Consider the following 57671-nt stretch of genomic DNA (forward strand, 5'->3'; position numbering starts at 1 on the left):
AATTGAGGTGGCTTTTTGTTATTATTGATTTTATAATTTAATAACCACAATCTATTACCTTTATAGAAAATTTTAAAAGATGGAATATTTTCAATTCGATTTCAGTCAAATTCTCTCAACTACAATGGTATTATTTGCCATTATTGATATATTAGGTTCTATTCCTATTATAATCGAATTGAGAAAGAAGGCGGGTCATATTCAATCCGAAAAAGCTGCGATTGTTGCCACTATATTAATGATTGTTTTTTTATTCGCTGGTAAAGGCTTATTAAATGTGATTGGCATTGATGTTCAATCTTTTGCTATTGCAGGCTCTATTGTTATTTTTGCCTTAGCAATGGAAATGGTTCTTGGATTAACTATTTTTAAAGAAGAAGCACCTGAGAGTGTATCTATTGTACCCTTGGCCTTTCCCCTAATAGCGGGTGCTGGTACAATGACAACCTTGTTATCCTTAAAAACGGAGTACGCAACCCAAAATATTATCGTAGGGATAATTTTAAATATGCTTTTTGTTTATTTTGTGTTGAAAAACACAAATAGGCTAGAAAAATTGTTTGGTAAAACTGGGTTAAACATTTTACGTAAAGCGTTTGGTATTATCCTATTGGCAATTGCGATTAAATTATTTAGAACCAACACTGGGTTGTAACAAATTATCGTTAACTTAGTCTATTCAATAACCAAAGCCTACAAAATGAACAGTTTTGAGCAATTCACGTTAATCATCGGCCTACTTGCCATTCTTTTCGAGGCTTTCAAGCATCTAAAGGATAAGATTAAGCATTGGTTTAGTCACAGCCATTAGGCCATGTTCTTAATAAATCTCGCAACGAACATACTGTCAGCTTTATCGTTATAACCCTTTATTGATTCCATTTTTTCTAGTTTTACAGGGCAATTTTCTTCGATATATGCTACAACAGATTCATTTTCGGCTTTAAAGACCGAGCAGGTCATGTAAATTAATGGTTTTCCAGGTTTTAGGTATTTAATTACATTTTCGGCAAATGCTTTTTGCAGTTTAACATAGTTTTCAATCTTATATGCATCGAAATAATATAGCATTTCGGGTGTTCTGCCCCAAGTACCCGAACCCGAGCAAGGTGCATCGAGCAATATCCCATCAAATTCGTAATGATGTAACATTTGATCGTTATTCTGTAGAAGATCGACTACTTTTTTGTGGTATTTCTTTATTCCGGCTAATTGAAAACGCTCGTCGAGGTTAATAAGGCTGTTTTCTCTTACGTCGCTTACCAACAATTGGATAGTTGGTTCCAAATCATGTAGCAAAAGTGATTTTCCGCCAGATGCGGCACAGCAGTCCCACCAATAGTCGTATTTCTTAGGTTCAAAATAAGCGCCTGTTTTTTGGGACGATAAATCCTGAACTTGATATAACCTAGCATCATTAATTACCTCTTCCAATTTAGTGCCATTAGGAAGCATTAGCGCATTTTCTATTACCTCCTCAACTGGTATGCCTTTGCTAACCAACTGATCTGTTACGGCCTTAATATGTGTTCCTTTAACTCGAATAAAAAGATGGGGTTGTAAAAAAAAAGACCTTAAAAATTTATCCTTTTCGATAGCAGGCGACAACTGATCATGAAGTACAAAAACATCTTCCAATTTAAATTTGGCATATTTTTTTTGTATCAATTTAATTTTTTCACTTAAAAGATCTGCTACATGAGGAGCTAGTTCCTTTAAGTAGGTTTCTACAATTAAACTTGAAGTTGTGTGGCAAAGAAAATCACCAATGGCTAACCGCTCGATGGGTTCCAATTTTGGAAGTGCCTTACCTAAACGAAAAAAACTATAACTATAGCGTGTAGCCCATCTCCTATCCGATGAGCCCATCTGCTTGTTTTGTTTGAAATAGGTGAACAAGAATCGGTGCAAAGGCATAACACCATCATAATTTTTTAAGATTTGTTCAAAAGCCCTAACGTGATGCTCTACTCTCATACTTAAGCCAAAAAGTTAATTAATTACGCTTAATGTAAGATTTTTATACTGCAAAAGCATCAAATCTTTATTATAATACCCATAAAGAGGATCATAAACAAAGTTAAAAGTGTTGTGAATGCCCCTATATTTTTCTTTGGTAATAAAGTCGAGGTAATTTTTGCCATGTTTGGCAATTAACCTCCCAAAATAAAAACCAATATCGAAACCTTTGATAGCATATTCACTTGGCTCGAAATTAAAGTTGTAACGGTATTTTTTAATAAAATTAATCACATTCGCATCTCTATAATTAACCAGATAAGAAGTGCTAATAATTGTTTTTAATGCTTGCAATTGGTCGGTATTGTAATTTTGTTTTATCCAGTTAGGGTGACCGAATACATTAAATTCATAATCACCAGCCCTTAACTTTGCTATTTTAGCAATCTTATCGATCGTTGGCGCAACAAAGCCCACATCAGATGAACATATGACAACTGCATATTTCTTACCTTTAACCATTCGGGTTTCGAAAACGGCCGACGAAGAAAATTCTTGAACAAGAAGCGATGGGTATTTTAGCTTTAAAAAATTTCTAATCGGTGCAGCAAACTCCTCATCATCAGTTTTTTTTGGATTAATGAGCACCACAATGCTTGTACTTGCTTGAAATTTTGAACCAATATATGCTGCAATTTTTTCGCTATGCTGATCGATGTGATTTACAATGGATATTAACTTCGGGTTTTTAAATTCACTTGGTTTTGATGCTGCTAAAGGTGAAACAATTGGCAAATCATTACTAATGGCAAAATCGGTGAGGTATTTTATCCCTTCAGGAAAAACTGGACCAATAATAAGGTTACTATTCTTAAGCACATCATTTTTTGTTAAGGCCAAGAGTTGAGCATTCTCATCTCGGGTATCATAAACGTTTACTTTAAAATTCAAACCAAAGCTAGCCGCTGAGTCGATACCCATTTTAATGCCTTGATAAAAATCGATAGCCATGTCTGCACGCTCCAATTGAACCTTTGAGGCCGTTTCTAAATTGAGATGATCGAGTTTAAAGGGAATTAACAAAGCAATGTTCGCTTCTGTAAACTTAGGAACAGGTTTAACTGGAACCTGCTTAACTTCTGTTTTTGGTACCGTTTTAACAAGCGGAACTGGTGTCTTTATCACTTTTGGTGAACAAGCCACAAAAACGGAGCATAGTAGGAAGATAAAGAAAATTTTAAGATTAGTCATAGGTTCCTTTAATTCATTCTCAACCGATAACTGGTTAATTATTTAACTGTTTTATTGCTCAATTGTTTTACTGTTCTCAAATTGAAAACTGTCAAATTGAAAACTGTCAACTGAAAACTGTTAACTGAAAACTGTTAACTGAAAACTATTCCCACTCAATAGTTGCAGGGGGTTTCGAGCTAATATCGTATACTACGCGATTAATTCCCTTTACTTTATTGATAATTTCATTTGAAATTTTCGCAAGAACAGGATAAGGTAAGTGACACCAATCTGCCGTCATACCATCTACCGATTCAACTGCACGCAAGCAAATTACATGCTCATACGTTCGCTCATCACCCATTACCCCTACCGATTGAACAGGTAAGAAAATAGCACCAGCCTGCCAAACCTGATCGTATAAGCCAGATTCTTTTAAGTTATTAATATATATGGCATCGGCTTCTTGCAAAATGGCTACTTTCTCAGGTGTAACCTCGCCGAGTATGCGAATAGCTAAACCTGGGCCTGGAAAAGGATGACGACCTAAAATAAACCCTTCTATTCCTAATGATTTCCCCACTCTTCTTACTTCATCCTTAAATAAAGTATTTAAAGGTTCAACGATCTTCAGTTTCATAAAATCTGGCAAACCGCCAACATTATGGTGTGATTTAATGGTTGCAGAAGGCCCTTTTATGGATACCGATTCGATAATATCTGGATAAATTGTGCCTTGCGCTAGCCAAACTACATCTTTTACCTCATGTGCTGCATCATCAAAAACTTCGATAAAAACCCTTCCTATTGCCTTGCGCTTTAGCTCGGGGTCTTTAACACCTGCGAGTGCACTTAAAAATCTATCTTTAGCATCAATACCACGAATGTTTAAACCCATGTCTTTGTATTGTTCCAATACACTTTCGAACTCATCCTTTCTCAGTAAGCCATTATCAACAAAAATACAATGTAAATTTTTACCAATTGCTTTATGAAGCAAAACGGCAGCAACGCTCGAATCTACTCCTCCCGAAAGGCCCAAAACCACCTTATCGTTACCTAATTTCTCCTTTAAGGCACCAATAGTGGTTTCTACAAATGCTTCAGCGGTCCAATTTTGTGAACAATTACAAATGCCAACTAAAAAATTTTGCAATAATGTTTTTCCATCGGTACTATGTGTAACCTCTGGATGAAATTGAATAGCATAGGTATGGGTATCCTTAATTTGATAACCTGCCACGTTAACTTGCGAGGTACTGGCAATAATTTCGAAATTAGCTGGGATGCTTTTAATTGTATCACCGTGGCTCATCCACACTTGTGAATTAAGCTCTATGCCTTTAAATAACTTATTTTCATTATTTACATAATCGAGATTTGCTCTTCCGTATTCTCTCGATGAGGAGGCCTGAACATCACCGCCATTCTGTTGGGCAATAAATTGAGCTCCGTAGCAAACTGCTAGTAAGGGATAGGCCGAAAATAGGGTTAAATCTACATAGGGAGCATCGTCTTGACGAACGGAATATGGGCTTCCAGATAAAATAATCCCTTTTACGGTTGAATCTAATTCTGGAATATGATTAAATGGATGGATTTCGCAATAAACATTTAATTCGCGAACGCGACGGGCAATAAGCTGTGTGAACTGCGAACCAAAATCGAGGATGATGATTTTTTCTAGCATTCGCAAAGGTAGCAATTAGATATGAGATGTGAGATATGAGAGGTGAGATATTTAAGTCTGGAGTGCAAAGTCCTCAGTCTAGAGTCTATCTTATGAAGAAAATAGACTCTAGACTATGGACTCAAGACTAAAGACTATCTCATACGTGCTGAACCACTTCCACTCCAAACCTTACCAAAAAATCCACTCCTTCATCACTCGCTAAGCCTTTGTAGGCCGCATACGAATCTTTAAAATAAACCTTTTTTATACCAGATGATAAAATTAATCTGGCACAGGCAATACAGGGAGAAAGCGTAGTATATAGTGTTGATCCTTCGATTTTGGAGCCATTTTTAACTGCATAAAGAATTGCATTTTCTTCGGCATGCAAAGCTAAAGAGCAACTTCCTTTGCTATCTCGTGCACAACCATTTTCAGGCCATTCTTCATCGCAGTTATGCGTGCCAGCAGGTGGACCATTGTAACCAATAGAAATGATACGCGTATCTTTCGTTAAGACAGCGCCTACATGCGCTCTTACACAGTGTGAACGATTGGCTAAGTCGCTAGCCAAATTCATATAGATATTAGCAAATGAGGGTTTAGCCATTTTTTGTACCTGCCTTATGTCCTTTTATTGCAAAATAGATAATATATAGATAAGCTGGCAACATCGTTATCATAAATGAATGCTGAAAATCAATTTGCAACTTATCTTTTAAAAACCCATAAATTGGCAAAACTAAAGCCCCTCCAGCGATTCCCATAATCATAATTGCCGAGCCGGTTTTTGTAAATTTCCCTAGTCCTTTTATACCCAAAGGAAAAATTGCCGGCCACATTAATGAATTGGCTAAGCCTAGTAGGGCAACTGAATAATAAGACACATATCCTTCACTAAATGAAGATACGATTGTTAGTAAAACTCCAAAGATAGCACATGCGCGTAAGGCCAGTTGCTGTGAAATAAGACGGGGAATAGCGAACACACCAAACACATAACCTACCAACATACAGAACAAGGTAAACGTGGTAGAAAATCGCAAAATATCGGCATTAATATGTAATTCCCTTCCATAAGTGGTAATACCATCTCCAGCCATAACTTCGACCGCTACACAACAAAAAATGGCAAAAGCCCCTAAAAATAAATGCGGAAATTGAAAAATGTTAGTTTTAGCAGATTTTAGATTTGCCGAAGCACTTGTGGATTCTACACTTTCGTCGCCATCTTCATTTACATCTGGTAAGTGCACAAATTTTATAAGAATGGCGAATAAGACAAAAATCACTGCCAAAGCTATGTAAGGGGTATGAACGCGCTGTAACAACTCATCCAGAATCGCATTTTTTTGCGCTAAATCTGTGGTTGCATTTAATTTTGCGGTTACTTCTTGAGAATTTTTTAAGAAAAGCACTCCAAAAATGATAGGCACTAAAACTCCAGCACCCTTATTACACAATCCTGCAATGGAGATTCGAGATGCAGCACTATCAATTGGACCAATGATACTAAGATATGGATTTACTGCAGTTTGTAATAAGGCCATAGCTGAGCCTTGTATAAAAATACCAGTCAAAAATAAGCCGTAACTTCTGTTATCCGCAGCTGGTATAAAAATTAGAGAGCCTACACCCAAAATTACCATCCCGATGACCAACCCATTTTTAAAACCTACTTTTTGCAAAATCCATGAACTGGGTAGCGCTAAGAAAAAGTAGGCGATATATGAGGCAAACGTTACAAAGAAAGCCTGTAGATCGGTTTCTAAATTTAATGCCAGTTTTAAGAATGGAATTAATGTTCCGTTGGCCCAGGTTACGAAACCGAAAATAAAAAACAAAGCGCAGCAAATTACCATCGGCAATAGGGCAGTTTTGTTTTGGGTTGGAATAGATGTCATTAGTTAGTTTGGGGTTAAATTTTAGCTAACATAAGCAAAAATAAAAGGCATTTAAAAATTTATAACTGCGCAAACGTTTGATCAGGGGCAAAAAAAGAGCCCCGATATAAATCGGAACTCTAAATAAAATCCATTTCACAAAGTATATCTCGGTTTAATGACCTCCTGAGACTTTTTCATCGAAGCTAATGCCTTGTGCTTTCAAAATACCGCTCACTTTCCATGCATAATAAGCTAAGTAAGCAAAACAAAGGACGCCTACTATATAACTAAATTGAATTCCTGTAAATTCTGAAACATAGCCTTGCAACCAGCTTACGAGACCGCCACCCATAATCATCATAATTAACCAGCTACTTCCTTGGCTCGTGTGCTTACCTAAACCAGCTACAGCTAAAGTGAATATGCAAGGCCATAACGTACTACAAAATAAACCAACACTGGTAAACGCATAAACACTTACCATACCTGTGGTAAACATTCCGATAACTAGTGCCAAAATACCTATTCCCGAAAATATTAACAGCATCCTTGCTGGATTACCTTTACTCATCATATCAGCAATAATTAGTATCAAAATAATTAATGCATACACATAAAAAGGCGCCAAATCATGACCAAATGCAGCATTTACACCTAAGAATATTGCAAATGCTAGATAAGGGGCAACAAATCGTAATATTTTTTGTGTACTTACATTATCGGTAAAGGCTTCAACGGCGCCCGTCCATCTACCAATCATCATGCTTGCCCAATACAATGAAATATAAGGCGCAATATCTTTAATCGCAAATCCCAAATCTTTTTCCATGTAAGCGGGTAAATTACTGGCAGTAGATACCTCAACACCAACGTATACAAAAATACCAATCATCCCTAAAACCAATTGTGGATACTTTAAAGCTGAACCTTTTACACTTGCATCATCTACCTTAGCTTCCACCAATGGCGGTTTATCGGGAATTGGGGATAATTTTAAAAAAAGCGCTACAATTAAGAATGCTGCGCCTAAAATGAGATAAGGTGTTTTTACACTCTCGATGCTTACATCGCCAGTAGAGCTCGAAATAGAACCAAAAATGGCAAAACTTACAATAAGTGGCCCAATGGTAGTGCCAAAATTATTAATACCTCCTGCTAGCGTTAAACGCTGTGATCCTGTTTTAATTGGCCCTAAAGCAATAGCCAGAGGATTAGCAACCGTTTGTTGGAGTGAGAAACCTAGTGCAACAATAAACAAACCCGAAAGCATTAAAGGGAACGATTGCAAATTTGCAGCAGGGTAAAACAATAAGGTTCCAAGAGCCGAGATCGTTAAACCAAGCGCTAAACTATTTTTATAACCTATGGTATTGATCAAATCCTTTTTCATCAATGCCGAAATACCAACGTAGATTGCCGAGCCAACAGTGTAAGCTACATAAAAGGCTATCGACACCAATTGGCTTTCACTTTGCGATAAATCAAATGCATGTTTAAATACAGGGATTAAAATATCGTTACTAGCGGCTACGAATCCCCAAAAGAAGAAGACCGTAACCAAGGGAAGAAATTGGCCCCATTTGGTTTGTGAATTTTGTTCCATTTAAAATTTAAGGTTTAAGATTTCTATTTAAGTTTAGTTCGATAAACTTAAATAAAATATTGCTTAGTAAAGTGTAATTTTTACACAAATACCAATTAAATAAACGTTATTACGACGTATATAAACAGAAATTAAGGTAAAAAACTTCCTACAACTAATAAGAAAATGACAGATTTTTAGGTTTAAAAATCGCATATTAGCATAAAAATTATCAGAGGCAAATGTTCGAAGCGATATTATTGGGTATGGGTGCTGGGTTAATTTCCTCATTCTTAACTGGTCCGGTTTTTTTTTCGATGATAAAGACCAGTATAGAGAAGGGTTTTAAGGCAGGCTTCTCGTTAGCTATTGGTGTTATTATAAGCGATGTTATTTTAATTGGAATTGTACTTTTTGGAAGCCAATTTTTCGAATATAAAGAAAGCTTCGATAAATATGTTGGCTTTATTGGAGGAGCATTTCTCTTCGCCGTGGGACTATATTATCTATTTGCAACCGTAGCTATTAACTACGAGAGCCAAGCCCTCCAAAAGGTAAGCAAACGGGGTTACCTCATTAAAGGTTTCCTTATGTGTATTTTAACACCATCAACCTTAATGTTTTGGATTATTGTAAGCAGTATTATTTCGGTAAAGCTAAACAACAAGCTTGATGAGAAACTTCTTTGCTTCTTTATAGCTATGGCTACCCAACTTACTATAGATGGCCTTAAAAGCTATTATTCGAGCAAATTGAGGTATAGGATTAAGGAGGACTCCTTGAAAAAGTTAAACAAGGTTGCCGGGGTTATTATTATCTTATTTGCAATTTGGATGGTTGTGAAGACGTATTTGAAGTTTTATGCCTAGTGCATTAAAATAACTACCGAGTACACTGAGTTTTACACATAGAACGCCGGGGTTTTAACCGCAAAGGCACGAATAACGCAAAGTTAATTGCTTATTTATTTTAATAAAAATTTAACTGAAAAAATTGAATAAGCTCCCTTTCCCTTACTCTGTGCGAACTCCCATACGCTGTGGTTAAAACACCCAGAGCCACAACCCGAAACTCACAACCCGCAACCCTCTTAGTAAGCTCGCTGATTATTCCCTTCTTTCCAATTTACAAAGGCCTTATTTACTACTTTATTTCCTCCTGGCGTAGGATAATTTCCAGAAAAATACCAATCACCCGTATGGTTGGGGCAAGCGATATGCAAATTATCTAGGGTTTGATAAATCACCTCCACTTCTGCCACTGTGCCAGTTGGAGTTATTATTTTAGCAATCTGATCTGAAATTTCTTGCTGTTTAAAGGGGCGATAAATCTCTTTAACAAAGTTGATAATCTCTTCTTTTGGCAATAACAAAGAGGCTTTACATTTCTGATAAACTTCTTCTATAATATGCTCCATGCCACGCTCCTTAAGCAACTGAATAGCTGCATCGAATGCAACGAACTGTCCCATTTTAGACATATCGATACCATAGCAATCTGGATATCGAATTTGAGGGGCCGACGAAACAATAATTATTTTTTTAGGGTGTAGCCTGTCGATAATCTTAATGATACTTTGTTTTAAGGTTGTTCCCCTGACAATCGAATCATCAACTGCGATTAACGTATCGGTATGATTTTTTATCACACCATAGGTAGTATCATAAACATGGGCTACCATTTCGCCACGATCTGCATCCTGGGTGATGAACGTTCTCAGCTTTACATCCTTTATGGCTAGCTTTTCTACCCTTGGCGACATAGACAGCAATTCATCGAGTTCGGTATCGTTTAATTGCTCTTTACGATTTAATAAAGCATCTTTTTGAACAGACCTCACATGTTCGTGAAGGCCCTCTACCATTCCGTAAAAAGAAACTTCGGCTGTATTCGGAATAAACGAAAACACAGTGTTTTTTAAATCACTCTTTACCGATGATAACACTTGAGGAATGAGTAAGTGACCCAATTTTTTACGCTCCTTATAAATATCGGCATCACTTCCTCTCGAAAAATAAATTCGCTCAAATGAACACGCCCGTTTCTCTTCAGGTTCTCGGTACATTTCGTGAGTTACGGTACCATCTTTTTTTACAATTAACGCATATCCAGGATTAATCTCTTTCACATGCTTAATTTGAACATTAAATGCAGTTTGAATGGCCGGGCGTTCTGAAGCAGCAACCACAATTTCATCATCCGCATAATAATACGCAGGACGTATGCCAGAAGGATCGCGCAATACAAAGGCATCGCCATTACCCACAATACCGGAAATGGTATATCCACCGTCCCAATTTTTTGCCGAGCGACGAAGGATATTGGCAATATTTAAGTTGTCCGAAATTTTATGCGTGATGTCTACATTATTTAATCCATCCTTTTTATAGGTATCAAATAACTCTTGATTTTCATCATCTAAGAAGTGACCAATTTTCTCAAGTACGGTAACCGTATCTGCTTTTTCTTTTGGGTGCTGACCAAGTTCATAAAGTTGTTCAAGCAATTCATCCACATTGGTCATGTTAAAGTTACCAGCAATCACCAAATTTCTAGTCATCCAGTTATTCTGACGCAAAAAAGGATGGCAATTCTCAATACTGTTCTTGCCATGGGTACCATAACGCAAATGGCCTAGCAAAACCTCGCCGATGAAGCTTACATTTTGTTTTAACCATTCGGTATCTTTCATCAACTCTGGAGTTTCGTTTTGGATGTCGACAAACTTATTCTGTACGTATCCAAAAATATCAGCCACTGCATTTTGAGCCATTGATCGGTGCCTGCTAATGTACCTAGAACCCGGCTTCATATCGAGTTTAATGGTCGCAATACCCGCACCATCTTGACCTCGATTGTGCTGCTTTTCCATCAACAAATACAATTTGTTTAGTCCGTAAAGTGCAGTACCGTATTTTTCCTGGTAGTATGAGAGCGGTTTTAACAGGCGGATAAAGGCTATTCCGCATTCGTGCTTGATCTGATCACTCATGTTTGATGATTGAGCCGCAAATTTACCCTTTTAAAAATTTAAAACCTAAAAAGAAATGAAAGATAATCTCATTAAAATGTTATTTTTAGCATTGGTGGTAGCTAAAACGCAACCAATGGCGCCTTGATTGATAAAACCTTAAGCTTTCATTATCTCGGCCGAAATTTCTTCTCCTAAAAAAACAGTCGCATGTCTATCAAAGGTAGCTACATCACCAGATGTGTAAAACTGTCTTTGCTTATTTTTACCAAGCTTATTTTCAATCTCCGGATGTCTTTTCAAATAATGGACCAAGCTGTTGGCTACAATTTCTCCCTGTGCTAAAAGTTTGATGTCTTTAGAAAGATATTCCTCAATTTTTGGAATAAGCAATGGATAATGTGTGCATGCGAGCAAAATACAATCAATTTGAATCGATTTTTGAAGTAGCGCTGTAATATATTTCTTTACAAAATAATCGGCACCATTATCCAAATGTTCTCCATTTTCGATTAAGGGTACCCACATCGGGCAGCTTTGTTGATGTACCTTAACTTCTGGAAAGAAATGATTAATTTCTATGGGATACGAATTAGAATTAATGGTTCCCCGTGTTCCCATTATGCCAATATTTTTATTCGTAGTGTAATTGCCAATCACTTCGGCAGTGGGCCGAATTACGCCAAGCACGCGATGATTCGGATATTTTTTTGGCAAATCTAATTGTTGGATACTACGAAGTGCTTTTGCCGAAGCGGTATTGCAGGCTAAGATAACCAATGGACAACCTTGCTTAAAAAGCCATTCTACACATTCGAGTGTATATTGATAAACGGTTTCGAATGAATGATCACCATAGGGCGACCGCGCATTATCACCCAAATAAATATAATCGTAAGCAGGCAACCTATCTGCTATCGATTTAAAAACAGTTAAGCCCCCAAAACCCGAGTCGAAAATTCCTATCGGTGTGTTATTCAATTTAATTGTGTGTTAACGAATGACAAATGAACAAATGAACCAATATACAAAAAAGCGTCCCGATAGTAAATCAGAACGCTTTATACCTATTTTATTTACTAATTTTTCTTAGTAGAGGTTGTAGCAGGCGTTTTAACTGCCGCTGCAGGAGTAGCAGTTAAGCTAATGCCCAATTTTGTTTTCACAGCATCTGTTACATTTTCTCCACCGTCAAAATAAACTACATTATTAAACCCTGATTGAGCTGAAATATCGAAAACATAGGCAAGCCCCTTTTCCTTTGCAACAGCTGCTATAGCAGTTGACACTTTTCTACTAACTTGAGGAAATAATTCTTGTTGTTTAGCTGTAAGATCATTTGTTGCTTTTGTTTTTGCATCATCAATTCTTTTTTGAAAATCTTGAAGATCGATACTTGCCTGTTGCAATTCTTTCGAAATCACGTCTAATTCTTTCATTGTAGCCACTTTATTAGCTTCACTCATTTCTGTTTGCAATTTTTGCCCCTTTGCCTCTTTATCTTGTGCTGCTTTAAGTTTTACCTGATATTCTTTAATCATGTTTTCAATTTCAGTTTGTTTAACTTTGTTTAAAGCTTCAAGAGTAGACTGAGCGGCTTTAGCTTCTGGCATTACATCATAAATTTCATCGGTATTCAGGTGACCAAACTTTTGTTGTGCATTTGCGATATTAGCAGTTAGCATCAAACCAGCTGCAACAAAAAATACGTTAATTAACTTTCTCATCTTTTTATTTTACTTAATAATTATTTTATAATTGATTTGTGTGTTCTGTTCTTTATTTCACTATTGTGCCTGGTTTATAACCTAAGCGCGTAATTACATCATTGCTGATGTCGTAAGTACTACTCGCATAAATCATCATCGTTGATTCACTGCTTTTGTCAAATACAAAATCTATAAACTTTGATTTTGCAGTTTCGCCAATTACCTTAGCAATTTTATCTTGTATTGGCTTTAATAATTTAATACGTAATTGGAAAAGCTCTCCTTCTGGCCCGAATTTTATACGCTGTAATTCTTTCGCCTTTTTTTCCTTTTCGATAATGTCGTTCTCCCTTCGTTTACGCATCTCATCGGTTAATAAAACCTGGTCAGCTTGATAGGACTTGTACATTTTATCGATTTCAATAAAACTTTCCTCTACTTGTTTTTGAAACTGCTCAGACATTCCGTCTACTTGGCTCAACGAAGATTTATACTCGGGCATATGCTTCAAAATGTATTCTGTATCTACATAAGCAAACTTTTGTGCTGATGCCCCTAATCCCATTATGAGCAAAAAGCTAAAAAATATATATTTCTTCATAGTGAAAAATTTATCTCCTTAATTAAAACCCCCAATTTGCTGAGCAATGCTAAAGTGGAATTGACCTTTATTGGCATCAGGAATACCTGGGATTTTATCAAATCCATAACCATAATCTATGCCAAGTAATCCAAATATCGGTAAAAATATTTTTGCACCAACACCAACAGACCTTCTTATGTTAAACGGATTAAAATCGCTAAACTTATTCCACGTGTTACCACCTTCAGCAAACATGGTTAAAAAAGCAGTGGCTTGTTGACTGGTAATTACCGGATATCTCAGTTCGGCAACATATTTTGTGAAAATCGGGCTACCAGAGCTTTGTGCGATAGTTGTATTAGAACCCAATGGAACAACAGAGTTGTTTGAGTAACCACGCATTGCGATTAACTCAGATCCCTGTAAAAAGTCGAACCCTTGCATACCATCACCTCCTAATTTAAAACGCTCAAATGCCGACTGACCAACGGCAGAGTTATAACTGCCCAAGAAGCCGAATTGCGCTTGGATTTTTACAACTAAACTTCTACTACCAAGCTGTGCAACCGTTAAAAACGACTGCGTTTCGAACTTCCATTTATGATATTCAGTAAATTTATAACGTTGTTTATCGGAAGCTATTGCATAGTTTACATTGTTTAGCAATGAATAAGGAGGCGTAGCCTGAACCGTAAACTTAACATAAGACCCCCCCGTTGGGAAAATACGGTCGTTTCTCGAATCCCTAGATAACTCTTGTGTGATGTTTAAATTATACGATGTACCTGTACTAAATAAATATCCAGGATAGTTATTTAAAATATATTGGTTTAAGTTAAGTGAATGTGATAAGGAGAACCAGTTATCTGGCCATTTCAATTTTTTACCTAAACTAACAGAGACCCCATTCAAACGGATCTTTTGAAAACCTGTTTCCGTTTCTGCATAACCATTCGATTGTAAAGATGTAAATGCGCTTACACCAAAACTAACCGGCTTTTTACCTCCGAACCAAGGCTCAGAGAATGAGAAACTATACGATTGGTAGAATTTACCATTTGTTTGTCCACGTAAACTTAATTTTTGACCATCGCCTTTAGGCAGCGGCTTATAAGCTTCTCCGTTAAACAGGTTTCTTAACGAGAAGTTGTTAAAGGTTAACCCTAACGTACCAATTACTCTACCTCCTCCAAAACCTCCAGAAAGCTCTACCTGATCGGAAGGTTTTTCTTCAACATGATATTCGATATCAACCGTACCATCACCTGGATTAGGTTTTGGAATGGGGTTGGTTTTAGTTTCATCGAAATTTCCAAGCTGACCAATTTCACGAACACTACGCACCAATAAGTCTTTCGAGAATTTCTCGCCTGGTTTTGTATAGAGAATGCGTTGAACTACCCTGTCGTTCGTAATGGTATTCCCAACTACAGTGATTTTGTTATTCGTATATTGAGGACCTTCATAGATGCGCATTTCGATATCAACAGTATCGTTATAGATTTTAGTTTGAACCGGATCTATATTAAAGGTTAGATAACCATCATTTAAGTAAATTGTAGATACATCATCGCCGTTGGCACTACCGCGCAACTTAGCTTCTAATTTTTCCTCACTAAATAACTGCCCCTTCTCAATGGTGAACACTTTTTGCAGATATTCGGTAGTATATTTTGCGTTACCAACCCAGGTAATGTTTCCAAAATAATATTTAGGACCTTCGTGCACATCGATTTTAATACCAATTGATTTATCATTGTATTTATAAATGCTGTCTTTTAAAATGGCGGCATCACGATAGCCACTTTCCTGCATTTTAGCAATTAATTTTATTTTATCCTCTTCGTACTTCTCTTTATTGAACTTACCGCTACCAAATACCTTATAAAAGGCTTGTTGTTTTGTTTTCTTAAGATATTTTCTAAGTTTGGCCGATTTAAATTCTTTATTCCCGGTAAAATTAATCTCATGCACCTTTACGCGTTTCCCTTTATCTATTAATACTTGTAAGATTACGCTATTATCTTGGTTTGGATCAGGTATCGATTTAAAATCAATCTTTGTAAAGAAATAACCTTTATCTAATAGGTATTTATTGATGATTGTTTTGGTTGTATTGTATAAATTATCGTTTATAATCGTTTTTCCTGCTTTATCTGCCAATTTTTCAGAAATATCAGTCTTTTGCGATTTCGTAATTCCTAAAAATTCGAATGAACTTAAACGAGGGCGCTCTACTACATTAATATCAAAATAAACTGTATCGCCAACAATCCTATCGATATTCAATTGCACATCATCAAACAAACCTTGAAGCCATAAATTTTTGATGGCATTTCCTGTTGCTTCACTTGGGAGGGTAATTACTTCACCCTTTGTTAATTTCGAAAGAATGATAATTACTTCTTTATCTACATATTTGGCTCCGCTTAAGGTGGTTCCGCCAATTATATATTCTTTAGGATTAAAATAATCTAATCCACTAACGCTTAAGTTAGGCTTTGGAGGGGCAGCTTGAGGACGGATTTGTGCTACACTTGGTAAGCCAATACATAGCAAAAATAGGAGTTGGTATATTCTTTTCATTTGTTAATTAAAAACGATGCTAAGTTAATTTAAACACCTGTTAAAAAGTGTTAAAAGTAAAATTAGTTCAATTGTTCACTAATTTTCCCAAAGCGACGTTCGCGTTTTTGGTAATCTACAATGGCTTCAAAAAGGTCTTCTCTTCTAAAGTCGGGCCATAGTGTTTCGGTAAAATATAGTTCGGTATATGCAATTTGCCATAAGAGAAAATTACTTACCCGATGTTCTCCGCTTGTGCGAATCATTAATTCAGGATCAGGTATTGTATGCGTTGTTAACTGCGCAGCAAAAATTTGTTCATTAATATCGGCTAAGGTAAGTTGCTCGGATTGAATTTGTTCAATTAATTTTTTAGCCGCTTCAATAATCTCCCATTTTGCGCTATAACTAAGTGCCAAGGTAAGGGTACATTTAGTATTATTGGACGTAATTTCCATTACATTTGCCAAATCGTCGATACATTTTTGGGGTAAAGATTTTAGGTCTCCGATTGCATTTAATCGAACATTATTTTTATTTAACGTTTCGGCTTCGTTATTAATGGTAGAAATGAGTAACTCCATTAATGCATTTACCTCATCAATTGGCCTGTTCCAATTCTCGGCAGAAAACGCATAAACCGTTAGGTATTTAATACCGATATCTACACAACCTTCCACAATATCCTTCACAGAAAGTACACCGCTCTCGTGACCAAAAACTCTGAACTTGCCCTGATTTTTTGCCCAACGACCATTACCATCCATTATAATTGCAATGTGTTCTGGCAAACGATTGATGTCTATTTGTTCTTTAAATCCCATTAAATGATAATCCTTGCCCTAAAAAGTGAAGCATTTTTGGCTCACAAAGGTATAAGATATCCCAATATTTACAAATAGATACGTATCTCTTTTTCTAAAATCACCTCTTTGGTCGCCAGGCCCGTATAATTTAGGGCCAAATTCTACAGAGCGATCACTTACGTTTACTCCACCCCAAAATTTATCCACTACAGGATACACACCACTTACATCATCTAAATAATCAGTAAATGTGGTCCTATAACCTAATTGTCCAAAAATTGTCCAGTTTTCACTCTTTTTATACTTTACTCCTGCACCATAAGGAATTACAATTGAATAATTCTTATATAATGATGGTAAATCTTCTGTGTTTAACTTTCGTAATTCGAATATATTTTCGACATTATTAATCGGATCTATATAAGTGCCTTTTGAATTAAAAATCACGCCGCCAACTCCTGTAAATAAGTAGGGTGTTACTCTTCTTCTACTTCCTGGCGAATACATATCAAGAAAATTAAAACTTCCTATAAACGCAATTTCTGTGAGTGTAGTCTGAAAATTCAAGTTTCGCTGCACCAGTTCTTCATTTTTAGAATTAGCATCATTGCCTTCGATAATCCCTCTATTAATATGTATCCCAATGCCCCAGTGCGGATCGAGATTCATTTTCCCAAAAACTCCAAAATTTTGGCCACTGAGTTTTACTGGATTAAATTGATTAAAATCGCCAATGTATCCAGACCCCCCAAAATTTACCCCAATTTCAGGACGTTGTGCAAGGGCAATTGGTAAAAAACTGATTAGCGATAGAACGGAAAGAATTAATTTTTTATACTGCATTTTAATAGTTTCGTGTATCTATACCCCATAGTAATTTATTCCTTAACGTAGTTAAATAGCTTTCATTGTTAAGTCGGATTAAATTAATGTTAAAATTAGCTTTATTCACCGTTATTTTAACCGAACGATCTACGGTTTCGGTTCTTGAATCGCAAGAAACTAAGAATTTAGTGGTTCTAGCTTCAATTTCAAAGGTCAAAACCACATGATCTGGAACAATAACTGGTCTAACATTTAGATTATGTGGGGCAATTGGTGTAATTACAAAATTTTGCGCATTGGGTAATATAATTGGTCCACCGCAACTTAAAGAATAGGCAGTAGAACCCGTTGGTGTAGCGATGATCAAGCCATCTGCCCAATACGAATTAATAAACTCGCCATCCATATAGGCATGAATAATCATCATGGCAGAATTATCTCTTCGATGAATAGTAATATCGTTTAAAGCAAAATTTTCTTCTCCAAACAAAGAGTTTTGAGATTCAAGATTAAGTATAATTCTTTTATCTAATGAATATTCGCCATTAACCAAAGCTTCGATGGCCTTCTTTATTTCGTTTTTGTTGATACTCGCCAGGAAACCTAATCGCCCAAAATTTATACCAATAACTGGAATTTGCGAATCTCTAATTAAAGAAAGCGTATCTAATAATGTACCATCACCACCTAAACTTAAGAGCACATCAGCTTCATCTACTAGTTCATGGTGATTATTAAACACACCTACTTCGGCAGAGAGTTTAATTTTATTCTTGATAAAGTGATAGTATCGCTGGTAAAGTAAGATGGAAATTTTATTTTCGGCTAATGCATCAAATACCTGTTGGACAAAAGGCAACACACTATCGTTAAAATCTCTACCGTAGATTGCGATTTTCATTAAGCCTTATACGTTTAGATAATTCATGAATGAATTGAATCGATCGGCTGTGCCATTATCCGATTGGGTGTGATTAAAAACTGCTTTCACTTCATAATCGTACCTTTCGAAGGACGCAATAATTCCAGAAAGCTCAGTTTTGTTAATTTTTAAGGTAACCTCTAGGCGTGTAGAATCTGGAAATGAGCTTACATACGATGAAAGGATTTGTGCATTATCTGCTTCGACGATTTGCGCCATATGGGCTAAAGAGTTATTTCTGTTACTTATTGAAAGTACAATAATACCGCCTGGCTCCTTAACAGCATACATTTCTGCAGTACAATTGAGCAAGTTATGGATGGAAACCAAGCCTAAATAATTCCTATTGCTATCGAGCACGGGTACGATAGACAAATGGAGCTGATTAAAAAGCCTTATAATGTCGTACAGATGGGCATTATCGAACACAAAAGGGTTAAGTATCGCTAGCGATAAACTTCCAAGTGGTGTTTCTTGATCCCTAACTTCGATAAGTTCATCTTCAGAAACCAATCCTAAAAATTGAGTTTCGTTTACAATGGGCAAATGATAAAGTTTGAACTCACTCATTCGCTCCAAAGCTTTCTGAACGGTGTCAGAAGTTTTTAAAGGAGGAATTACATTCGATATGAGTTCTACTGCTAGCATTTATTTTAATAAAATTCTATTCAAAAAGGTATTTAAAAATTCGATAAAAACTTCTGGTCGTTCCATCATTGGCGCATGGCCGCATTTGTCTACCCAATTCAATTCAGAATTAGGCAGTCGTTCATGGAATTCAATTGCTACTTCCGGAGGCGTAATTTTGTCTTGCCTACCCCAAATTAAAGAGACAGGAATGGTAATTTTTGATAATTCCTTTGACATATTATGTCGAATTGCCGATTTTGCCAAAGCTAAAATGCGAATTACACGCGATCGATCATTAATCGACTTAAATACTTCATCTACCAGTTCTTTTGTGGCTGTTGCTGGATCGTAAAATGTAAACTCTACCTTCTCCCGAACATAATCGTAGCTTTCTCGCCTTGGAAAAGAGCCACCAAAAGCATTCTCATATAGCCCAGAACTACCAGTAAGCACCAATGCCTTCACAAACTCTTGGTGAGCAGAGGTAAACACCAAGCCCACATGCCCGCCTAATGAATTGCCAACAAGTACCACTTGGTTTAGTTTTTTAAACTTTAAGAAACGATGTACATATTTCGACAAACTTTTTACCCCTAAGGTGAGAATAGGTAAATCGTAAATAGGTAAAATTGGAACGACCACATTATAGTTTTCTTTAAAATGATCTATTGTGGGTTCCCAATTGCTCAGTTCGCCCATCAATCCATGAAGTAATACAAGCGTTTGCCCTTTACCCGCCTCAATGTATCTAAATCCGTCTTCTTCTATTACTTCGTATTGCATAGTTATCTTATCTGTGGTGTTTGCTACTAAGTTAATAGAGTAAAATTAAATTAAAGCAAATTACTTAATATTTTTTGTGATTAGCTGATTAGCTAATTGGTTAATTGATTTCTTACTAGTTCGCCAATTAATTTTCCGTCGGCCTTTCCCGCTAATTCCTTATTAGCTATCCCCATTACTTTTCCCATCTCTTTTATGGATGTGGCTCCAGTTTCGGAAATTATTCTGGCAACTACTTTAGCTATAGCTTCGCTAGCTAACTGCTGTGGCAAAAATTGATTAATAACATCAATTTCTTCCTGTTCTACAGTAAATAGATCTTCGCGACCTTGTTCTTTATAAATAGCAGCCGATTCTTTGCGCTGTTTAACCAAACGTTGCAGGATTTTCATTTCAGCCTCTTCTGTAATTTCTTCGGCATGACCCTTTTCTGTTTTTGCTAACAAAATTGCTGCTTTTATGGCTCTTAAACCCCTCAATTTAGCCTGATCTTTGGCCAACATGGCTTGTTTTATTTCTTGATCTATGGTTGATGCTATCATATTTTTCTGGGTGTTTCGTTTTTTGGTTATTTGGTTTTTTAGGTGTTTAGTTTTTTGGTTATTTGGTTTTTTAGGTGTTTAGTTTTTTGGTGTTTGGGTCTATTGCTAAACGTTTTGCCCAAACAATCGAACAACTAACCAAGTACTTAATTCCTCTTAATCAACGACCCATTTGCTTGGGCAGTGGGCATAATTAACATCTCGTTAATATTAACATGGGCTGGCCTACTTACGGCAAACCAAATTGCTTCGGCAATATCTTGTGCAACAAGGGGTTCGAAACCATCGTACACTTTCTTTGCCCTAGCTTCATCGCCTTTAAAACGAACAATTGAAAATTCTGTTTCAACCGCACCCGGATGAATTGCTGTTACTTTTATGCCATGCGGCAATAAGTCTATCCGCATCGCTTTATTCAAGGCGTCTACTGCATGCTTCGTAGCACAATATACATTACCATTTGCGTAGACTTCTTTACCTGCTATTGATCCAATATTAATAATATGACCTTTTTTTTGTTCAATCATCCAATTGGAGATTATTTTAGTTACGTAAAGCAATCCTTTAACATTGGTATCAATCATCGTATCCCAATCGTCTGTATCCCCTTTATCGATCGGCTCTAGGCCTTGGCTTAAACCTGCATTGTTAATCAACACATCTACCTTTTTCCACTGTGGAGACAATGTGCCTAGCTTATACTCCAATTCTTCTTTATCTCTCACATCAACCTGAAGCGTTTTCACCTCAATTGCATATTTAGCAATTAATTCGTGAGCCACTTTTTCGAGCAGGTGTTCCCTTCTTCCCACTAAAATTAAATGATAGCCTTGTTGTGCAAAGTTATGGGCGCAAGCTTCACCAATACCTGAACTTGCCCCTGTGATTAAAGCAATAGCTGCCATAGTTTAAATAATATAACGATGTGCAAAGGTATAAATTTTTAATGCTGCTTTTTACTCAAAAAATAAGCTGAACGTAAAATGTCTGAGTTTCGCCTTTTCGATAGGGCTTGCATAAATTGTGTTTTCGTGAACGAGTATGTCTTTAAACGAATGGGAAACTTTTAGTTCGGTCGACATTTTGAAGAATCCGAAATAAAAATCCATTCCCGCTCCAGCCTCATACGAAAAAAACATGTTTTGGTTGTTTATTTTCTTGTCGATTTCATTCAGCACATCAGCATTATTGTTCTTTTTCCTTGAAGCCACATCAATAGAGTATTTTATTCCACCAAGCATATAGCCCCTAAAATTCTTCAATCTATCCGACTTAAGTTTTAAACTTAAGGGCAGATCAATCATCGTAGCTTGAACTTTTTTTTCTACAGCTGTAGGCGCAAGCGTTGGATAATAGGAATAGGTGATATTTCGTTCGCTAAACACCAAAGAAGGTGTTGATCTTAAGTCTAAATTGTTGGTGATTTTTTGATTAGCTACAAAACCAATGGCAAAACCAGGCGTTGGTTTTGATGAAATAGACGATAGGGTTTCTGTAATTGGATTAAAATTATCGTCTAAACGGGGAACTTTCCAAGTCGGGTTTTTCCAGATTTTATATTCGGCAGAAACGTATTGAAAGCTATATCCCCAATTAAATTTATCGTCGTCTATACCACCTGCCCAATTTTGAGCTTTGGCAAAACCTATTCCAATTAAAAAAACAACAAAAAAGAGGCTTAATTTAGTTTTCATTTATTTAATACCGGTATAAATTGCACTTATTCCAAACGTTAAAGAACGGTGTTTGGTATGTTTATAACCTACTTTTTCCATCAATGCCGTAAAGGTATCTCCATCTGGAAAGGCCGCAACAGACTCTGGCAAATAAGTATAGGCTTGTTTATCTTTCGAAAAAAGTTGACCAAAAAAAGGAGTAATATATTTAAAATAGAGGTTATATCCCTGTTTTATAGGGAAATTTCTAGGCTTTGAAAACTCTAAAATTACAATTTTTCCATTGGGTTTTAACACCCTTAACATATCTGCCAGACCTTTTTCTAGATTTTCGTAATTTCTAACGCCAAAAGCAACTGTAATTGCATCAAACGTGTTGTCTTCAAAATTTAAACCTTCCGAATCGCCCAATTGAACTGAAAAAACATCGTTCAAATTGCGTTCCTTAATCTTTTTGTTGGCTATCGCTAGCATTCCTTTCGAAATATCCACACCGATAACCTTTTTTGGATGTAAGATAGAGATTGATTCAAATGCAAAATCACCCGTTCCAGTAGCAACATCGAGTATTACCTGAGGATGCAATGCTCTTAATTCTTTTATAGCCTTTCGCCGCCAAATAATATCAATGCCTAAAGAAAGAAAATGATTTAAAAAATCGTACGTACCCGAAATATTATTGAACATTTCGGCAACCTGTTCTTTTTTACTGCTTTCTGTTTGATAAGGAGTTATGTGTTGATTCATATTACGTCTCAAATATAGGTAAATCTGTGAAAGTTGTTGGAAAGTTTTAATGTTGGTAGGTTGAAAAGTTGCAAGTAGGCACAGAAAGCTTTACAGCATTCAAACCTTTCAACTTTACAACCATAAACCCTATCTTTGTAAAATGATCATAAAATCAGCTACATTTGTTGTTAGCAATACCAAAGTATCGGCTTTGCCTTTACCCAATATGCCCGAATATGCCTTTATTGGCCGCTCAAATGTGGGTAAATCATCGCTCATTAACATGTTGGTTAATCAACAAGGTTTAGCAAAAACATCGCAACGGCCAGGAAAAACGCAGTTAATTAATCACTTCTTAATAAACGAGAAATGGTATATTGTAGATTTACCGGGTTATGGCTATGCTAAAGTTTCGAAAAGCAGTAGAGAGAAGTGGGAAAAATTTATCAGAAATTACCTCACCAAAAGAGAGAGTTTGCAATGTGTTTTTGTGCTTATCGATAGTAGATTAGAACCTCAAAAAATAGACCTAGAATTTTGTTCGTGGTTGGGTGAATGCCAAATTCCATTTGCACTGGTGTATACGAAGGCCGACAAACAATCTGCCCCCAAAACCGATCAAAATGTGGCCAAATTTAATAAAGCGCTTTTAGGTTGGTTTGAAGAAGTGCCTCCATTTTTTGTTACATCGGCCGAAAAAGGGCAGGGAAAAGATCAAGTTTTACAGTTTATTCATGAGGTGAATGAAGTTTTTGTGATGCCCGACATCTCACATCTTACCACTCCTATTTAAGCCATGAAAAAGTACTTTTCACTCGTTTTATTTGCCCACTCCATATTCGCAATGCCATTTGCAATGATTGGCTTTTTCTTAGGGGTAACCACTACAGAAAATCCTTTTCATTGGTATGTATTGGCCGCCGTAATTTTATGCATGGTGTTTGCGAGAAATTCAGCGATGGCATTTAATCGGTATCTCGACAGAAATATTGACGCAAAAAATCCACGAACCATGATGCGCGATATTCCGGCAGGCAAGGTTTCGGCAAATGAGGCGTTACTTTTTGTTATAATCAACTGTATTTTATTTATCGCTACTACGGCATTCATAAATCCACTCTGCCTTTATTTATCGCCGATAGCACTTTTTGTAGTCCTTTTTTATAGTTATACTAAGCGATTTACAGCCTTATGTCATTTGGTGCTTGGGCTAGGATTATCCTTAGCTCCCATCGGGGCCTACATTGCTGTAACAGGCCATTTTAATATTGTTCCTTTATTTTACTCTTTCGCAGTTTTGTTTTGGGTAAGTGGCTTCGATATCATCTACGCTTTACAGGATGAAGATTTTGATAGACAACAAGAATTACATTCTATTCCCGCAGCACTTGGCATAAAAAATGCTTTACGTTTATCAGTTGTATTGCACCTCTTATCGGCATTATGCGTTATTTTCCCCCTCTTTTTCACTACATTTAGTTGGGCGTATTATATTGGAATTATCTTTTTCTGTGCAATGCTCATTTATCAGCACTTGCTGGTAAAACCGAATGATATAAGTAAAGTAGACCGAGCATTTGCAACCACAAATGGATATGCATCGGTGGTTTTCGCAGCATGTTTTTTAGTAGATGCTTACCTTAGAACAATGTAATTCACAATTAAACAGTTAAAAATGAAAGACTTAATCATACATAAGAAAAGAAGAAGCTATATTCCACAAGAATTAAAAATGGAGTGGGAAAATCTATCTCCCATTTTGGATGAATTGCTTCAAAGAGAAATCAACACCGTTGATGAATTAGCCCAATGGTTAAAAGACAGAAGTGAATTTGAAGCTGCGCTTGAAGAAGATTTTGCTTGGCGTTATATTAAAATGAGTTGCGACACTGCAAATGAACAGTTAGTGAAAGACTTTCAATATTTTGCCACCGAGATAGAGCCGAAAATATCGCCAATTGCCAATGAATTAAATAAGAAATTTAGTGAAAGCCCATTTATTGATGAATTGGATCAAGACAAATATTTTGTATATATCCGTGCGGTAAAAAAATCCTTAGAACTTTATAGGGAAGAAAATGTTGAGCTTTTTACGAAGTTGCAAGTTGCTCAACAAAGATATCAGGGCATTACTGGAGCCATGAGTGTTACGCTTAATGAACAAGAATATACACTCGAGCAAGCAGCAACTTTTTTAAAAGACACCAATCGAAGTGTTAGGCAATATGCGTGGGAAACCATTCAACAACGCCGCTTGGCAGATAAGGATGAGTTAAACATCTTGTTTGATGAATTAATTATGATGCGCCATCAAGTTGCTTTAAATGCAGGATTTGAAAACTATCGTGATTATATGTTTCAGGCGTTAGGCCGATTTGATTATACGCCAAAAGACTGTTACGATTTTGCTGAGGCAATTGAAAAAGAAGTGGTTCCGGTTTTAAAAGAACAAGCAGAAAAGAGAAGTGAAGCATTGGGTTTATCCACCTTAAAACCGTGGGATATGGAAGTTAGCACGACTGGGAAACCCGCTTTAAAACCTTTTACTAGTGGACAAGAATTAATTGATAAAAGTATTGCTTGTTTTAGCGCAATTCGCCCCGATTTGGGCGAAAAGTTAGCTATTATGAAAGCTAACGGACTATTTGATGTGGAAAGCAGGATGGGGAAAGCTCCGGGAGGATATAATTACCCCCTTGCCGAAACAGGTGCACCCTTTATTTTTATGAATTCGGCCAATTCGTTACGCGATTTAACCACCATGGTACATGAAGGTGGCCATGCCATACATACCTTTTTAACTGCGAACTTAGCATTAAATGATTTTAAACATTGTCCGTCTGAAGTAGCCGAGTTGGCTTCGATGAGCATGGAATTAATCGCTATGGATAATTGGGATGTTTATTTCGATAATGAAGAAGATTTAATTCGGGCGAAAAAAGAACAATTAGCAGATGTTTTAAAAACATTGCCATGGGTGGCTGTGATCGACCAGTTTCAGCATTGGATTTATACAAATCCAGATCATACAGCCGCAGATAGAGAAATCGCTTTTAAACAAATTTATACTCGTTTTGGCGCAGGATTTGCCGACTGGACAGATTTTGAGCAACAATTTGGAAATCTTTGGCAAAAACAATTGCACCTCTTCGAGGTACCTTTTTATTATATAGAATACGCCATTGCCCAATTAGGTGCCATAGCAGTTTGGAAAAATTACAAAGAAAACCCACAACAAGCATTAGATCAATACTTGGCTGCACTTGCACTAGGCTATACGAAACCGATGAACGAAATTTATGAAACTGCTGGAATTAAATTCGATTTTAGTGCGGGATATGTTAAAGAATTAGCTGTGTTTATAAAAGCAGAATTGGAGAAATTAGGATAAATTAATAAATTAGCAAAAATTTATACCATGGAACAACACGTAACTACAGGAAACATATTTCCATTAATTTGCATCGCTATACTTTCTGTAATTGTACTCGTAGCTGCCTTTTCTCTTACTTTTATCAGAAAGGCCGATACTAGCGATAATAAACATTAATTAATTTGCTAATTGGTAAATTCGTAGATGGCCATGGCGTTTTTCGTTATGGCCTTTTTTACGCTTATTGTTGTAGCGTGCTAGTATGATTAAGGTGATCGTAGTTTGACGCTACGGCCGGCAGCTAGCCCCATAATTCGTAAATGACGTACTGCTCTCAGAATGATGAAATATAACGATACTCATTTATTTGTATTTTTTTTTTAAGTTTGGATAAACTAAAACAAGGAATTAACTAACCAAACATGTTCGAAAAACTATTCAGAAAGAAATCTATTAACAAAATATTAGAAGATGCTGCCAAAGGATATGGCGAACATGGCAATTCGCTTCATAAAACATTAGGCGTAAGAGATTTAACGGCATTTGGCATTGCTGCCATTATTGGTGCTGGAATTTTCAGCACTATTGGTAAAGCAAGTGCAGATGGTGGTCCAGCAGTAATTTTCTTATTCATCTTCACTGCTATTGCCTGTAGTTTTGCTGCCTTTGCTTACGCAGAATTTGCATCTATGGTTCCTGTTTCCGGAAGTGCGTATACCTATTCGTATGTAGCTTTTGGAGAATTGGTAGCGTGGATTATTGGTTGGTCGTTGATTATGGAATATGCTATTGGAAACATAACCGTAGCCATTTCTTGGTCCGATTATTTTACGGGTCTCCTTTCCTCCATTCGGATACCGGCTTTGGGTATTGAGGGAATAAACATACCCACATGGGCAACGATGGATTATTTAACGGCATTTAATGGGCATAAGCATGCCGAAGCCTTAGTAAGTGCAGGAAAAAGCGTTGGGAATTTAGATGGCGCTACGAGCATTGCCAATCAGGCGTGGTTAAACGCTCCAAAGATTGGAAGTTTTCATTTAGTAGCCGATTTACCAGCCTTAGGCATCATCATTTTCATTACTTGGCTAGTTTATCGGGGGATGAAAGAATCGAGAAATGCAAGCAATGCCATGGTCGTAGTTAAACTTGCAGTTATTCTTTTGGTACTTGCTGTAGGTGTATTTTATGTGGACACTAAAAATTGGAATCCCTTTGCCCCTAATGGCGTATCTGGTATTTTAAAGGGAGTTTCGGCAGTCTTCTTTGCCTATGTTGGCTTTGATGCCATTTCTACCACTGCAGAAGAATGTAAAGATCCACAGAGAGATTTGCCCAGAGGCATGATGTGGGCAATTATTATCTGTACCCTATTATATGTTGCGATTTCGTTAGTACTTACGGGTATTGTTAAATCTGACACCTTAGCAGTGGGCGATCCTTTGGCTTTTGTATTTGATCAGATCGACCTTAAATTAATGAGTGGAATTATTGCTGTAAGTGCAGTATTTGCCATGGCAAGTGTATTATTGGTTTTCCAAATGGGGCAACCCCGCATTTGGATGAGCATGAGCCGTGATGGTCTTTTGCCTAAATCGTTCTCGAAGATTCATCCGAAATATAAAACCCCTTCTTTTGCAACAATTGTGGTGGGCTTTGTAGTGGCTGTGCCTTCGTTATTTATGAATTTAACCATTGTAACCGATTTGTGTTCAATAGGCACTTTATTCGCCTTTGTGTTGGTTTGCGCAGGAGTTTTAGTCTTACAAAATAGACCAGGGGTACAACGTGGAAAGTTCAAAATCCCCTATGCAAATTCAAAATTTATCGTTCCACTTATTTTTATCGCTTCATTGGTTTTAGCCTTTACGCAATTTAAAGAAGAGACAACTGCATTTTTAAGTAATGAGGCAAAAATAAATTCTCCAGTTACCTTCATCACCTCATTAGATGCCACTGAACTCGAAACGGTTAAGCAAGAGATAAGTGTTAGTCCGGTGGTTCTACAGGGCAAACAAATCGATGCCGAAGCGTATTTAAATGGCCTAAACGATCAGCAATACGAACAATTTATAAGCAAATCTAGCATCTCCTACGATAAGAAATTTGAAAGTGGCTGGTCGCTGTTTAAACATAAAATCCCGATGTGGATATTCTTGTTCATTTGCTTAGTGGTGAGTTATTTCTGTGTCACTAAGAATCTCTCCTTAATTCCCGTTTTGGGTCTATTAAGTTGCTTATACATGATGTGCGAACTTGGCATTAGCAATTGGATAGGATTCGGAATTTGGCTGGTAGTAGGTTTGGTTGTTTATTTTGCTTACGGATTTAAACATAGTAAGTTAGGACAGCAACCTGCATAGTCCACAAATTTCGCAATTATATTGACAAAATTTAATCAAATAGTAGTTTATATCGCCAACCTATTCAATTCGATATCATCAGGTGTAACAAAGATTAAAGGAACTTTTTCTACTTCTACATAACTCGAATCTAAACCAAAACTGGTTTCTTCCGATAAGCTGAAGTGCTTTAACAAGAAATAATAATCCATAATACTGCGCTCGTAAAAGCTCAATTTTGTGAATTTCGATAAATGCTTTTCTAACAGTACAAATCGGAAATCGCCTGTTATTTTATGCTTGTTTAGAGAGGTATATTGACTGGTGATATCGACCTCTCCATTTTTAACCAATTCTTCAACTACTTTCCGATAAAGAAGATTTACACTTTGTTCAATTCTAAAACCGAGTTTAAAATCAATTCGAATAAGCTTGCCCGGTATTAAAAACTCAACCTTAAAATCTCGCGTATAGGGTTCGTCAACCACATCAACATGCACCAACCAGTATACATCTGCTCTTTTCGGTTCCTTTTGAAGAATGGAGTAAATAATTTTTGATTCGATCTCCGTTTTAAAATTGGCGCTGGTTAAATACACCAATTGTGAAGAATATTTTGGCACAGAAATATCTTGACTTAGTTCTTCAATAATTTGAAAATAATCTTCGATTTCTACATATTTAACAAAGCGATTTTTTATTTTTCTGGCAACATACCAGCTCCACATAATAGAAAATAGTAGCGAACCTATTAAAACTGTAACCCAACCTCCATGCAAAAATTTAGTTAAATTACTCACTAAGAAAGTACCTTCAATGATTAAATAGGTAGTGAGAAAGATGGCGACCAAATATTTAGGAAATCGTCTACTTCGTAAATAAAAAGTAACTAAAATAGTTGTCATTAACATGGCTATGGTAATCGATAGTCCATATGCGGCATCCATTTTTTCAGCCTTTTGGAAAAGCAGCACTATTCCACAACATCCTATCCAAAGCATCCAATTAATCGAAGGAACGTATAATTGTCCTTTAGATACGGTTGGGTAAACAATACGTATTTTTGGCCAAAGATTTAATCGAACTGCCTCGGCAATTAATGTAAAAGAACCGCTAATTAAAGCTTGACTCGCAATAATGGCAGCCATTGTAGCTAAAATAACCATTGGTATTTGGTATTGGTCTGGAACAATTTCAAAAAATGGATTCATTTTTGCACCCGGTATGTAGGTACTTCCATTTTTTAAAATCCATACTCCTTGTCCCAAATAATTTAAAATGAGAGTGGTTTTAACAAAAATCCAGCTCATTCGGATATTATTTCTACCGCAATGTCCCAAATCAGAATACAAAGCTTCGGCTCCTGTTGTACACAGAAAAACGCCTCCCAAAATAATAAATGCCATATTATTGTTTACCAACAAATGGATAGCATAATAAGGATTAAAAGCACTTAGAATACTGAAATCTTTCACAATAAAAGATGTACCAATAATGCCAAGAACGGCAAACCAAATGAACATTACAGGCCCAAAAAGTTTACCAACCAGATTGGTGCCAAATTGTTGTATGATAAATAAAATGCTTAAAATACCAATTACGATAGGAATTATTGGAACATAATCAAACTTATTTGTTAATCCTTCAATAGCAGAGGTAACCGTTATACTCGGCGTAATAATACCATCGGCAAGCAAAGCGCATCCCCCTATAGTAGCTGGTATAACTAACCATTTTGCCTTTTTTCGCACCAATGAAAACAGGGAGAATATACCACCCTCCCCCTTATTATCAGCCCGTAAGGTTATAATTACATATTTAATGGTAGTTTGTAAAGTTAACGTCCATATAATACATGAAAGTACGCCCAGCACTACTTCTGGAGTAACAAGTTGCTTATCGCCTAAAATAGTGGTGAAAATGGCATTCAAAGTATACAGCGGCGAAGTTCCAATATCACCAAAAACTATTCCCAAACTAACCAGAACTCCCCCTGCGGTAAGGGCATTTACATTTTTATGATTCGACACGACTATAAATTTTGGTTGCAAAAATAATTAATTAATGTGAACTATAATTATTATTATTCTGAAGGTTGTTAAATTGTGTTAAATAATGTTTTTTGAAACGAATTGTTTGATTTCTTTATATATTTATTTATATTTTTGCTCTACTCCTTATGGTTTCAACATCGAAAATAGCGTTCTTTTGGGGCTTCTTATGCTTAGTTTGCATAGGGATGTTCACTAGTTCTGCAGTTTTTGCACAAAAAACCGATACAGTTAAAATTTCTTTTAAACCTAAACCTAAGGTGCTTAGCAGGGTGCCTGCTATTAAAGGAAGTGTACAAACCTACAGACCAGGGAACATCAGTTTTTCTGGAACGGGTGCTGGCATACCTGTTTCAAACTCCTCAAAATCTATAAAAATTTTAACTGTATTGAAACTTTATCCCAATCCAGTTGCGGAACAGTTAAATATTAATTTGCGATTAGAACGAGAAGCAAATCTTTCCGTTAAGATAACCGACCCGTTAGGCAACGAAATTATCACACTAATGAATGAAAAAGCGCCTTCTGGCGAACAAACAAGAACATTTACGCTACCTAACAAATTAAATACCGGCATTTATCTTGTTCGTATTGTAGCGGGCGGTGATCCAAAAGTGATGAAAATTTCTGTGCTATAAGTAAACCTTTCTATGAAGATAATTGCTATAGGCCGCAACTATGCTGCGCATGCCAAAGAGTTAAACAATGAGATACCTACAAAACCTGTCATCTTTTTAAAGCCAGACACTGCTGTTCTGAAAGATAATAAACCATTTTACATTCCCGATTTTTCGTCTGATGTTCATTTTGAATTAGAAGTTGTTTTAAAAATTTGCAAAGAGGGCAAACACATTGCAGAAAAATTTGCATCCAATTATTACGACGAAATTGGCTTGGGGATTGATTTCACAGCACGTGATATTCAAACACAACATAAAGAGAAAGGACTGCCATGGGAACTTGCCAAAGCATTCGATAATTCTGCAGCAATTAGTAATTTTTTGCCTAAAAGTGATTTCCCTGATGTTTATAATATGGAATTTGAGTTAAAAGTAAATGAAAAGACAAGGCAAAATGGTCACACTTCAAACCTTCTCTTTTCTTTCGAGAAAATAATTGCATTCGTATCCCAATACATTACACTAAAAAAAGGCGACCTCATTTTTACCGGAACACCTGAGGGCGTGGGACAAGTTAAACAGGGCGATCATTTAATGGCCTGGTTAGAAGGAAAACAATTATTAGATTTCTATGTTAAATAATACGAATGCCTTATAAAAAAATAATTTTCTTCCTAATATTCGTTATCTCGTTAAAAGACAGCATAGCTCAAAAAGTTTATAGCAATAACAAATATCCCCTTACTGATTTTAGACAGCCGCTAGACATTGTACCGCCAGCATTGGCAGGTTCTTTCGGAGAACTGCGTGCAAATCATTTCCATTCTGGGGCCGATTTTAGAACAAATCAGCGAATTGGTTATCCAGTTTACGCAGTTGCCGATGGATACATCTCGAGGCTAAGGGTACAGAATAGCGGCTTTGGTTTGGCATTATACATCAATCACCCGAATGGTTTTACCTCAGTTTATGGCCATCTTTCGCGTTTTAATCCCAAAATTGGGCAAGAAGTGAAAAATATCCAATACCAGCATAAAAGCTATGAAATAGATGAGTTTCCAAATCCCGACTTCCTCCCTGTTCGAAAGGGTGATATCATTGCTTATTCGGGAAATACGGGGAGTTCTGGCGGACCGCACCTGCACTTTGAACTGCGTGATACGAAAACAGAGGCCACCCTTAATCCACAACTGTTGGGCATACAAATTCCAGATAACATACCACCCCATATTACCGCCATGTACGTTTATCGACTAAACGAATTACCATTTAACGAGTTTACCCCTAAGCAATATTTTCAGGTGATAGGTTCGAATGGCAAATACGCCCTAAATAAGGTAAAAACAATAAATTTAAGTGGGGAAGTCGGTTTTGGGATATCAGCAACAGATAAACATAATGGCAAATCGGGCATTAATGGTGTGTATGCTATTGAACTCGAACTGGATGGAAAAATCATTTTCACCTCAGCATTAGAACGTTTCCGTTTCGAAAATAGTAGAGCTATTAATTCTCACATCGATTACCCGGCATACTTAAATTTTAAACGGAGTATTCAGAAAAGTTTCGTCGACCCGGGAAACCCACTTGAGATTTACAGTAATTTGGTTAATAATGGCCGAATTAGTTTTACCGATGGAAAATTACATCAGCTAAGCTACACCTTAACCGATTCAAAAGGAAATAAAAGTACCTTAACATTTAATGTTCAGGCCAATTCAAAATCGACCATCACCACCCCTATCCTAAAACCTGGTGTTGCCTTTCCTTTTTCTCAAACGAACGAATTTGTAACCGAAGATATTAAAATCGTTTTGCCAAAAGGGACATTGTATAATGATCTTAATTTTGTGTATAAAAAACTTCCTAATTCTTCTCATCAAATTCAAAATACACTAACCCCATTACACAGCGGTTTCGAACTTTCGATTAAAGTAGACAGTGCAATCACAAAATATCAAGCTAAAGCATTAATCGTAAATAGTAATCGTTCATCGCAGGGGGGATATTTCGAAAATGGATATATAAAGGCCACACCAAAAACATTTGGGACGTTCTCGATTGCGATCGACTCTGTTGCGCCAGTTATCAGACCTATAAACATTGCCGAAGGGCGAAATATGAATAGCTTAAATAAAATGAGTTTTAAAATCAGTGATAATCTCTCTGGAATTAAAAGTTTTAATGGCTATATTGATGGCAAATGGGTATTGATGGAGTTTGATAGCAAAACAGCCAGTTTATGGCACACTTTTGATGAACGAACGCCAAGTGGAAAGCATAGTTTTGAATTGCTTGTTAGCGATATGAAAGACAATGTGAAGCGCTATGCTATTGAATTTTATAAGTAGAATACCAAAACCCACCCACCAAAAACTAAACAACCAGATGAGCGAATTAAAACAGGGAGACCAGGCTCCACAATTTACCTCGAAAGACCAAAATGGAAATACAGTTTCTTTAGCCCAATTTAAAGGGAAAAAACTGATCTTGTTCTTTTACCCCAAAGATAACACACCAGGCTGTACAGCCGAAGCATGCGATTTTAGAGATAATTATCAACGTTTAGCGGGCAAAGGTTTTGAAATTTTAGGGGTAAGTGTTGATGATGAAAAATCACATCAAAAGTTCATCACCAAATTTAATTTACCTTTTACATTACTGGCTGATACCGACCATGTTATTGTTGAAGCATATGGTGTTTGGGGCGAAAAGAGCATGTATGGTAAAAAATATATGGGTACTAATAGAGTAACTTTTGTTATAGACGAAGAAGGCCATATAGCTCATATTATCACTAAGGTGGACACAAAAAGTCCAACCGAACAGGTTTTAAACCTAATCAGCTAGCATTCTTTAATATTTATTTTTATCTTGCCAAAGTTTGATGAGCATCGTGCTTCATCAGCTTATTTAACGCTTATAAACTTTACTTTTTTTGATGAACTGAATTGCTTTAGCAACAAAGGCTTCATCGAACCCTTAAATACCAATACTTAAAACTGATGAAACACACAATTAGCGAATTAGAAGATATTGCTTCGCAAGTTAGAAGAGATGTGCTTAGAATGGTACATGCAGTGCAATCTGGGCACCCAGGCGCATCATTAGGTTGTGCCGATTTTTTTACGGCACTCTATTTTGAAGTACTTAACCACAATCCAAAATTTAGCATGGAAGGTGTAGGAGAAGACTTATTCTTTTTGTCGAACGGACACATTTCGCCAGTTTGGTATAGTGTTTTAGCAAGATCAGGTTATTTTGAAGTAAGCGAATTGGCCACATTCAGAAAATTAGATTCAAGATTACAGGGTCACCCTACCACTCACGAAGGTTTACCAGGCGTTAGAATTGCTTCTGGATCATTAGGTCAAGGTTTGTCTGTAGCTATTGGCGCTGCTTTAACTAAAAAAATTGATGGCGATAAGTCTTTGGTATATGTGCTAATGGGTGATGGAGAATTACAGGAAGGGCAAAATTGGGAAGCCTTGATGTTCGCTCCTTTCCATAAAGTGGATAATTTAATCGCAAGTATTGATTATAATGGTCAGCAAATTGATGGTCCAACCGAAAAAGTGTTATCGTTAGAAAATCTTCAAGCTAAATTTGAGGCTTTTGGATGGCACGTAATTAGTTCTGATGGCAATGATATGGCCGAAATTACCAAAGCTTTACATTATGCTAAATCATTAACTGGAAAAGGAAAACCAATTTTAAACTTAATGAGCACTCAAATGGGCTATGGTGTCGATTTTATGGTAGGCACGCATAAATGGCACGGTTCTGCACCAAGCGATGCACAATTGGAAGTTGCATTAGGCCAGATTAAAGAAACAGCTGGAGATTATTAAAAGAAAATGAAGACCTGCGGAGCAAGCTTGATACCGCCAAAAATAAATACTAATGAAAAAATACACATATACAGAAAAAAAAGATACACGTTCGGGTTTTGGAGCTGGATTACATGAAGCAGGTAAACGCAATGAAAATGTGGTTGCACTTTGTGCTGATTTGGTTGGGTCTTTAAAAATGGATGCTTTTATAAAAGATTTTCCAGAACGTTTTGTGCAGGTAGGTATAGCCGAAGCAAATATGATGGGAATTGCAGCGGGTATGTCAATTGCCGGTAAAATACCTTTTACAGGCACTTTTGCTAATTTCTCTACTGGAAGAGTTTACGATCAAATTCGTCAATCTATAGCTTATTCTGGCAAAAACGTTAAAATCTGTGCTTCACATGCAGGGTTAACCCTTGGCGAAGATGGTGCAACACATCAAATTTTAGAAGACATTGGATTAATGAAAATGTTGCCAGGTATGGTGGTCATCAATCCATGCGATTATAATCAGACTAAAGCGGCAACCCTGGCTATTATGGACTATGAGGGGCCAGTTTATTTACGTTTTGGACGACCAGTTATTCCCGTTTTTACACCCGAAGATCAAAAATTTGAGATTGGTAAAGCCTGGATGGTAAATGAAGGTAAAGATGTTACTATTGTTGCAACTGGGCATATGGTTTGGAGGGCTATCGAAGCTGGAGAAAAATTAGCAGAGTTAGGAATTGATGCCGAAATTATCAATATACATACCATTAAACCTTTAGACGAAGAAGCAATTCTAAAATCTGTTAAAAAAACGGGATGTGTAGTAACGTGTGAAGAGCATAATAAGTTTGGTGGACTTGGCGAAAGTGTAGCTCGATTATTAACTACGGAATATTTAGCTCCACAAGAATTTGTGGCTGTTAACGATAGTTTTGGTGAAAGTGCAACTCCAGATCAATTAATGACGAAATATAAATTAGATCCATCAGATATTGTTGCTGCAGTACAGAAGGTAATGAAAAGGAAAGTTTAAAAAAATCCGGAAGTTGTTAGTGGGGAAGTCCGAAAGATCGGGCGGCAAAATATTGCAACTTTTCAACATTACAACATTATAACAAGCAGAAGATGAAACAAGTTGAAGATTCAGAAATATTGCTCAAATTTAGTGTAGAAAAAACACGAATTGAAGCATTCAACTTGCTTTTAGCTAAGTATCAGCAAAAAATCTATTGGCATATCCGTCGATTAGTGATTGATCACGACGATACCGATGATTTAGTTCAAGAGTCGTTTGTAAAAGTGTGGAAGAATTTAGCCAATTTTAGGAGTGATTCACAGCTTTATACATGGATTTACCGCATTGCAACAAATGAGTCGATTACTTTTTTAAATAAAAAGAAGCTTAAAAACAATATTTCATTGGATGATGTTAGTGGAGAACTTGCCGAGAGTTTAACTGCAGCACACTATTTTGATGGGGATCGAATACAACGCAAACTTCAAGAGGCCATTTTAACCTTACCCGAAAAACAGCGTGTTATTTTTAATATGAAGTATTTTGATGATATGAAATATGATGAAATATCGGAAATATTGGGCACCAGTGTAGGCGCATTAAAAGCTTCATTTCACATCGCTGTAAAAAAAATCGAAAGTATTTTAACAAATGATGAGCTAGAATATTAAACCTTTTACAAAAAAATCTATCAATAGTACGTGACGAATATAGAAAATGAAACCATCCTGAGATCAATAACCGTTTTACAGCGCCTCATGATAGCTTCATAACCGATGAAAGATATGAAAAAAGATGAAAATATGGAGTGGGAAAAGGAAGCGCCAACATTAGCTGGATTACCTAGAATCACACCATATCGTGTTCCCGATAACTATTTTAATGATTTAACAAGTCGGCTGAGTGCTATTGCGTTTTTAAATGGCTTAACAGAAGTGGATGGCAGTGGATTTGTGGTGCCGCCAAATTATTTTGAAGCGTTAAATGCGCAGGTTAAAAGTAGAATTGCAGTAGAGCAATTCAAGTCACTTACCTCAGCAGATGGCTTTAAAACTCCAGCTAACTATTTTGATAAGCTTCAAGCTTCAATTTTAGAGCAAACGGTTAATGCAAGACCCGAACCAAAAGTTACTCGTTTCTGGAGTTCTGATGTTATGCGATATGCAGCTGCGGCGTGTTTTATTTTATTAACAGCTAGTGGATTGTACTTAAACCAACAAAGTATTGTAAAAGCAGAAAATCAATCTACTGAATTAACAAGCGATGTGATGCTTTATGATATCGATGAAAGTGTAATTATCGAGCATCTTAAAGAAACTCAAGCAGCTACCAATGCCTCTGCTTCGCAGGCCGAAATGGAAAGTTATATACTTGATCACTATTCGTCTACCGATTTGTCTAATAATTTATAATTAATGATAGCCATGAATTTAACTTTTAGGAATTTAAGCTTAGTGTTGAGTTTTGTATTGTTATCAACTATTGCATTTGCTCAAGGTGAACGATTTAACATTGAAAAAATAGAGGCTGCTAAAATTGCTTTTTTTACTCAAAAACTAGATCTTTCTGCCGATCAAGCCAAAGTATTTTGGCCAATCTATAACGATTATCAGCGAGAGCAGGAGGCACTACGTGCTGCACAAAGACAAAAAATGATTAGTTATAGAAAGGTTAAAGAAATTGATGAAATGACTGATGCTGAAGTTCAAGCTTTTATCTATAACGATTTCAATTTTAGGCAGAAAGACTTAAATGTCGATAAAAAATATTACAATAAGTTTAAAGCAAGCCTACCCATAAAAATTGTAGGTAAATTTTATAGAGCCCAAGAAGCCTTTAAAAGGGAACTTTTAAACCAATTTAGAGGTGGTGGTTCACGAAGAACTAATTAAATAAATAGTTAATTTTTTTTATAATATCCCGATTGTTAATTCAGTTGGGATTTTTTATTTCCCTATTTTTGCTTCATGTTAACACAACGCCAATTATTTCTTCAGCATAATGCACAAACTTCTACAACTCCACTCCTATTAGAGTTTGTGAAAGCAAAAGGTATATATTTATTTGATTCTGAAGGTAAAAGATACATGGATTTAATTGCTGGAATTGGTGTAAGCAATGTTGGCCATTGTAATGATGATGTAGTTAATGCCGTAAAACAGCAAGTTGAGACCTATATGCATTTAATGGTCTACGGAGAGTTTGTTCAAAGTCCACAAGTAAATTTTGCAAAAGCAATAGCTGATGTATTACCTGGCTCATTAAATTGCACTTACTTCGTAAATTCAGGTACAGAAGCCGTAGAGGGTGCAATGAAATTAGCAAAACGATTCACCAATAGAACTGAACTGATTGCCTACAAAAATAGCTATCATGGCAGTACGCAAGGTGCTTTAAGTTTAATGGGAAACGAAGAATTTAAACAAGCTTACCGACCCCTACTTCCCGATATTACATTTATTGATTTTAACCACCTTCCAAGTCTCGATAAAATTACCAGCAGCACTGCGGCTGTATTTATCGAAACCATACAAGGAGAAGCTGGCATACGTGTGCCTAGCAAAACTTATTTGCAAGCCTTACGTAAAAAGTGCTCAGAAACAGGTGCGCTTTTAGTTTTTGACGAAATACAATGCGGCTTTGGTCGCACCGGAACCTTATTTGCTTTCGAATATTTTGATGTTGTTCCAGATGTTTTACTACTGGCAAAAGGAATTGGCGGCGGAATGCCCATAGGTGCTTTTATCGCATCGAAAGAAATCATGGCAGTACTTGCTGAAAACCCAATTTTAGGACATATCACTACTTTTGGAGGTCACCCAGTAAGTTGCGCTGCTGGTCTAGCCACATTAAATGCGATTTTAAAAGAAAATTTGGTAGCGGGTGTAAATAAAAAAGGGGATCTTTTCAAAGCGTTGTTACAACATCCGTTAATTAAAGAAGTACGAGGCAAAGGATTAATGTTGGCGGTAGAGTTCGATAGCTACGAAACCAATAAAAGAATTATCGATGCTTGCATAGCAGATGGAATAGTGACCGATTGGTTTTTGCATTGCAGTAACTCGATGCGTATCGCTCCGCCTTTAATTATTACTGAAGAAGAGATCAGGGAAGCATGTGGGGTGATATTAAGGAATATTGATGCAGTTTGCAAGCTATGAGGGTTATGCAATTTGCTATCTGGCCTCGAAGTACAACCTCTTCGGCGAAACGGCTCGCCTTGGATTATTTGTTTCTTTCTCATCCAAAGGAAAAAGAAAGAATTTTTCAAGTCAGCCGAGCAAAGGCTACCCCATTCTTTGTCTTTTAATTAAATATCCTAGTAATACTTGATCAAATCCGGCTTTAATATCAGCATCGACCATATCAATTTTATATTGTGCACATTTTAGCATGAGCATTTGACGGTAATTGCTCATCTCTTCTAAATATGAACTTTTAACTTTCGAAGTGTGAGCTTTTAAAACGGCTCCCGTTTCCATATCAATAAACTGATACGGCCTATTTGCAAAGTTAAAATCTACCTCTTTGCTTTTATCGGTAACGTTAAAAATAATAACCTCATGCTTATTAAATTTCAAATGTTGCAATGCAGAAAATAGTGAATTAATTTTTTCTTCGTCGTGTACGGTTTGCATCATATCACTAAAAACTACTACTAAAGATCTTGTATGGATTAATTCTGCGATTTGATGTAAAGCAAAAGCCAAGTTGGTTTGGATATTCATTTTTGGCGATTGCAAAACTTGTTCCAACTGTGAGAATAGATACTTTTGATGGGTATTTGTTGATTTTGAGGCTGTATTTAAAATTAACTGATCTGTAAATAGGCTTAACCCAAAAGCATCTCTTTGTTTTTTTAATAAATACATTAGCGCAGCTGTACTTTGTACTGAAAAAGTTAGCTTATTGTATTTATCATCTGGGAAATACATTGATGAAGATGTATCAATCACAAACTGGCAGCGAAGATTGGTTTCTTCTTCATATCGTTTACTAAAAAGTTTATCGGTCTTTGCAAATAGCTTCCAATCGATGTTTTTTACACTATCGCCAGTATTATATAAACGATGCTCAGCAAATTCGACAGAAAACCCATGGAATGGGCTTTTATGCAAGCCTGTTATGAAACCTTCGACCACTTGTTTGGCCAAAAGTTCTAAGTTGGTATGTAGCTGTACGTTTTCGTATTGATCGAGAATCGCCATATTAATTACTTCTTGGCAATCTTAAATAAGTTGCCGCTATCTGTTATTGCATATAATGCACCGTCATTGCCAGTAACTAGATCTCTCCACCGTTCGTTCTTATCAGCCAACAATCGTTCTTCTCCTAAAACTTTATTGCCTTTAATTACCAACCTAATGATATGTGAGCCCCCTAAAGCTGCAACAAATAGATTATTCTTCCACTCTGCAATATTACCAGTATAAAACGCAATGCTTCCTGGCGAAATACTTGGATTCCAATAATAAACAGGTTGTTCCATTCCAACCTTTTGCTGAATGCCTTCCCCAACTTTTTGTCCGCTATATTCTGTTCCATAAGTGAGAATTGGCCAACCATAGTTCTTTCCAGGCTTAATTAAGTTTAACTCGTCACCACCTTTAGGCCCAAATTCGGCTTCCCATAACTCGCCAGTTTGGGGGTGGATTACAAGTCCATCTGGATTACGGTGTCCGTATGAAAAAATTTCTGGCTTAACGTTTGCATTTCCAGCAAATGGGCCACCTGCTACAGCTTTTCCTTCTGGAGTTAGGTGAAGAATTTTACCCAACGAAGAATTTAAATATTGTGCCTGAACTCTAATATCTTTGTCTGAACGCTCTCCTGTGCTTACGAATAAGTTTCCTTTTTTATCGAATACAATTCTTGAACCATATTGAAGTTTACCTGTATGTGCAGGAGTGGCACGATAAATCACGGTTTGATTTTCAATTGCCGTTTCATTCGCTGCCAATTTCCCTTTAGCAATAGCTAATAAAGCGCCCTTACTTTGTGGTTCTGAATACGCCCAATATACCAACCTACTTTTTGCAAAATCGGGCGATAAGGTTACATCCAAAAGTCCACCTTGTCCGGCATCATCCACTTTGGGAAGTCCAGTTATTTTTTTAGCTAGAGTTCCATTTGCTAATACGATTACCATTGTGCCTTCCTTTTGGGTGATGAGAAATCGCCCGTCTGGCATTACCGAAATACCCCAAGGCCTTTCCAGTTTATTGTTAACAACAGTAGCTGTAAAAGGAGTAGCAGACTTAATTGCTTTGATTCTTGTTTGACCTTCGAAAGCAGGCTTATAATCAGCTGATGGCTTTCCGGTTTCTACAGAATTTTGTGCCGAAACATTTGTTTCATTGATGCAACTAAGCAAAAAACTAGCAATGAGTAGACTTAAGCATTGAAGATGAATTTGTTTCATATTTTTTGATTTATCTAAAAGAACAAAAAAATATTGGCAATAAAAAATCCGAACCCACAAAGAATTCGGATTTTGAAATCTATAGTATACTATTATAATTGTTTATCTAACTTTCCTGCTAATACAGATTTTGGCACTGCACCCACTTGTTTATCAACTACTTCACCATTCTTAAAGAACAACAAAGCAGGAATGTTACGAATACCAAATTGCGTTGAAATTTGAGGGTTGTTATCAACGTTTACTTTGCCAACAATAGCTTTTCCTTCATACTCTTTTGAAATTTCATCTACCACTGGACCAACCATGCGGCAAGGACCACACCATTCTGCCCAAAAATCTACCAAAACTGGTTTATCTGATTTTAATACAACTTCCTCGAAGTTTGCATCTGTTATTTCTAATGCCATAACTTATTTTTTAATTTATATACAAATATATTATCAATTGTAATGCCATCAATAGACCTATGTCAATATGACACTAATTCAACTTATAGTTTACAACATTCAGTTTAGTTAATTGTTCTAAAAACTGATTGTTAGGATTTATCTTTAAAGATTTAGAAGGTAGTTCTAACTTGAGGTTTAGTTCCCTATCGTACACTTCAAAATTCAATTTACAATTATGGCGTTCGGTGCTTTCTTTATTTTCTTTCAAAATGATGTCAATTTTTGCCATTAAATCGTCATTTATCTCTTCAATTGGAACTTGAATGGTGATACATTTTGTCAGCTTATCGCGTAATTCAGACAATAAATCTATCGATGTAACTTTAAATTCCCAATCCCCTTCTTTTTTAAAGCGTTCGCCTACTCTACCTCTGATTTGTAAGAAGTATCCTTCGGTTAAGAACTGTTTAAACTTTAAAAAGTCGTCTCCAAATAATGCAATTTCGCAACTATCGTCGTAATCTTCAAAAATGAACGTTCCAAAAGGCTTACCAGTTTTTGTAATACGTTGAGAAGCAATCACTACTAACCCACCCACCACTAAATCTCTATTCTTAATACCTTCAAATTCGGCCAAAATCTCTTCGTTGGTATCACCAGATCGAATCTTATTTACCACACTTAAATGCCGAACCGAATGCTGACAAAAATGATTAAGTTCAAAACGGTAATCATCTAAAGGGTGACCGGAGAGGAAAATTCCAATCGCATCTTTTTCATATTTTAAACGATCTATTAAGCCCCATTCTGGCGAAACTGGAAAACTTGGTTCTAAGATTAGATCCGCTTTAGAACCTCCAAAGAGCGAAGCTTGTGATGAATTCTCGTTATTCTGAAAATCGTTCGCATATTTAATCAGCTTCTCAATTCCATTCATTTTATCGTTTGCCCCGATATAAAAATATTGCGCACGATGGAAGCCAAAAGCATCAAATGCACCACTATATACAAAGCTTTCGTAGGCCTTTTTATTTACAATTCTTGTATTGGAGCGTTTAGAGAAGTCGAACACCGAAGAATAAGGCCCATTTGCTCGCTCTTCAATAATACTTTCTACTGCCTTTTCGCCTACCCCTTTTACGGCCGACATCCCGAATCTTATTTCTCCCTTAGCATTTACCGAGAACTTTAAATCCGATTCGTTTACATCTGGGCCTAAAACTGTAACCCCCATTTGTCTGCATTCTTCCATAAAAAAAGCAACTTGCTTAATATCGCTCATGTTATTGGAAAGTACTGCGGCCATGTATTCTGCCGGATAATTAGCTTTTAAATAGGCGGTTTGGTAGGCAATCCATGCATAGCAAGTAGAATGCGATTTATTAAATGCATATTCGGCAAAGGCTTCCCAATCTTTCCAAATCTTTTCAAGGATCTTTTCATCATGTCCTTTTGCAGCTCCTTGTGTGATAAATTTAGGTTTCATTTTATCTAACACATCACGTTGTTTCTTACCCATTGCTTTACGCAAAACATCGGCTTCACCTTTAGTAAAATCGGCTAACTTTTGCGACAAAAGCATTACTTGCTCTTGGTAAACCGTAATTCCGTAGGTTTCTTTTAATAGCTCTTCGCAAGCTTCCAAATCGTATTTTATTTCTTCATCTCCATTTTTTCGTTTAACGAAACTAGGAATGTAAGCAATCGGTCCGGGCCTGTACAACGCATTCATGGCTATTAAATCACCAAAAACAGTTGGTTTTAGCTCTTTCATGTACTTTTGCATCCCCGCACTCTCATATTGGAAAATGCCTACCGTTTCGCCACGTTGAAAAAGCTCGTAGGTTTTAATATCATCGATTGGAAATTCATCAGGATTTAAATCAATATTATGTCTTTTTTTCACCAGTTTTACGGTGTCTTTAATTAAGGTTAATGTCTTTAACCCTAAGAAGTCCATTTTTAATAAGCCAGCACTTTCAACTACCGAGTTATCAAATTGGGTAACATACAAATCAGAATCCTTTGCTGTGGCAACTGGAACAAAATTCGTGATATCATCGGGTGTAATAATTACCCCACACGCATGAATTCCAGTATTTCGTAATGATCCTTCTAAAATAATAGCTTGTTCAATCGTTTCTGCACTTAGATTTTTCGCAGCAGCTAAAGCTTTTAACTCCAGAATTTTCTCATATTCATCTGGACGGAGAGCAGCTTTTAAAGTTTTTTCGTCTAAGTTAAATATTTTAGCCAACTTCATGTTCGGAATGAGCTTGGCAATTTTATCCGCCTCGAAAAGTGGCAAATCTAACACTCTAGCTGTATCGCGAATAGAGGATTTTGCCGCCATGGTACCATAGGTGATAATTTGAGCCACCTGACTAGAGCCGTACTTATTAATTACATAATCCATTACGCGACCACGTCCCTCATCATCAAAGTCGATATCAATATCGGGCATGGAAACACGCTCTGGATTAAGGAATCGCTCAAATAGTAGATCGTATTTTAACGGGTCGATATTGGTTATCCATAAACAATAAGCCACTACAGAACCAGCAGCCGAACCACGACCAGGACCTACTGAAACATCGCGTCTACGCGCTTCCGCAATAAAATCCTGTACAATCAAGAAATATCCTGGATACCCTGTTTTTTCTATCGTGGCCAGTTCAAAATCTAGCCGCTCTATTATTTCTTCGGTAAGTTCTCCATAACGCTTTTTGGCACCTTCGTAGGTTAGATGCCTTAAATATTTATTTTCACCCCGTTTACCACCATCTTGTTCATCTTCAGAGACCATAAATTCTTCTGGAATTCCAAATTTTGGCAAAAGCACCTCTCTTGCTAACTCGTAGGCTTCTATTTTGTCGACAATTTCTTGGGTACTTAAAATGGCTTGAGGTAAATCAGCAAAAAGAGCCTTCATCTCGTCGGCCGATTTGAAATAATATTCTTGATTGGGTAAACCATATCGATAACCTCTCCCTCTACCAATTGGAGTGGCTTGTTTTTCAGCATCTTTAACACACAATAAAATATCATGCGCATTGGCATCTTTCTTACTAATGTAATAGGTGTTGTTTGTGGCAACTAATTTAACCTGGTGCTTATTGGCTAGTGCGATCAAATCTGTATTTACACGATCTTCATTTTCTTGATCATGCCGCATTATCTCGATATAAAAATCATCACCAAATTGCTCCTTCCACCAAATAAGTGCTTCCTCGGCTTGTTTTTCGCCTAAATTTAAAAGTTTACTTGGAATTTCACCGTACAAATTGCCAGAAAGCACGATAATATCTTCTTTATATTGCTCAATTATAACTTTGTCGATCCGAGGTACATAATAAAAGCCTTTTGTATAGGCAATGGACGACATTTTAGCCAAATTATGGTACCCTTTCTTCGTTTTTGCTAGCAATACGATTTGATACCCATCGTCTTTACGTTTCTTATCTGTATGATCATCGCAAACGAAAAACTCGACCCCAACAATTGGCTTCACGAGTTGTGCAACGGGCATTTCTCCTTTTTCTAAAGCTTCTGCATTTTTAGCTTTTGCATCTTTATTGTGCTTCGAAACATTGCTCACAAAGTGGAAAGCACCCATCATGTTCGCATGGTCAGTTAACGCAACGGCGGGCATGCGGTGTAATGCCGCAGCTTTTACTAAATCGGGTACACTAATTGTGGATTGTAAAACAGAGAATTGGGTATGGTTATGTAAATGTGTAAAACTAGCCGAGGCCAATTCTTGTTTATTCCCTGCTAAAGTTTGCCTAGAAATGCCACCAGTTTGAACGCTTTGTTGGCGTTTTCTAATTTCATCAGAGGCTGTTTTAAGATTTATATGTTGTAAACCTACTGCAGAAATTGGAATTGGATTTGCTTCAGCGAAGCGTTTGAAATACTCCGTATCAACCTGCAGCTCTTCCTTTTTAAATATCTCCTTTTTTATTAATTCTAGAAAGCATCTTGTGGTGGCTTCCACATCCGCCGTTGCATTATGTGCCTCTGAAAATGGGACGCCAAAAAGATATTGATGCAATTCAGTTAAATTTGGTAATTTAAATTTACCGCCCCTACCCCCCGGAAGTTTTAACAACTCGGCAGTAATTTCAGTGCAAGTATCCAAAACGGGCTTCTTGGCCATTTCACTTTCAAGGCCTAAACGATGAAACTCACATCCCATAATATTTACATCGAACCCTACGTTCTGCCCAACCACAAATTTAGCTTTGGCTAATGCTTCATTAAATTTGACTAATACATCGCTAAGATTAACTCCCCTCTCTTGCGCTAATTCTGTAGAAATTCCATGTATTCGCTCCGCATCATAGGGAATATTAAACCCATCTGGCCGTACTAAATAATCTTGATGCTCTATTAAATTACCCAACTCATCATGCAATTGCCACGCAATTTGCACACAGCGGGGCCAATTATCCGTATCGGTAATAGGTGCATTATAATTACGTGGTAAACCAGTTGTTTCGGTATCAAAAATTAGGTACATACTAGGACGAGTAGGATTGTAGGATGTAAAGATTAGTGGTTTATGCGACAATCCAAAAATAGAGAATTTACCTCGTTAACTTATCAGTAAATTATCAACAAAATCTTAAAATTCTACGATCCAATACACTTAGTATTCGTGATCTTGACTCACTAAACTTCCTGTATCGTATCCAATCTCCCTACAACGCTCAATAATCTCCTTTAACAATTCTGGATCAATTTTTGGCTCTCTGGCCATAATAAATAGATATTTCTTATCAGGATGCCCAACTACTACATAACTATAATCATCAGCCAATTCGATTACCCAATAGCCTGCTTTAAAAGGCCATACAAATTGCGCTTTCATATCTCCGTCGGGTTTATGCTCATCGAAAAATAATTTAGATTTTACTGAGCTTTCTTCAGACTTACCTTGCTTGTGATAAGTGGTTAACACTTCAAAATGATCATCGGCTACTAACATATAATATTCTATCGTTTGTTTCCAATTTTTGTCTAGAAGAGTTGGAATGGAATACAAAGAGTACCATTTCCCTTCGTATGCCTTATAGTCAATGAGATTTACAGGTTGATTTTCCATAATTTTTTCATTTGTAATAACGGAGTTGAAAAGAAAAGGTTTTATTGAAGTTTAAGAAAATAGATTTCTTTTTTAATTAATGCTGATTTTTATGTAATTCGCATCTCTATGGTTAAATCTATTTATACCCAGATAAGGAGTAAATTTCTAAAGGCTTAGTAATATATAAATGTTAAATAAGGTTAAAGCGGGTAAATTACTACGAAATATTCGTAAATTTTTGGCTAATTTGTAGCATATTTTTAAAGCTATGAAAATTTATTCGATACTCTTATTTCTAGTTCTTAGTGCCCATTCAGGCTTTTCCCAGAAGTCGATTAACTTAGAACTAAAAAAACAATTGGATTCAATTTTACAACAAGATCAAGGCATAAGAGAATTTATTGACTCTGAAACCTCAGAAAAACGAAAAGATACAATTGCCCAAATGTTTAGCTACACTACAGAAGAGCTGAAGAAAAAAGTTTGGACCCTGATGAAGAAAATCGATTCAATAAATTTGAATAAGGTGGCTCATATTATTGCAAAGTATGGCTATCCAGGCAAAACACTAGTTGGAGAGCCAACGAATACTACTGTATTTTATGTCATACAGCATAATATCGAACAAATTCCAAAATACTATCCTTTAATTGAAGATGCAGGAAAAAATGGAGAACTGCCATTTAGGTACGTAGCTATGATGCTAGATCGAAAATTAGTGAGTGAGGGGAATGAGCAAATTTATGGTACACAAGGGGCAATGCAAATGATTCCCAACTCCAAAACGGGAAAAAAAAGAACCTTTTGAATATATAAACCCTATTAAAGATCCAAAAAACGTAAACAAAAGACGTAAAGAAGCTGGCTTTGATAGCACAGTAGAAGAAAATGCAAAGCGATTGGGGATTGTTTACAAAGAATATACCCAAAATGAAATTGATAGGATTATCAAAAAACAGCCAAAACCCTAGTACAAAATTTTCAAGTTAATAACAAATTTGAGAAAGCGCTTTTTTAAACTAATGCAATTTGATAACTTCGGGGCGTAAATAATTTCTATCCAAAAATCTATAAATTTATAAAATGAAGATAACGGTAGTAGGGGCTGGTGCAGTTGGTGCCACCTGTGCAGATAACATCGCCAGAAAAGAATTAGCTGAAGAATTAATTTTGTTAGACATTAAAGAAGGTTTTGCTGAAGGTAAAGCCATTGATATGATGCAAACGGCTACTTTATTAGGTTTTGACACTAAAATTAAAGGGGTAACGAACGATTATAGTCAAACTGCAGGTTCGGCTGTTGCTGTAATTACTTCGGGCTTACCACGCAAACCGGGGATGACTCGTGAAGAATTGATAGGTATCAATGCAGGTATTGTTAAAGGCGTAGCCGAAAATATTTTAAAATATTCTCCTGATGCGATTATTATTGTAATTAGTAATCCGATGGACACCATGACGTATTTAGCGTTAAAATCTTTAGGTTTACCAAAAAACCGCATCATCGGAATGGGTGGCACATTAGATAGTTCACGCTTTAAATATTATTTAAGTGTAGCTTTAGGCTGTAACTCGAATGATTTGCAAGGTTTTGTAATTGGTGGCCACGGTGATACAACAATGATTCCTTTAACTCGTTATGCAACCTACCAAAGTTTACCAGTTAGCGAATTGTTAGATGAATCCACTTTAGCTAAAGTGGCAGCAGATACCATGGTTGGTGGAGCTACGTTAACAGGTCTGTTAGGTACTTCAGCTTGGTACGCTCCAGGTGCCGCAGGCGCTGCGTTAGTAGAAGCGATTGTACGCGATGAGAAAAAGTTATTTACTTGCTGTGTAGCTTTAGAAGGCGAATACGGTCAACAAGACATCTGTTTAGGTGTACCTGTAATTGTTGGTCGCAACGGATGGGAAAAAATTATTGACTATAAATTAAATGAAACGGAGCAAGCGGCATTTAATAAAAGTGCTGATGCAGTACGTAGCATGAATAATGTATTGGCGGAGATGAAATTGATTTAATGAGAACAATCACTGTTCCCCTAATTCTAATTAACTTACAAGACGACGGTTTCCACCTTTTGGTGGAAATTGTTGTTTTCGGAGAAAAATTATTTGCCGTTTTAGATACGGGAGCCTCCCGATCAGTTTTTGATAAAGGGTTGATGGAAAAGCATATTAAGGAGCTTACCATTAGCAACGAAGCTCAAGCGGCAACCATTTTTAGCACCAGTACGACACTTCAAGGCATTATCCCAAATTTAAAAATTGGCGGGCTAACCTTAAAAAATTATCAAACAGTAGGGCTCGATTTACAAGGCGTTACAGACACCTACCTTCAATTAGGACATCCCGCTGTATCAGGTATTATTGGCGGTGATATTTTAATGGAGTTCACAGCTAAGATTGATTACAAGAAGCGAGTTTTGAGATTTTATAAGTGAGCTTAATTCGCTAATAGGTTAATTTACAAATTATTATTGCTTAAATTTTAATCATTATGTCTCATTACGCAATACTCAAATCTCAATACTTTAAAATTCTTTTTTTTGTCGTTTTATCTATTCCCATTAGCTCATTCTCGCAACAACTTAAAATCGTTGATAAACCCATTATTTACGATTCTACGCGCATAAAACTCTCTTTAAAATATCTTAAAGAGCGACATGGCATGGTGCAAAACAGCGTGAAAATCGAACCGGTAATGGTTGTTTTACACTGGACCGCAGCAAAAACCATGCTTTCTACATTTAATGCATTTAATACCCCAACCTTAGAAGGTGATCGAAAAGACATTGCTGGAGTAAGCAATTTAAACGTTTCTTCTCAGTTCTTAATCGATAGAGATGGGACAATTTATCGTCTGATGCCTGAAAATAGCTTTGCACGGCATGTAATTGGTTTGAATTATTGTGCAATTGGAGTAGAAAATGTTGGCAGTAGCAATTTTCCGCTTACAACTGCTCAGCTTTTAGCGAATGAACAACTGGTTCGTTATCTAAGTAAAAAATATAAAATCTCTTATCTCATCGGTCATTATGAATACACATTATTCAAAAATACTTCTCTTTGGAAAGAAACAGACCCGACATACCAAACTGAAAAAACAGATCCCGGTATAGATTTTATGCAAAAGATAAGAGCTAATGTTAAAGATCTTGGCCTGAACGGCGCTCCAGCTACAAAATAAGACTTGCAATTTCTATCTGTTTATGCTTAACTTTAAGTAAACCAAACAAATTTAAATTATGAAGATTTTAAAAGTAATAGGAATTATTGTCCTTGTATTGGCAATAATAATTGTTGTTGGCGGCATGTTTTTACCTAAAACGTATACCGTTAGCCGTACTACCGCAATTAATGCATCAGACAGTGTAGTTTACAAAAACATCGCAGATTTCAACGAATTTTACAAATGGAACCCGTGGGCTAGACAGGAACCAACTGCTAAAATAAAAGTGAGCGGACCAGTTGCCGCACCGGCTCATTTGTACGAATGGGAAGGAAAAGAAACTGGCCAAGGCTACATGAAAATTAAAAGTGTAGAACCTAACAAAATGGTTGATATTGAACTGAAATTCCTTAAACCATTCGAAAGTATGGCAGATACACGTTTCGATATTACTCCAGACGGTTCGGGAAGTAAAGTAACTTGGACCATGAGTGGCGAGAATAACTTAATGAGCAAATGGATGGGTGTTTTCATGAGCATGGATAGCATGATTGGAAAAGATTTTGAAAATGGCCTTACGTATTTAAAAGAGAAATCTGAAGCGGGGAAATAGTCTATTTATTATTACCATACATAAGAACATTATGTATGTAATTTTCGTTATAAAAAGCCTCCTAGAATATTTTCTAGGAGGCTTATATTAAAAATAGACTGAAACTGCCGCTTTAAGAATCTCGACTAATTAGGCATCAATTTTCGCATATTTCGCATTACGCTCAATGAATTCTCTACGAGGGGCAACTTCATCCCCCATTAACATAGAGAAGGTATGATCGCATTCTGCAGCATTTTCTATTGTTGCTTGTAATAGCGTACGATTTGCAGGATTTAAAGTGGTATCCCATAACTGTTCGGCATTCATCTCTCCCAAACCTTTGTAACGCTGTATGTGTACGCTTTCTTCTTTACCTGCACCTTTTAAGCGTTGTACCGCTTGATCGCGCTGGGCATCATTCCAGCAATATTCGAAATCTTTCCCTTTTTTTACTTGATAAAGAGGTGGAGCAGCAATGTACACATAACCCGCTTCTATTAAAGCCCTCATGTAACGATAAAAGAACGTTAAAATTAACGTGGTAATGTGCGAACCGTCGATGTCCGCATCCGTCATGATTACAATTTTATGATAGCGAAGTTTTTGCAAGTTTAAGGCTTTATCGTCTTCCGGTGTTCCTATACTTACACCAAGAGCGGTAAACATATTCTTAATCTCGTCGTTTTCATAGATTTTGTGCTCCATCGCCTTTTCTACGTTCAAGATTTTTCCTTTTAAAGGTAAAATGGCTTGAAAATTACGATCACGTCCTTGCTTTGCTGTTCCACCAGCGGAATCTCCCTCTACAAGATACAATTCGCATTTTTCTGGATCACTATCCGAGCAATCGGCAAGTTTACCGGGTAGCCCTGAACCACCCATTACGCTCTTCCGTTGAACCATCTCACGCGCTTTACGGGCAGCCGCACGAGCCGTAGCAGCCAAGATCACCTTATTAACGATCATCTTTGCTTCTTTAGGATTTTCTTCAAGATAAGCACCCAAAGCCTCACCAACGGCTACATCAACCGCGCCCATTACCTCAGAGTTCCCTAATTTGGTTTTGGTTTGTCCTTCGAATTGCGGTTCTTGTACCTTTACGGAAACTACTGCCGTTAGACCTTCTCTAAAGTCGTCTCCGGTAATCTCCATTTTCAAATTCTTTAACAAACCCGATTTATCTGCATAACTCTTCAAGGTACGCGTTAACCCCCTACGAAAACCTGCAATATGTGTTCCTCCTTCGTGCGTATTAATATTATTTACATACGAATGCACATTTTCTGAGTAACTATCATTGTATTGAAAAGCTAACTCAACAGGCACACCTTGTTTAATGCCATCAATATAAATAGGCTCAGGTAAGAAAGACGCTCGCGTTCCATCTAAAAACTTAACAAATTCTTTTAAACCACCCTCAGAATGAAAAGTCTCGGTTAAAAATGAACCATCTTCTTGAGGATCGCGCTCATCAGTTAAGGTTAACGTAATTCCTTTATTCAGAAAAGCCAACTCGCGTAAACGAGAAGCTAAAGTATCATATTTATATTCTGTAGTTTGCGTAAAGATGGTAGCATCGGGCGTAAAGGTTACAATAGTTCCCCTTTTATCGGTTACCCCAACTTCTTTAACATCGTATTGTGGAACACCAATTTTGTATTCCTGCATCCATATTTTTCCTTCACGGTGAACCTCTGCTTTAAGATCGGTTGATAATGCATTTACGCAACTTACCCCCACCCCGTGCAAACCACCCGATACTTTGTAGGTATCTTTATCGAATTTACCACCGGCGTGTAAAACGGTCATTACAATTTCTAAGGCCGATTTGTTTTCTTTAGTGTTAATACCAGTAGGAATACCACGACCATTATCTTCAACTCGAATAGAATTATCGGCCAAAATATTTACGATAATGGTATCGGCGTGACCAGCTAAAGCCTCATCGATTGAGTTATCTACTACCTCATATACCAAATGATGTAAACCCTTCACACCCGTATCGCCAATATACATCGAAGGACGCTTACGTACAGCCTCCAACCCCTCTAAAACCTGTATATTATCTGCCGAATAATTTGACTTTGAATCTTTTTCTTCGCTCATAATTTTATCTAATACTTAAAGAATCAAAAATAACCATTTTTGGATGAATTAACGCATATTGTGGATAACTATTTGAGTGTTGAAAGCATTCTAATTTTAACGAAAAAATAGCAACTTTTAACTAATCAACGCACCTTATTTTTGAATAAAAAACGTATGTTTTTAGGATACTCCAATTTGATTTTTATATTTGCTAAACTTTAACAAAATAGAATGAACCAGACCCCATTAAAATTAAGCAGTTTTGCGGCTGCAATAGCATTAGTTTCAGTTCTAACTGCATGCGGAAATAAAGACACCAAAACTGAAGCAACAAAAACTGCTGCTACAACCGTTTCGGCAGATGAAAAGATAGTTTATGTAAACTCCGATACATTATTAACCAAATACGAGTACTTTAAAGAACTTAAAGCCAAAATGGAAACCAAAGGAAAAGCAGCCGAAAGTGATATGGCCGCTAAAACACAAGCTTTCCAACGTGAAGTTCAACAATATCAGCAACAACAAAATACTTTGCCAGCCGATCAAAGAGCGGCTACAGAGCAAAGATTAGCGCGCAAACAACAAGAATTACAAGCTTATCAGCAAAATGCTGGTGCAGCATTACAAAACGAGCAAGCCAAAGAGCAAGAAGTGCTTTACAATAAAGTGGCAGAATATTTAAAAACCTATGCTAAAACAAAAGGCTACAAAATGGTTTTAACCTATTCGAAAGGAAATAGCGCAATCTTGTTCGCTGATGAAAGTTTAGATGTAACCAAGGCCGTTATTGTGGGCTTAAACGAAGCGTACGCAAAGGATAAGAAGTAGTTGGGAGTTGGGTATAGACTCGCGACTAAAGACTAAAACAAAGGCTCCGAGAAATCGGGGCATTTTTTTTGCTTGATAACCTGATTTGGAATAGGGGTGGGATAGCCATTATGCACAAATTAGCCAAAGCACTCCCATAAATAGCACCTCGAGCGAAGCGAAAGCATGAAGACCAACAAAACAATATAAATTACTGAATAAATAAGCAGCCAGGAGTTTAATACTAGTTTGTTTTTGTCTTTATTGGAAGTATTGAGCTCGCTTTGCTTCTCTTAACCCAAACTCACTTATATTAACAATAGCCGCATCTGCGGCAAAAAAATTATTCCCTATGAACAACCAACACGAAACCTTTATGCGTATGGCGATAGAACTTTCGGCACAAAACGTACTGCAAAGTCTAGGTGGCCCATTCGGTGCTGTAATTGTAAAAGATGGAAAAGTAATCGCTAAAAGTGCCAATAAAGTAACGTCAAGCAACGACCCCACCGCTCATGCCGAAGTAGCGGCAATTCGATTAGCTTGTAAAAAACTGAAGACGTTCGATTTATCAGGTTGTATTGTGTACACCAGTTGCGAGCCTTGTCCGATGTGTTTAGGCGCATTATATTGGGCCAAAGTAGACACGGTTTACTATGGAAATACCAAAGCAGATGCCGCAGCAATTAACTTCGACGATCAATTTATTTACGACGAGTTAGACAAGAATTTATCCGACCGAAAATTACCCATCAAGCAGTTGCTTAGAGATGAAGCGCAGCAAGCATTTAAACTCTGGGAAAAATCGGCAATGAAGATTGATTATTAAAAGCCAAACACTTTATACAAACTTTGCAATTTTGCCAAAGTGTACAAGCGTTTGGCTCGACTTCAATATATGTGTGTTGTTTTAAGCTTATTTACTGGCTTCTTTGCTACCTTTAGCTAGGGCAATCATCATATCTAACTCTTTAACAGTGATATCTGCCGACCCACTAAAGCCCACCTTTTTGAAACGGATATTTCCATTTCCGTCTACAATAAATTTGGTTGGAATACCCTCAACCTTGTATTGTTCAATGACATCGAATTTGCTAGGGTCTTTTGCATTTTTTGTGTCTAACAATATATTAAACGTATAATTCGGATTTGCCACCACCCAGTCTTTAACTAATTTTTCTCTGTTTTCTTCCGTTTGCCATGTGTTCACAAAAAGAAATACCACATTGGGATCGTTTTTGTACTTATCAACTGCTTTTTGCATACCCGGGAAGGATGCAATGCACGGACCACACCAAGTTGCCCAATAATCAACAATCACTACTTTTCCTTTTAGCTTTTCAAGCGAAACTGTTTCACCTTTTAAATTTGCAAGCGTAAATTTAGGAGCCGGCATGTCTATCATTTCTTTCATGAATTTAGCACGCTCCTTTTCAATAGCTATCCTTTCTAAGCCAGCATAATACGTATCAAATGGAACAGTTCCAGCATAAACAGATTTTAAATCGGCTTTTAACGCATCATTTCCTTGACCATCTTTAATAAATCGCTCTGCAAAAGTAACTACCTTATCTTTTTGTCCCATTTTAGCTAAAAATGAAACATATCTCACATTCATATCTGCACTGCTAAAATTATTTTTATTTACAGCCTCTTCTTGGAATTTCAAAGCTTCTGCACTTTTGCCCATATGATCAAGAAGAACGGCATAAGTATCGGCATAAGAAGCATAGGAGCTTTCAAGTCCTTTAAGATACTCTTCTTTAGAATTATAATATTCTGGCATTGGATCATTTTTAGCTGCCTCGATTAAGTCGAGCGATTTCTTAGAAATCATAGCTGCAAATTCTAAATTCTCTTTGTTCTCTGCACCGGCCCATGCATAGGTATTATAAGCACTAGCTACAGACAATTTGTTGTCTAGCTTGTTTGTAAACTCTTCAAATTTTGCATTATTTTTAGCTAATCCATATGCATTGGCAATATTCAGATAGAAATTAGACACTTTTACTGCATCGGCCTTTTTCTGAAGATCTAACTCAAAATCTTTAATTAAAGCGCTTAATTTTTCTTCTTTTTTGGCGGCATCTTTTTCATTGAAAATGGCATTGGCAGCTTGTCCATAAGCATACACTCCTTTTGGATACTTGGCCTTTATGATACTATTTACTGAATCAATCGCAGATTTTTTTCTTAAAACGCCATAAAGGCTTGAGATTTTCATCATATCTGCCTCCTTTAAGTTTGATGTTTTGTTGAGCAAAGCGATTTCATTTTTAATCATTTTTTCACCATCTACCTTATCTAAACTATACTTTAAAGCCATATAACGGTCTAAATACGTATATCTCATTTTCGGATCGGCCTTAAAAGCATTTTCAAATGCTACCAATGCTTTTGCATTGTCGATATTGGCACCCGAATAGGCTTTCCCCATTCCAACATAGAATTGTGATTCCCAGTAATAGGCCATAGCGGTAGGTTTTCCATCTTTATAAAAAAGAGTATAATATCCATTCGGATTTTCATCTTTAGTTCCATCCGCAGAAAAAGCTAAAACTGCTATCGCAGTGCTATCTACAGGCGTAAAGCTACCTTTATAAGTAGACCCTTCTTTGGTTAAAGGAACAGTGATCAATTTGAATTTATTATTGATATAGGTATAAACATCACATTTTACATTGGCTAATCTTTCTAATTTGCCACCCATAGGATCGTAACTAAACGATAGGGGCTGACCAGCTTCTGGGGTAGTTGAAGAAAATTTGACTATTTGTGCGAAGCTATTTAACATCGAAAATGCCAAGAGCATTAATAATACAAGTTTTTTCATAATGATCTAGTTTTTTTTAATGGTTATGAAGATTTAACTAAATATATAGTTTCCTTTTATAAATTCAAAATTTTTCTTTAAAAACCTAATATACAAAAAATTAGGGGAATGATTTTTGATTATCTTTGTACATGAGCACGTACCAAGAACAGGTTAATTTAGAACTCGAATTTTGGAAAAGGGAGGTCATGAAAAAACCGTCCATTTTTGGCAATCTTGCTACCAAAGTACAAACAAAAATTAACAGTTATATTCCTACTAAAGTACACAAGGCAATCACGGTTACCATAAAACAAATGGTAAAAGCAGTGCTATTTGGTTCAACCTACACCAGTTCGGCTAGGCCAGACGAGCAACTGAGTTTATTGCATCGCGAAGCTTTAGTAAAAGCTAAAATTGATGCCTATTGTAAAACCGGCGCGGCTGAGGGCGGCATTACTGGTGCTGGTGGATTTTTAATGAGCATGGCCGACTTCCCCATACTCATTGGAATTAAATTAAAATTACTTTTTGAAATTGCTTCATTATATGGATTTGATTGCAAAGACTATCGGGAACGTTTATACATCCTACACATTTTTCAATTGGCATTTTCGAGCGCAAAGGGGGCACAAAATATATTTCAGCAAATGCAAAATTGGGACGAGAAGCTTACTATTTTACCAGAAAGTGCGGATCAGTTCGATTGGCAAACCTTTCAACAAGAATATCGAGATTATATCGATTTGGCCAAACTTGCGCAATTGCTTCCTGTTGTTGGTGCTGCCGTGGGCGCTGTAGCAAATTATCAGCTAATTAAGAAGTTGGGAAAAACGGCGATGATGGCTTACCGTATTAGAGTCTTGAGTCATTAGTTCTAAGTCTTGAGTCTATTTACTACAAGAAATAGACTCAAGACTGAAGACTCTAGACTAAAGACTGTCTTCGTCAAACATCCCCCCTATCAAATCATCTGTTTCTCTTCGATCT

At 36.7% G+C, this 57671-nt stretch carries 54 protein-coding genes (1 of these 54 only partly in view); 25 read left to right on the forward strand and 29 right to left on the reverse strand.

All coding sequences use genetic code 11. From position 1 onward, the window contains the following. Positions 1-79 precede the first annotated feature (79 nt). A complete protein-coding gene (locus tag WG904_RS07565) occupies positions 80-655 on the forward strand; it encodes a MarC family protein (RefSeq protein WP_339578706.1) in 576 nt (191 codons plus the stop codon). 152 nt (positions 656-807) lie between these two features. On the opposite strand, the gene WG904_RS07570 is transcribed toward WG904_RS07565, so the two are convergent. From WG904_RS07570 to WG904_RS07595, 6 genes are all read right to left on the reverse strand, one after another. After that, positions 808-1977 carry an RsmB/NOP family class I SAM-dependent RNA methyltransferase gene (locus WG904_RS07570; protein WP_339578707.1) on the reverse strand — a complete coding sequence of 390 codons (1170 nt, stop codon included), beginning with the start codon at positions 1975-1977 and terminating at the stop codon, positions 808-810. A 15-nt stretch (positions 1978-1992) separates the two neighbouring features. Further along, entirely contained in the window at positions 1993-3210 is a 1218-nt protein-coding gene (locus tag WG904_RS07575; RefSeq protein WP_339578708.1) for a type 1 periplasmic-binding domain-containing protein, read from the reverse strand. Between the two features lie 145 nt (positions 3211-3355). Further along, positions 3356-4882, reverse strand: a complete 1527-nt coding sequence (gene guaA, locus WG904_RS07580) for a glutamine-hydrolyzing GMP synthase (RefSeq protein WP_339578709.1) — start codon at positions 4880-4882, stop codon at positions 3356-3358. 139 nt (positions 4883-5021) lie between these two features. Next, on the reverse strand, positions 5022-5474 hold the full coding sequence (locus tag WG904_RS07585; RefSeq protein ID WP_339578710.1) for a deoxycytidylate deaminase: 453 nt from the start codon (positions 5472-5474) through the stop codon (positions 5022-5024). Further along, on the reverse strand, positions 5467-6768 hold the full coding sequence (locus WG904_RS07590; RefSeq protein WP_339578711.1) for a sugar MFS transporter: 1302 nt from the start codon (positions 6766-6768) through the stop codon (positions 5467-5469). Before WG904_RS07590 ends, WG904_RS07585 begins: the two co-directional genes overlap by 8 nt. Before the next feature lie 154 nt (positions 6769-6922). Then, positions 6923-8353, reverse strand: coding sequence for an MFS transporter (locus tag WG904_RS07595; RefSeq protein ID WP_339578712.1), 1431 nt, complete (start codon positions 8351-8353; stop codon positions 6923-6925). 221 nt (positions 8354-8574) lie between these two features. Between WG904_RS07595 and WG904_RS07600 the strand changes: the two genes are divergently transcribed. After that, positions 8575-9201 (forward strand): LysE family translocator, encoded by a 627-nt coding sequence (locus WG904_RS07600; protein ID WP_339578713.1) that lies wholly within the window; start codon positions 8575-8577, stop codon positions 9199-9201. Between the two features lie 221 nt (positions 9202-9422). Here the strand turns inward: WG904_RS07600 and WG904_RS07605 are convergent, their stop codons facing one another. The 14 genes from WG904_RS07605 to ubiE form a co-directional block, all read right to left on the reverse strand. Then, positions 9423-11324, reverse strand: a complete 1902-nt coding sequence (locus WG904_RS07605; protein WP_339578714.1) for an amidophosphoribosyltransferase — start codon at positions 11322-11324, stop codon at positions 9423-9425. 138 nt (positions 11325-11462) lie between these two features. After that, positions 11463-12284 carry a glutamate racemase gene (gene murI / locus WG904_RS07610; RefSeq protein ID WP_339578715.1) on the reverse strand — a complete coding sequence of 274 codons (822 nt, stop codon included), beginning with the start codon at positions 12282-12284 and terminating at the stop codon, positions 11463-11465. Positions 12285-12382: 98 nt separating this feature from the next. After that, positions 12383-13030, reverse strand: a complete 648-nt coding sequence (locus tag WG904_RS07615) for an OmpH/Skp family outer membrane protein (RefSeq protein ID WP_339578716.1) — start codon at positions 13028-13030, stop codon at positions 12383-12385. A gap of 52 nt (positions 13031-13082) precedes the next feature. Continuing rightward, positions 13083-13613, reverse strand: coding sequence for an OmpH/Skp family outer membrane protein (locus WG904_RS07620; protein WP_339578717.1), 531 nt, complete (start codon positions 13611-13613; stop codon positions 13083-13085). 18 nt (positions 13614-13631) lie between these two features. Beyond that, the gene (locus WG904_RS07625) at positions 13632-16181 is read right to left on the reverse strand and encodes a BamA/OMP85 family outer membrane protein (protein ID WP_339578718.1); all 2550 of its coding nucleotides are present in this window, start codon (positions 16179-16181) and stop codon (positions 13632-13634) included. Between the two features lie 62 nt (positions 16182-16243). Then, positions 16244-16984 carry an undecaprenyl pyrophosphate synthase gene (gene uppS / locus WG904_RS07630; protein ID WP_339578719.1) on the reverse strand — a complete coding sequence of 247 codons (741 nt, stop codon included), beginning with the start codon at positions 16982-16984 and terminating at the stop codon, positions 16244-16246. Between the two features lie 18 nt (positions 16985-17002). After that, positions 17003-17809 carry a type IX secretion system protein PorG gene (gene porG / locus WG904_RS07635; protein ID WP_339578720.1) on the reverse strand — a complete coding sequence of 269 codons (807 nt, stop codon included), beginning with the start codon at positions 17807-17809 and terminating at the stop codon, positions 17003-17005. A 1-nt stretch (position 17810) separates the two neighbouring features. Then, positions 17811-18692, reverse strand: a complete 882-nt coding sequence (locus WG904_RS07640; protein WP_339578721.1) for an NAD kinase — start codon at positions 18690-18692, stop codon at positions 17811-17813. Positions 18693-18698: 6 nt separating this feature from the next. After that, positions 18699-19361 carry a CBS domain-containing protein gene (locus WG904_RS07645; RefSeq protein ID WP_339578722.1) on the reverse strand — a complete coding sequence of 221 codons (663 nt, stop codon included), beginning with the start codon at positions 19359-19361 and terminating at the stop codon, positions 18699-18701. Further along, positions 19362-20126, reverse strand: coding sequence for an alpha/beta fold hydrolase (locus tag WG904_RS07650; RefSeq protein ID WP_339578723.1), 765 nt, complete (start codon positions 20124-20126; stop codon positions 19362-19364). It abuts the gene before it with no gap. Positions 20127-20218: 92 nt separating this feature from the next. Then, on the reverse strand, positions 20219-20668 hold the full coding sequence (locus WG904_RS07655; protein WP_339578724.1) for a GatB/YqeY domain-containing protein: 450 nt from the start codon (positions 20666-20668) through the stop codon (positions 20219-20221). 146 nt (positions 20669-20814) lie between these two features. Further along, a complete protein-coding gene (locus WG904_RS07660; protein WP_339578725.1) occupies positions 20815-21573 on the reverse strand; it encodes an SDR family NAD(P)-dependent oxidoreductase in 759 nt (252 codons plus the stop codon). A gap of 51 nt (positions 21574-21624) precedes the next feature. Continuing rightward, entirely contained in the window at positions 21625-22362 is a 738-nt protein-coding gene (gene porT, locus WG904_RS07665; protein ID WP_339578726.1) for a type IX secretion/gliding motility protein PorT/SprT, read from the reverse strand. After that, complete coding sequence (gene ubiE / locus WG904_RS07670) at positions 22363-23091, reverse strand: bifunctional demethylmenaquinone methyltransferase/2-methoxy-6-polyprenyl-1,4-benzoquinol methylase UbiE (RefSeq protein WP_339578727.1); 729 nt, start codon at positions 23089-23091, stop codon at positions 22363-22365. 142 nt (positions 23092-23233) lie between these two features. Between ubiE and yihA the strand changes: the two genes are divergently transcribed. From yihA to WG904_RS07695, 5 genes are all read left to right on the forward strand, one after another. Continuing rightward, positions 23234-23866 (forward strand): ribosome biogenesis GTP-binding protein YihA/YsxC, encoded by a 633-nt coding sequence (gene yihA, locus WG904_RS07675; protein WP_339578728.1) that lies wholly within the window; start codon positions 23234-23236, stop codon positions 23864-23866. 3 nt (positions 23867-23869) lie between these two features. Beyond that, positions 23870-24727, forward strand: a complete 858-nt coding sequence (locus tag WG904_RS07680) for a UbiA-like polyprenyltransferase (protein WP_339578729.1) — start codon at positions 23870-23872, stop codon at positions 24725-24727. A 21-nt stretch (positions 24728-24748) separates the two neighbouring features. Continuing rightward, the gene (locus tag WG904_RS07685) at positions 24749-26464 is read left to right on the forward strand and encodes a M3 family oligoendopeptidase (RefSeq protein WP_339578730.1); all 1716 of its coding nucleotides are present in this window, start codon (positions 24749-24751) and stop codon (positions 26462-26464) included. 27 nt (positions 26465-26491) lie between these two features. Next, complete coding sequence (locus WG904_RS07690) at positions 26492-26623, forward strand: hypothetical protein (RefSeq protein WP_339578731.1); 132 nt, start codon at positions 26492-26494, stop codon at positions 26621-26623. Positions 26624-26868: 245 nt separating this feature from the next. Beyond that, entirely contained in the window at positions 26869-28812 is a 1944-nt protein-coding gene (locus WG904_RS07695) for an amino acid permease (RefSeq protein WP_339578732.1), read from the forward strand. A gap of 47 nt (positions 28813-28859) precedes the next feature. On the opposite strand, the gene WG904_RS07700 is transcribed toward WG904_RS07695, so the two are convergent. After that, positions 28860-30821 (reverse strand): KUP/HAK/KT family potassium transporter, encoded by a 1962-nt coding sequence (locus WG904_RS07700; RefSeq protein ID WP_339578733.1) that lies wholly within the window; start codon positions 30819-30821, stop codon positions 28860-28862. A gap of 209 nt (positions 30822-31030) precedes the next feature. Between WG904_RS07700 and WG904_RS07705 the strand changes: the two genes are divergently transcribed. The 10 genes from WG904_RS07705 to WG904_RS07750 all read left to right on the forward strand — a co-directional run bounded on the left by WG904_RS07705 (position 31031) and on the right by WG904_RS07750 (position 39465). Continuing rightward, positions 31031-31480 carry a T9SS type A sorting domain-containing protein gene (locus tag WG904_RS07705; protein ID WP_339578734.1) on the forward strand — a complete coding sequence of 150 codons (450 nt, stop codon included), beginning with the start codon at positions 31031-31033 and terminating at the stop codon, positions 31478-31480. Between the two features lie 12 nt (positions 31481-31492). Next, a complete protein-coding gene (locus WG904_RS07710) occupies positions 31493-32104 on the forward strand; it encodes a fumarylacetoacetate hydrolase family protein (protein WP_339578735.1) in 612 nt (203 codons plus the stop codon). A gap of 5 nt (positions 32105-32109) precedes the next feature. Beyond that, complete coding sequence (locus WG904_RS07715; RefSeq protein ID WP_339578736.1) at positions 32110-33813, forward strand: M23 family metallopeptidase; 1704 nt, start codon at positions 32110-32112, stop codon at positions 33811-33813. A 37-nt stretch (positions 33814-33850) separates the two neighbouring features. Then, positions 33851-34312: a thioredoxin-dependent thiol peroxidase gene (bcp, locus tag WG904_RS07720; RefSeq protein WP_339578737.1), complete on the forward strand. Its 462-nt coding sequence runs from the start codon at positions 33851-33853 to the stop codon at positions 34310-34312. A gap of 155 nt (positions 34313-34467) precedes the next feature. Further along, positions 34468-35313, forward strand: coding sequence for a transketolase (locus WG904_RS07725; protein WP_339578738.1), 846 nt, complete (start codon positions 34468-34470; stop codon positions 35311-35313). 52 nt (positions 35314-35365) lie between these two features. Then, complete coding sequence (locus WG904_RS07730; protein WP_339578739.1) at positions 35366-36322, forward strand: transketolase family protein; 957 nt, start codon at positions 35366-35368, stop codon at positions 36320-36322. 92 nt (positions 36323-36414) lie between these two features. Beyond that, positions 36415-36975: an RNA polymerase sigma factor gene (locus tag WG904_RS07735; protein WP_339578740.1), complete on the forward strand. Its 561-nt coding sequence runs from the start codon at positions 36415-36417 to the stop codon at positions 36973-36975. A 114-nt stretch (positions 36976-37089) separates the two neighbouring features. Continuing rightward, positions 37090-37716, forward strand: a complete 627-nt coding sequence (locus WG904_RS07740) for a hypothetical protein (protein WP_339578741.1) — start codon at positions 37090-37092, stop codon at positions 37714-37716. A gap of 12 nt (positions 37717-37728) precedes the next feature. Then, positions 37729-38196: a hypothetical protein gene (locus WG904_RS07745; RefSeq protein WP_339578742.1), complete on the forward strand. Its 468-nt coding sequence runs from the start codon at positions 37729-37731 to the stop codon at positions 38194-38196. Between the two features lie 75 nt (positions 38197-38271). After that, complete coding sequence (locus tag WG904_RS07750) at positions 38272-39465, forward strand: aspartate aminotransferase family protein (RefSeq protein ID WP_339578743.1); 1194 nt, start codon at positions 38272-38274, stop codon at positions 39463-39465. Positions 39466-39591: 126 nt separating this feature from the next. On the opposite strand, the gene WG904_RS07755 is transcribed toward WG904_RS07750, so the two are convergent. From WG904_RS07755 to WG904_RS07775, 5 genes are all read right to left on the reverse strand, one after another. Next, entirely contained in the window at positions 39592-40512 is a 921-nt protein-coding gene (locus WG904_RS07755; RefSeq protein WP_339578744.1) for a DUF58 domain-containing protein, read from the reverse strand. Positions 40513-40517: 5 nt separating this feature from the next. Further along, entirely contained in the window at positions 40518-41726 is a 1209-nt protein-coding gene (locus WG904_RS07760) for a PQQ-dependent sugar dehydrogenase (protein ID WP_339578745.1), read from the reverse strand. Between the two features lie 92 nt (positions 41727-41818). Beyond that, positions 41819-42136 carry a thioredoxin gene (trxA, locus tag WG904_RS07765; protein ID WP_339578746.1) on the reverse strand — a complete coding sequence of 106 codons (318 nt, stop codon included), beginning with the start codon at positions 42134-42136 and terminating at the stop codon, positions 41819-41821. Between the two features lie 73 nt (positions 42137-42209). Further along, on the reverse strand, positions 42210-46640 hold the full coding sequence (gene dnaE, locus WG904_RS07770; RefSeq protein WP_339578747.1) for a DNA polymerase III subunit alpha: 4431 nt from the start codon (positions 46638-46640) through the stop codon (positions 42210-42212). A 129-nt stretch (positions 46641-46769) separates the two neighbouring features. Continuing rightward, positions 46770-47225, reverse strand: coding sequence for a lipocalin family protein (locus WG904_RS07775; RefSeq protein ID WP_339578748.1), 456 nt, complete (start codon positions 47223-47225; stop codon positions 46770-46772). Between the two features lie 340 nt (positions 47226-47565). On the opposite strand from WG904_RS07775, the gene WG904_RS07780 reads away from it, so the two are divergent. From WG904_RS07780 to WG904_RS07800, 5 genes are all read left to right on the forward strand, one after another. After that, a complete protein-coding gene (locus WG904_RS07780; RefSeq protein ID WP_339578749.1) occupies positions 47566-48015 on the forward strand; it encodes a DUF6624 domain-containing protein in 450 nt (149 codons plus the stop codon). Between the two features lie 275 nt (positions 48016-48290). Next, a complete protein-coding gene (gene mdh / locus WG904_RS07785; RefSeq protein WP_339578750.1) occupies positions 48291-49229 on the forward strand; it encodes a malate dehydrogenase in 939 nt (312 codons plus the stop codon). Further along, entirely contained in the window at positions 49229-49651 is a 423-nt protein-coding gene (locus WG904_RS07790; protein ID WP_339578751.1) for an aspartyl protease family protein, read from the forward strand. Before mdh ends, WG904_RS07790 begins: the two co-directional genes overlap by 1 nt. Positions 49652-49707: 56 nt before the next feature. Then, the gene (locus tag WG904_RS07795) at positions 49708-50397 is read left to right on the forward strand and encodes an N-acetylmuramoyl-L-alanine amidase (RefSeq protein WP_339578752.1); all 690 of its coding nucleotides are present in this window, start codon (positions 49708-49710) and stop codon (positions 50395-50397) included. 58 nt (positions 50398-50455) lie between these two features. Further along, on the forward strand, positions 50456-50992 hold the full coding sequence (locus tag WG904_RS07800; protein WP_339578753.1) for an SRPBCC family protein: 537 nt from the start codon (positions 50456-50458) through the stop codon (positions 50990-50992). Between the two features lie 129 nt (positions 50993-51121). Here the strand turns inward: WG904_RS07800 and gyrB are convergent, their stop codons facing one another. Then, the gene (gene gyrB / locus WG904_RS07805; RefSeq protein WP_339578754.1) at positions 51122-53080 is read right to left on the reverse strand and encodes a DNA topoisomerase (ATP-hydrolyzing) subunit B; all 1959 of its coding nucleotides are present in this window, start codon (positions 53078-53080) and stop codon (positions 51122-51124) included. A gap of 213 nt (positions 53081-53293) precedes the next feature. Here gyrB and WG904_RS07810 point away from each other — a divergent pair, with 213 nt between their 5' ends. Both WG904_RS07810 and WG904_RS07815 read left to right on the forward strand, forming a co-directional pair. Further along, entirely contained in the window at positions 53294-53890 is a 597-nt protein-coding gene (locus tag WG904_RS07810; protein ID WP_339578755.1) for an OmpH/Skp family outer membrane protein, read from the forward strand. Between the two features lie 331 nt (positions 53891-54221). Next, the gene (locus WG904_RS07815) at positions 54222-54698 is read left to right on the forward strand and encodes a nucleoside deaminase (protein ID WP_339578756.1); all 477 of its coding nucleotides are present in this window, start codon (positions 54222-54224) and stop codon (positions 54696-54698) included. Between the two features lie 87 nt (positions 54699-54785). Here WG904_RS07815 and WG904_RS07820 read toward each other — a convergent pair whose 3' ends face one another. After that, entirely contained in the window at positions 54786-56702 is a 1917-nt protein-coding gene (locus WG904_RS07820) for a TlpA family protein disulfide reductase (protein WP_339578757.1), read from the reverse strand. 131 nt (positions 56703-56833) lie between these two features. Here WG904_RS07820 and WG904_RS07825 point away from each other — a divergent pair, with 131 nt between their 5' ends. Further along, positions 56834-57556, forward strand: coding sequence for an EcsC family protein (locus WG904_RS07825; protein ID WP_339578758.1), 723 nt, complete (start codon positions 56834-56836; stop codon positions 57554-57556). Between the two features lie 57 nt (positions 57557-57613). Here the strand turns inward: WG904_RS07825 and WG904_RS07830 are convergent, their stop codons facing one another. Then, on the reverse strand, positions 57614-57671 hold the 3' portion of the coding sequence (locus WG904_RS07830) for an RNA-binding S4 domain-containing protein (RefSeq protein WP_339578759.1). It continues 347 nt past the right edge of the window; the window shows 58 of its 405 coding nt (coding positions 348-405); its start codon lies off the right edge, out of view; its stop codon occupies positions 57614-57616.

Source organism: Pedobacter anseongensis (assembly GCF_037482965.1).
GTDB classification, from domain to species: domain Bacteria; phylum Bacteroidota; class Bacteroidia; order Sphingobacteriales; family Sphingobacteriaceae; genus Pedobacter; species Pedobacter anseongensis.

What these genes read in the sequence shown, in the direction of transcription:
- WG904_RS07565 (WP_339578706.1), top strand. Translation starts at nt 80, where the DNA reads ATGGAATATTTTCAATTCGATTTCAGTCAAATTCTCTCAACTACAATG.
- WG904_RS07570 (WP_339578707.1), bottom strand. Translation starts at nt 1,977, where the DNA reads ATGAGAGTAGAGCATCACGTTAGGGCTTTTGAACAAATCTTAAAAAAT.
- WG904_RS07575 (WP_339578708.1), bottom strand. Translation starts at nt 3,210, where the DNA reads ATGACTAATCTTAAAATTTTCTTTATCTTCCTACTATGCTCCGTTTTT.
- guaA (WP_339578709.1), bottom strand. Translation starts at nt 4,882, where the DNA reads ATGCTAGAAAAAATCATCATCCTCGATTTTGGTTCGCAGTTCACACAG.
- WG904_RS07585 (WP_339578710.1), bottom strand. Translation starts at nt 5,474, where the DNA reads ATGGCTAAACCCTCATTTGCTAATATCTATATGAATTTGGCTAGCGAC.
- WG904_RS07590 (WP_339578711.1), bottom strand. Translation starts at nt 6,768, where the DNA reads ATGACATCTATTCCAACCCAAAACAAAACTGCCCTATTGCCGATGGTA.
- WG904_RS07595 (WP_339578712.1), bottom strand. Translation starts at nt 8,353, where the DNA reads ATGGAACAAAATTCACAAACCAAATGGGGCCAATTTCTTCCCTTGGTT.
- WG904_RS07600 (WP_339578713.1), top strand. Translation starts at nt 8,575, where the DNA reads ATGTTCGAAGCGATATTATTGGGTATGGGTGCTGGGTTAATTTCCTCA.
- WG904_RS07605 (WP_339578714.1), bottom strand. Translation starts at nt 11,324, where the DNA reads ATGAGTGATCAGATCAAGCACGAATGCGGAATAGCCTTTATCCGCCTG.
- WG904_RS07615 (WP_339578716.1), bottom strand. Translation starts at nt 13,030, where the DNA reads ATGAGAAAGTTAATTAACGTATTTTTTGTTGCAGCTGGTTTGATGCTA.
- WG904_RS07620 (WP_339578717.1), bottom strand. Translation starts at nt 13,613, where the DNA reads ATGAAGAAATATATATTTTTTAGCTTTTTGCTCATAATGGGATTAGGG.
- WG904_RS07625 (WP_339578718.1), bottom strand. Translation starts at nt 16,181, where the DNA reads ATGAAAAGAATATACCAACTCCTATTTTTGCTATGTATTGGCTTACCA.
- uppS (WP_339578719.1), bottom strand. Translation starts at nt 16,984, where the DNA reads ATGGGATTTAAAGAACAAATAGACATCAATCGTTTGCCAGAACACATT.
- porG (WP_339578720.1), bottom strand. Translation starts at nt 17,809, where the DNA reads ATGCAGTATAAAAAATTAATTCTTTCCGTTCTATCGCTAATCAGTTTT.
- WG904_RS07640 (WP_339578721.1), bottom strand. Translation starts at nt 18,692, where the DNA reads ATGAAAATCGCAATCTACGGTAGAGATTTTAACGATAGTGTGTTGCCT.
- WG904_RS07645 (WP_339578722.1), bottom strand. Translation starts at nt 19,361, where the DNA reads ATGCTAGCAGTAGAACTCATATCGAATGTAATTCCTCCTTTAAAAACT.
- WG904_RS07650 (WP_339578723.1), bottom strand. Translation starts at nt 20,126, where the DNA reads ATGCAATACGAAGTAATAGAAGAAGACGGATTTAGATACATTGAGGCG.
- WG904_RS07655 (WP_339578724.1), bottom strand. Translation starts at nt 20,668, where the DNA reads ATGATAGCATCAACCATAGATCAAGAAATAAAACAAGCCATGTTGGCC.
- WG904_RS07660 (WP_339578725.1), bottom strand. Translation starts at nt 21,573, where the DNA reads ATGGCAGCTATTGCTTTAATCACAGGGGCAAGTTCAGGTATTGGTGAA.
- porT (WP_339578726.1), bottom strand. Translation starts at nt 22,362, where the DNA reads ATGAAAACTAAATTAAGCCTCTTTTTTGTTGTTTTTTTAATTGGAATA.
- ubiE (WP_339578727.1), bottom strand. Translation starts at nt 23,091, where the DNA reads ATGAATCAACACATAACTCCTTATCAAACAGAAAGCAGTAAAAAAGAA.
- yihA (WP_339578728.1), top strand. Translation starts at nt 23,234, where the DNA reads ATGATCATAAAATCAGCTACATTTGTTGTTAGCAATACCAAAGTATCG.
- WG904_RS07680 (WP_339578729.1), top strand. Translation starts at nt 23,870, where the DNA reads ATGAAAAAGTACTTTTCACTCGTTTTATTTGCCCACTCCATATTCGCA.
- WG904_RS07685 (WP_339578730.1), top strand. Translation starts at nt 24,749, where the DNA reads ATGAAAGACTTAATCATACATAAGAAAAGAAGAAGCTATATTCCACAA.
- WG904_RS07690 (WP_339578731.1), top strand. Translation starts at nt 26,492, where the DNA reads ATGGAACAACACGTAACTACAGGAAACATATTTCCATTAATTTGCATC.
- WG904_RS07695 (WP_339578732.1), top strand. Translation starts at nt 26,869, where the DNA reads ATGTTCGAAAAACTATTCAGAAAGAAATCTATTAACAAAATATTAGAA.
- WG904_RS07705 (WP_339578734.1), top strand. Translation starts at nt 31,031, where the DNA reads ATGTTCACTAGTTCTGCAGTTTTTGCACAAAAAACCGATACAGTTAAA.
- WG904_RS07710 (WP_339578735.1), top strand. Translation starts at nt 31,493, where the DNA reads ATGAAGATAATTGCTATAGGCCGCAACTATGCTGCGCATGCCAAAGAG.
- WG904_RS07715 (WP_339578736.1), top strand. Translation starts at nt 32,110, where the DNA reads ATGCCTTATAAAAAAATAATTTTCTTCCTAATATTCGTTATCTCGTTA.
- bcp (WP_339578737.1), top strand. Translation starts at nt 33,851, where the DNA reads ATGAGCGAATTAAAACAGGGAGACCAGGCTCCACAATTTACCTCGAAA.
- WG904_RS07725 (WP_339578738.1), top strand. Translation starts at nt 34,468, where the DNA reads ATGAAACACACAATTAGCGAATTAGAAGATATTGCTTCGCAAGTTAGA.
- WG904_RS07730 (WP_339578739.1), top strand. Translation starts at nt 35,366, where the DNA reads ATGAAAAAATACACATATACAGAAAAAAAAGATACACGTTCGGGTTTT.
- WG904_RS07735 (WP_339578740.1), top strand. Translation starts at nt 36,415, where the DNA reads ATGAAACAAGTTGAAGATTCAGAAATATTGCTCAAATTTAGTGTAGAA.
- WG904_RS07740 (WP_339578741.1), top strand. Translation starts at nt 37,090, where the DNA reads ATGAAAAAAGATGAAAATATGGAGTGGGAAAAGGAAGCGCCAACATTA.
- WG904_RS07745 (WP_339578742.1), top strand. Translation starts at nt 37,729, where the DNA reads ATGAATTTAACTTTTAGGAATTTAAGCTTAGTGTTGAGTTTTGTATTG.
- WG904_RS07750 (WP_339578743.1), top strand. Translation starts at nt 38,272, where the DNA reads ATGTTAACACAACGCCAATTATTTCTTCAGCATAATGCACAAACTTCT.
- WG904_RS07755 (WP_339578744.1), bottom strand. Translation starts at nt 40,512, where the DNA reads ATGGCGATTCTCGATCAATACGAAAACGTACAGCTACATACCAACTTA.
- WG904_RS07760 (WP_339578745.1), bottom strand. Translation starts at nt 41,726, where the DNA reads ATGAAACAAATTCATCTTCAATGCTTAAGTCTACTCATTGCTAGTTTT.
- trxA (WP_339578746.1), bottom strand. Translation starts at nt 42,136, where the DNA reads ATGGCATTAGAAATAACAGATGCAAACTTCGAGGAAGTTGTATTAAAA.
- dnaE (WP_339578747.1), bottom strand. Translation starts at nt 46,640, where the DNA reads ATGTACCTAATTTTTGATACCGAAACAACTGGTTTACCACGTAATTAT.
- WG904_RS07775 (WP_339578748.1), bottom strand. Translation starts at nt 47,225, where the DNA reads ATGGAAAATCAACCTGTAAATCTCATTGACTATAAGGCATACGAAGGG.
- mdh (WP_339578750.1), top strand. Translation starts at nt 48,291, where the DNA reads ATGAAGATAACGGTAGTAGGGGCTGGTGCAGTTGGTGCCACCTGTGCA.
- WG904_RS07790 (WP_339578751.1), top strand. Translation starts at nt 49,229, where the DNA reads ATGAGAACAATCACTGTTCCCCTAATTCTAATTAACTTACAAGACGAC.
- WG904_RS07795 (WP_339578752.1), top strand. Translation starts at nt 49,708, where the DNA reads ATGTCTCATTACGCAATACTCAAATCTCAATACTTTAAAATTCTTTTT.
- WG904_RS07800 (WP_339578753.1), top strand. Translation starts at nt 50,456, where the DNA reads ATGAAGATTTTAAAAGTAATAGGAATTATTGTCCTTGTATTGGCAATA.
- gyrB (WP_339578754.1), bottom strand. Translation starts at nt 53,080, where the DNA reads ATGAGCGAAGAAAAAGATTCAAAGTCAAATTATTCGGCAGATAATATA.
- WG904_RS07810 (WP_339578755.1), top strand. Translation starts at nt 53,294, where the DNA reads ATGAACCAGACCCCATTAAAATTAAGCAGTTTTGCGGCTGCAATAGCA.
- WG904_RS07815 (WP_339578756.1), top strand. Translation starts at nt 54,222, where the DNA reads ATGAACAACCAACACGAAACCTTTATGCGTATGGCGATAGAACTTTCG.
- WG904_RS07820 (WP_339578757.1), bottom strand. Translation starts at nt 56,702, where the DNA reads ATGAAAAAACTTGTATTATTAATGCTCTTGGCATTTTCGATGTTAAAT.
- WG904_RS07825 (WP_339578758.1), top strand. Translation starts at nt 56,834, where the DNA reads ATGAGCACGTACCAAGAACAGGTTAATTTAGAACTCGAATTTTGGAAA.